This window comes from Acholeplasma sp. ORD1043 (assembly GCF_057808485.1).
Map to the genome: position 1 here is coordinate 173,014 of NZ_JAQLOJ010000001.1, position 57,671 is coordinate 230,684.

The window sequence follows — 57,671 nt, forward strand, 5'->3', positions numbered from 1 at the left end:
TGGATTCAATTGAACAAAGTCACGGTAAATGTCTAATTCCTTGTCTAATGTGTCTTTAAGTTCTGCTACAAGGCGTTTTTGTTCGTTATACTGTTCGCCCTTCTTCTCTAATTGATCTTTTAAATTCATTAGAGTACGGGTAACATCATTCGAACCTCTAGCTTGTTCTAATTCTAAAATAGTTTCATCATTTTGTTCGATTTGGTGGTCTAAATCTTCTTTATCTTTCTTTAAAACTTCATATCTTGCATTGATTTTATCAATATGTTCATTAGCATGTGCTAAGAAATATTCTCTTTTTTCAATAAACGCCATCTGTTCGATCATTTCATTGATCTTAATTTGATCGATGTTTGAAGTAAGCGATTCACCAAGTTTAACGATTTTGTCTAATTTTTCTAGTTTTTCACGATCAAGTCTAATTTGGCTTTCAACACGCTTTAATTGTGTGACGTTATTTTTAAGTGATTGGATATCAATCGGATCATCATCAAGTAAAAATTCAAAAACAAATGATTGTAAATCAATCGGTCTAAATGCTAAAGCTTTTGGTAAAATCTTTGCATATTTTTTAGCATCAATACCAAAGTATTTAGCAAGTGCATCACGATATTCTTTTTGTGTATCAAATGGATCTAGTTCAATTTGAAGTGTTTTTAAATAAGCTTTCATTGAACGATAATCTCTTGGTTTTTTCTTATCTAAGAAGATACCATCATGAATGTTTAAATTATCTAAGAGATAGAATCTTTCTTTTAAAGTTCCACCTTTTGGTAATTCTAAAATAACACCAATAATACCAAATTGGTCATTTTGTTCATCATAAAATTCAAGTGCTACATGAGAAATCACATCTCCAGGACGTAAAAACTCTTTATTTTCAGCACCAATTCTTCCACGAACATAACCTTCTAAAGTACGTTTTGCTTCATCGGTTGCTGCAATATTAAACTTAGCACCAGATTTTGCACCAACAAGTAAATATTGAAGCGCATCAAGTAGTGTTGATTTACCTGAACCATTTTCACCAGAGATTAATGTGTTATCTTTAATTGAGATAGTTTGGTCAGAGAATAAATGCCAGTTTACGAGTTTAATCTTCGTCAATCTCTTCATTATCACTACCTCCTTGTAAGTATTGGTCTAAATGGTCTAAAACTTCTTTAATTGAATCAACGTTTACAACAAATAACACAGTTGGATAAATCTTGATTCTTGCATCATCATGTAATCTCTTATCCATAAAGTCGATGATATTGTAGTTTTTTAATAGTTGTAGACTTGGTTTTAGTTTTTCTTTTGTCATACGTTTATTATCTAAATAACCAATTTTTGCTAATTCAGAATGGATGTCAGATAAGTAAACTTCAACATTTTCATCTAAAGTAACAAGCTCCATTTTTGCTTGATAAATCATACGAATGATTAACAGTAAGATGGATTCTTCTTTTTTAAGTCTCAAATGGTTAAATGACGATTCATTTTTAATATAAACAACTTCTTCATGGCGTTTGATTTCAAGTTCAAAATCAGCCAGGTTAAAGTATGCTGAAAATATATCTTTATATGCTAGGATGAAACGATAGTCATTCGCATCACCAATCTTTTTTCTTGTTATGTAGTTAACTTGGAAAAGTTTATTAACGATTCTTGAAAAGATTTGTTTTTCAGCTTCTTTTAAGCTTGGAAATTCATCGTTTAAAACTTTTATCGCTTGATTTTTTGCAATCATCGTTTCACTCCTTTTCTAAAGATTTCAAATTCATTAAATTTTATTTCTCCGATTCTCACATCGTAATTTAATAATTTAACATCATATTTCATACCAACACTCTTAGAGAATAAGAAAATTAAAATTAATTTAACATAGTCTTCATTTGATTCAATTGGCACATCGGATGCTTTAATATAGTCCACATCTTCTAATAGGTTTGACACATGTTTATTAATTTCTGCCTTACTAAAGATAGATGCTTTCATTAAGGATGCAAGTTTTCTTTCTCTTACATCATCTGGGATTTCTTGTTCAAAGTTTACATCTTCTGCAACTGGATCTAGTCTTGGACGACGTTCTGTATATAGAGAATTATCATCTAAGTTTCTAGCTCTAGTTAAATTGAAGATGGATGAATAATCAAATGACTTTTCTTTTAAGATGATCTTAAAGAGTCTATTTAATAAACCTTCAAGGTTATCAGATGTGTTGGTTAAGAACATAATCTTAGATGCTGCAGCATTAATATAAAGTTCATTCTTTGTATCAATCGCTGATATCAAGTATTCAATCGCATCCACTGAATCTTTGATGTAACGAATACGTTCTTCAACATAGTTGAATGCATCATTATACTCAATCTTTCGTCTAGCTTCAATTGCTTGATTAGTCATCTCATCTAAGTATTGGTCATTTTGATATATATGACCAATTTTTTCTAAAATTGCTCGTTTATAACGAGGTAATGAGTCAGTTGTTTTTAGTTGATAGTAGGCACTATCAAAGAAGTTATTTTTATAATCAACTAAAAGTTTTTCTAAAACATCTTGTAGTTTATCTTGTTTTTGACGCTTAACTAAATCGTAGTAATAACGATAGATGTTAGCTTTTAATGTTTTTAACTTTCTTAAAACATCATCAATCTTACGATAAGCCTGTTCAATGATTGTTAAACCATCTTGAATGTCAAAAGACGACAAAAGAGAGTAGACGGTGTAAATTTCACCGGTATACTCAGTTTGTTCGTCCATTTGAATTCTTTTTAAAATATCGAGGATTTTAATTGAATAATCAAAAAGGTTTAAAGACGTTTTATAGTCCCCTAATTCTTCTTCACCTAACCAACCGTTCTCTTTTAAAACGTTAATAGTCGCCACACTTTTTTGGCGTGATGTAGAAGTCTCTTCATGTTCTACTTCAAAAGAATCCTTTAATTCATCAAAATAGTCCACTAATTTACTGATTACGAAGTTTCTTTCACCTTGGAAGGAGTCTTCCACTGAATTAGTTGCATCATAAATGATGAATAAGCAATCGATGTAAATCTTTCGATTAGGGGAGGATAGGACATTAAATAGTGTATCTGGTATTTTCTCAAATAGATTTGGCACCTAAAATCCTCCTTGTTTGTATATCACATATTGTAACATCTTTTCTTTATAAATACTATTTATAACACCTATTTTCACTTGGCTTAAGATGCATTTTTTTCCCACAATAATGATATTCAGTTTAAACTCTATAATTTTTATTAAAATACATGTTATAATCAAGTTGTAGAAATACAAATCTATTGATAACCAAAAGACTAAAATCTTTTGATAAATCGGCAAACTTAGGGAAACTTAAGGACGCAAAGCTATAGGGCCTAAACATAAAAAACAGAATGGCAGCCAGTTGCAACTTCAAATAGTCTTTTTTCTTTTATAAAAAGTCTAATCTGTTTTTGTGCCCTTAAATTCAGGGGTCACACATGAAAAAATTCACTAATTTTGTAGTCTATTTGACTTTAACGATAGGAACACTTCTATTCGCATTCAATATAGACAAATCAACTCAATCAAGAATTCCAGGAAATAAATTATCAACCGAACAACAATCAATTACACTTGATGTGAGTTCCATAGATTTTGGTAAGGAAAAACTCGTGCCAAAAGGTAGAGCTATTTTTAAAGGACAAACTGATGTAATCACTTTAACATACTATATCGATGTTGAACTTTTTAATGATGGAACATATCACTTGTGTACTGAGATTATAAATATCACCATTGGTGAGGTAGACACTTATAATCATTTATTAGAATTTACTGTCCTTAATGGAAACAAACTGATCGAAGAAAATAAAGTTGAGGTCATCGTTGAAATCAGATTGAATGAACCAGAAGATCATGTACAATATCTTGCTGTTGCTGGAAAAATGATAAATTTCCAAATTAAATTTGAACTAAGGTAAGTAAAAAGCCACTCTATTGAGTGGCTATTTTTTTGGTTTTAGAATGACTTCTAGTATTTGACCATATGTTTTATGTGAAACAATTTCTAATTTTTTTAAGATCTCTCTTCGAAATAAAGGGATACCTTCACTTAAAACCTCTGGTACATAATTTAAAATATATTCATCAACTAAATTCAATTTTATAAATTGATCAATGACTTCACCACCACCAAATAACCAAATATCTTTATTCGTTTTAGCTTTAATTTCTTGAATCACTAATCTTGGATCTTCTTGAGTAAATGTAACATTCGGATCATTTAATGTCTTATTTCTGGTGTAAACATATGTAATATAGTCTTTATATGGCCATACATCTGTTTGGCTCATTAATTGTTGGTATGAAACTCTACCCATGATAATACCACCGATGCGTGCCATGAACTTATCAAAGTCATAAACATCCGGATCACTATATGGTTCTAAAAAGGCATAACCTTCATTTAAATCTGCAATATATCCATCTAATGTTAATGCTAAATATATGACAACTTTCCCCATAAATTTCACCACTCTTGAATGATTTCATTATAACAAAAAGCGAGACTATTAGCCTCGCTTTAAATTATCTTTTAGTATATTTTGAAACTTTAACTGGTTTACCATTATGTTTGAATGGTTTATTAGTTTTTAATCTACCAACTGCATCGGTTTTTAAGTCAAAGATTGTTTCATTATTTAAGTGCTTGATATCACCAATATTCTTTGAGAAAATACCAAATTCTTTTTCTAAGACTTTAAATAAACCTTGAGGGTTTAAACCATCTTTTCTGCCTAGCGTAATCATGAATGTTTCATAACCAGGTCTTGATGAAGCACCAGTTTTTGAAGCTCCAGCACCAAATCGATCTTCACGTCTTACACGTTCACCTTTAGGTTGAATAATTTCAATACCTTCATAAGTTTTCATCTTAGGCATTGAAGCATCAAGTAAATGGTTGACAAGTTGTTTTAAGGATTCTTCATCACCTGCAATATCTGTTAATAAAGCTAAATGATTTGGAACTTCTTTCTTAACTGCAATCTTTAAATTATGTTTGAAATCTTTTAAACGTTCAAGATAAATTGAATCTTCATCAGGAATTGGTAAACGTTTGATTTCTTTACCAGTAAAGATTTCTAATTCTTTTAAACTTCTTTGTTTAGAAGGTTTAACGAATGTATATGCTTTACCTTTTTTACCTGCACGACCAGTACGACCGATTCTATGTACATATACTTCATCTTGTTGAGGTAAATCATAGTTAATAACGAGTTCTACATCGCTCACATCTAAACCACGAGCAGCAACGTCTGTAGCAATTAAAACAGTTAATTGTTTGTTTCTAAAACGTGTCATAACATAGTTTCTTTGAGATTGTTTTAAATCACCATGTAGGCTATCCGCATTATATCTTTCTTCTTGAAGTGCAAGTGAGATTCGATCAACATCAGCCTTTGTATTAGCAAAGATAATCGCTGATTTTGGATTTTCAAAATCAAGCACACGTTTTAATAATCTTGTCTTATCTTCATCTTTAACTAAGAAACTTAATTGTTCGATGTTATCAACTGTTAAAGTATCCGCTTCAATTTTGATTGATGCAGGATTCTTTTGATAAACTTTAGCAATCTTCTTCACGAATGGAGGAATTGTTGCTGAGAATAAAACTGTTTGGCGAGTTTCTGGTGTTGTCTTTAGAATTGTTTCTAAGTCTTCTTGGAAACCCATCTTTAACATTTCATCTGCTTCATCTAATGTTAGAATTGTTAAATTAGAAAAATTAATTGTACCTCTATTGATATGATCAATAACACGACCAGGTGTACCAACAATGATATGTGGATTTTCACGAAGTGACTTAAATTGTTTTTCGTATGATTCACCACCAACGATGGTAGCGACTTTTAATCTTGGATAGAATTTAACTAATTTTAAAAATTCTTTATAAACTTGAATACTTAATTCTCTTGTTGGTGTTAGAATTAATCCTTGAATTGCTCTTACCTTTGTGTCAATGCGTTCAACCATTGGAATCGCATACGCAAAGGTTTTACCAGTTCCAGTTTGAGCTTGACCAATGATATCTTTGCCTTCTAACATCACAGGAATTGCTTGTTCTTGAATAGGTGTTGGAGTCTCAAATCCTAAAGCAGCTAATGCTTCTTTTGTTGACTCTTTAATTTGAAAATCTGAAAATAAAATCGACATAATAATCCTTTTTACTAAATATTTGTTTTTTAACCTTGTTAAGTATACCACAAAAGAAACGTATTATGTAAATAATACAAAAAAAGATGCATATCACATCATCTTTCACAATTTTCGCCTTCGCAATATTCAATTCCAAGTTCAGCTTCATACATCTTAATCATCGCATCTTTAATCACATCATTTGAATTAAGGCCAGCTACCCTAAATCCATGTGATAAGGTAAGTGTTGGAGTTTCTTGAATTTTATTCAAGTATGCATGTTCTTTTTGATTAAAAACTATCTTTTGATATGTTTTATTATTTAACGCATCAACTAATTCTTGTTGATTAAACTTATACTTTTTAGCCAATTCAAAAATCATTACAGAGGCATCAAGATATTCGGTAGATTGTTTTAATAAATCATAGAAAAATGTATTTGGTAATGACTTTTTTCGACCAAAATGATAAATTTCGTGAAGTCTAGTTTGGTTTAAATTAGTCGGATTAGAACGATAAAAAACAGAGATTAACTCGTGTTTATTAAAATTGTTGTAGACCTCATTGAAACGATTTAACATTTCAAAAGATTCACTATTAAAATCAAACCAAAAATCTACTCGCATATGTACCTCTTCTTTAGTTTAATCTAATGATTAGAAAATGTCAAAAGATAATAAAAAGGGATTGGTCATCCCTTTTTTAGTTATTTTGCATATTTGCTTATAAGTGTAAAGATTTCATCTTCAGTCTTTAAATTTAATAGTGTTTCTTTTTCTTTTAATAGCATATCTGCAATCTTACTTAATAAAACTAAATGTTCTTTTAAGTATGAGTTAGGCATTGCGATGACAAACACTTCTTTTACAGGTTCTTGGTCTAGTGATTCATATTCAATAGCATCCTCAAGTCTAATGTATAAAAGTGTTGGGAAGATGACAGAAATATCTTTGGTATGAGGGATTGCTACCCCTTCACCCATACCAGTTGTAATTTCTTTTTCTCTTTTAAATAATGCTTTTTTAAAATCAGCTTCATCTGTAATTTTATTTAATTCATATAACCTCTTTGAAATATAGCCAAATAGTTCTTCCTTAGAGTTAACTTTTAAGTTTAACGTTATATGTGATAATTCAAATATTTTCATATTTTTCCTCTTTAGTAATTAATCGATCATATGAGATTAATGATACTGTATCAAATATATTATAAGACATTTACTTTTTATTAATAGTAATTGTTATAAGATTAGTTTCGGCATTTGCTCTTAGTTTTAAATAATGTACTTCATTTTGCGTTACCAGAAGTGTTTCTGTAATTAAATTACCAACTGTAATTTTTGAAGTCGGATTTATTGTTGTTGATTGACTTAATAGTTTAAATGAAATGTGCGATGGATAACTTATTTCATATGTTCCAGGTTCTAATTTAACACGGTAATATAGATCACTCGTTCTTTGGACAAAGATGTCCGCATTTAGTTTACCAACTTCTAACATACGACCTAAGGATTCTTGGTTTTTAGCTCCAAATTCTAATAAGTCTTGTGTACTTACTTTTTTATTTTGATCACTAAATTCATGTGAAACATCAAAAATCATGCCTGATTTTTCCATTTCAAGAAGAAAACTTATACCAGAATTGAAACTCACTTTTACCGGGTATAAATCTTCATCAAATAAAAATAAGAATAATTCATTCTTTAAATCAATATTATCGTCAAAGAAATACTTAAATATGTCTGCTGCGGTTAAATATGTTGTATATGATAAACCATCAATCTCATAATCCCAACTTGCTCCAAAAGATTCAAATGAAAACATTGTGTTATTTATATACACATCTTCATTGATAGTTTCTTTAGTATCAATATGTTGATATGTTTCATATATTTTGGATTCTATAATTAATTGATCAATTTGATAAAATTTATAGTTGTTTGAGGTATTTTCAATAACCTCACCAATTCCATTGGATAGTTTTGCAAAATAGAACGGACTTTTTTGTAGCATTGTTTCTGTATTCGTTATTTGATTATTGATATTAATTGTACTTTTTACATATAGATGATTCTCAAACTTGAAAGATTTATAATCTTTATAAAATGATCTAAAGTTTGATTGATTTTCATAAATAATCGGTTTTACATTCGCACTATTTGACACTATGCCAGAAATTGTGACCACTTTAAAGCCAACGAATTCAAAATTTGCCATTTCAGAATAAAGCAAATTAGCTGTCTTTTGTTTTTTCACATTTAAAAATACATCTTTATATTCGGTAGTTTTTGAAACTGTGTTTTTAAGTTCTAAACTAACTTTAGCTACAACATTTTCCATTAAAAAAGATTCTTTTGAAGTAATTGAAACTGAAACAAAAGTCGTTAAACTTTTCGCATCTACGCTAACAAACTCTTTATAATTATCATGGCTTAAATGATAAACAAAACCAGTGATGATGGAATCATCTGCTTCCTCATGATCACCATTTTTTGTACATGCAACTAGTCCCGTCATTAAAAATGAAACCACTAATAAGCATAATATTTTTTTCATTTATAAATACTTATCTCCCAAAATGTATTTTATTCATATTATATCACTAATGAAAAGTACCTAAGATGGTTTCTTAGGTACTTTTACATTTTTACTTAATCAAATGTTTATTTTTTTGTAATTGTTATATTGGCTATGATAGGTGCTTGATTTGCTGATACATGAATAAAATAAATAGCATCTTCAGTGAGATTAAAGGTTGCTTTAAGTGTACCCAACTCATCTCCTGGGATAATATCTAAAGCATTAAAATATCTACTATTATTCACAAATATGATATCTAAGGATTCTGGGTAAGTTATTTCATAAGTGCCTAATAATTTCCCAGAAATTTGATAATGTATAGCACCATAATTAGGAACAACAACTTCAGTATTAACAAGATCTAAATATAAAATTCTAGTTTCATAATCCATTGCTGTTGGACCAACGATATTTAGATTGTTGGTATTTACTTTTTTTGCTTCATTACTAAATTCAAAACTTAAGTCTAAATCAATCATTTCATTATCAAATGCTAAGTTAAGTTTAATATTTTGATCAAAATTCAATGTCATGTGATATGTCAAATCGCCTAATATAGCTTCTAAATATGCGACCATGGATGGATCATCAATAATTGCACTCAACACATCAACTGCTTTAACTGAAATAATATACTTTGAACCTTCTTTTTGATAATCCCAATTTCCACCAAATCCTTCAAGTGAAAACATAGCATTATCGATGTATAATGCTTCTTCTAACTCTGAATATACGTCTAGATGTTGTATCGTATCAATTGAGCCAAAACCATAAGGAATCGAATTTAGTTCATATTCATAATAAAGATTATTTTTAACTTCAATGATGGTACCTAAAGTACTTGTAGTAGTCGCAAAATAAAATGGTGATTTTTGAGCGATAACTTCCACTTCTTCTTCAATATCATCTATTTTCATTGAAGATTTAGCATAAAAAGTATCACTATTTTGATAATCTTTTACTTTTTTATAAATCTCTTTTAACGGTGCTTGTTTAAGCGTTAATTCTGGATCTATATCATCATTTGTACTTACTAACCCATGAATTGATACGATATCAAAATTTATATATTGATATAATGTTTTTTCATAATCAAACATTACTTGTCTTGTATCGCTCGCTTTTAATTCAATTCTTTCTTTAACCGTTGATCCAAAAAATGGAGATTGTAAGTTTAAGTCTACCTTCAAAGTGACATCATCTAATTTTAAATTAGGGTTAGCTTCCATTTTCACTCTCACAACATCAGAGAATTCTGAAACTTTTACTTCAATAAAATCTTCATAGTTATCATATCCGATGAAATATGTATAACTATTATCCCCTGATTGGCATCCAGTTAAAAAGAGTAAAATGCTAAATAATACGAGTGAAAATATTTTTTTCATATGAAGTTCCTCTTATCATTTCGTTATGTTTCTATAATTCATTATACCTTTAAATATCTATTATACAAATCATCAAAGAAAAAATTGTGCAATTTAAATTGCACAACCATCAGGACCACATAACATCTCTTCTTCTGTATCAAGGGATTCAAATTGAGGTGTTTCCTCAGCTAGTTTTTGTAGAGCTAACATAAATTGACTATCTGGTTGAGCACCACTGATTGCATATTTTCGATTAAAAACAAAGAAAGGAACGCCACGAATACCAAAGCGATTGGCTTCAACAATTTCTTCTTGAACCTCACTCATAAATAAATTATTATTCAACACTTCTAATGCTTCATTTTTATCTAATCCTACTGCTTCAGCACATAAAGCAAGTGTATGATAATCCGCTAAGTTTTTACCTTTTGTAAAATAGCCATCCATCATTACTTCAGTTAAGGCTTTTTCTTTATTTTTGGTTCTTGCCCATTTAGCTAAGCGATGTGCATCAAACGTTGACGTTAAAGCTGCTTTATCCATTTGATAATGTAAGTCATATGATGAGGCCATTTGTGTAACATAGTCATTCATCTTCTTTGCTTCTTCTAATGAAACACCTTTTAATGCTGCAAATGCTTCATATCCTATTTTGTCATTTTCTTTTGGTGCATCTGGATTTAGTTCAAATGATTTAAAAATAACTTTAACTTCGTTTTTACGATCAAAATTACCTAATGCTTTTTCTAACTTTCTTTTACCAATATAACAAAAAGGACAGACAAAGTCGCTCCATACTTCAATAGTCATCATCATTAACTCCTTTAAAGATATAAATATATCTTTCTTTTAGTACCTTAATTATACTGCATATTACTTTTTTAATCATTTATATGCATTAATTAACTAATTCATCCTATAGTTTAATCTTTTTTTAGTTTTTTCAATTTTATAATAAAAAAACTATCCTTAAAAGATAGTTTTCTTAAGTAATTTCAAATTTTTCTAATTTTTCTAAAATTGTTTTAGCATTTTCTTTATACCATGATGGGTATTTAGAATCATCTAAAGTTTTTCTGATTTCATCATTATATTTTGGATTCTTTTGACGAAGTAATAAGGTCAGTGCATTTCTTAAGAGTATCGTTTTACCACGCCAAGTGAATGCATGTTTTCCGTATTTTTCCATGAACTCTTTATGAGTTAGTTCAAATAAATCCTGGATTAAAACATATGCGGTCGGTTTAGCTCTAAAGTCTTCAATACGATCAGAATTTACACCTTTATTAAATGGACACACTCTTTGGCAGATGTCACATCCTAATAAATATAAGTTCTTATCAATTTCATAATCGGTTAAAGCTCGCTTTTCCTGGTTATAACCACTCATACACTTATCCCAGTCAAAACCGTTATCTAAAGCATTTACCGGGCAAGATTTAATGCATAATGTGCATTCACCACATGATAGTTTATTCTCTTCAATGACCTCTGGATATTTATGTTTTGTTAGAACTAATCCAATAAAGAAATAACTACCTAAGTCTTTATTAATCATTAAATTATTCTTCCCACGAAAGGCAAGACCTGTCATTTCTAAACAACGTCTTTCATCAATCGTATGATTATCTACCAATGCTTTATATTCAATGTTTAAACTCTTTAATGTCTCATGCATTAATGTCTTCATTACATCATGATAATCATAGCCATAAGTATACATAGACGCAGTAAACTTATCTTTTTCTTGTTTAAGATATACATTAGGATAACCTAAACCAACAACAAAAATGGATTCATATCCAACTAAATTATGATCAAACTTACGTTTTAAATATCGATCTGCATCAATGACACCTACAATGTCAAAGGCTTCTTTTAGTTTTTCATAAACCATTTTTATTACCTCTAAATATATTTAGAGTATATCACTATTTTGATATTTTTAAATGATTATCGAAGCAAATTAAATCAAATTTAATATACTCAGGAATAAAATAGCGCTATCAAAATAAAAGGGGATTTTTATGAAAGCAAACAGTGTATTCATTAATATTGCAGTCAGAAATTTAGAAAAGTCTAACCATTTTTTTACTGAATTAGGGTTAAAATTGATGCCTGATTTCAGTGATAAGTCAGGAAGTTGTTTTAAAGTAGCTGAAAATATATCCTTAATGGTTTTAACTGAATCAAAGTTCAATGGTTTTTCACAAACAAAGCTTGTTGATAGCACTCAAGCTCGTGAAGCACTGTTCGCTTTTGAGGTCACTGGTGTGGATGAAGTTGAACGTTTAATTAAAAAAGTTATTGAACTTGGTGGTAAAACAGAAGATCCAGTTGATTATGGATTTATGTATCTTAGAGTCTTCAAAGATTTAGATGGACATCATTTTGAAATATTTACTTGGAAACATTAACAAATAAGCCACTTTTGATATGATAGGTGGCTTTCTTTATAATAATTTTCCTTTATCATTCCATTCACCAAACATAATCCCTTTTTTGGTGTTTTCAATAAATTTTTCTAGTCTTGAATGAAAAACATCTGGATATTTTTCCATTCTTTGAATATTATCAACTCTAACTTTAATGTAAAGTTCTGGAAACTGTTTAAAGTTTTTATATACCTCTAAATCTTCTTTGATTCTATCTATGATGATATCATTGATTTCAAATGCTTCATCTAAATTTGGTAATGTTTTAAATCCTGCTTCTGTCATTAAATTATTTCTAATTAAAAATCTCGCGCGTTCTTTATTAAGTTCTGTCCAAGGACTTCTTTTAGCACGTGGAGAAAAGCGTTGATATGAAATACCATCGATATTTTTCAACGTTGAATCTATCCATCCAAAAGAGATTGCTTCATAGACTGCATCGATGTAGTAAATCTCTTTAGAGTTTGTCTTTCTTGATAATGATAACCAGCATTCTTTTTCTTGTTGGCTATGCTCCTTTAACCAATCTCTAAATTCAGATATATGATTAAGTTTTAAAATATTCACTAAATTCATATTAATTTCTACTCACCTATGATAAAGAAAAAGTCATGATGTCATGACTTATACAGTAATCCAATAACGAAGCATGTGGTGTCCTTGATATTCAATTTCATTTTCTAAGATACCACCACAACTTAAAATAGTATGTTTAGAAGGTAAATTGTCTTTATCACAAACCACTAATACTTTATAAATTCCAAGTTTAAAACATTCTTGTAGTGCTAATTTAAGCATTTCTTTAGCATAACCTTTACCACGTGATGAAGGTCTTAAACCATATCCGATATGACCAGTTTTTAGTAATAACAATTCATTTAATTCGTGTCTAATATTAACCGCACCAATAAATCGATTTTCACTTTCATCTAGCAGAAAAAAAGTGGATTCATTTATTGGCTTGAAGCCATTTTCAAGGCTTTCTAAATATAAATCAAAATCACTTTTATAATCGATTCTTCTGACAGCCCATGGTGTTATATTTGTTTCTTTTGACCACTCATCCATTAATTCATTGAGTTGTTCTTTATATGATTCATTTAATTTTACAAGTTTCATTTCTGATTTTCTTCTTTATTTAGACTTCGTTAACAAAATAAAATACTTCTGTTTCTAGATTTGATGTTGGCATTGTAACAACTGTTTTAGTTTCGATGACGACAAGTTCAGTTACACCAAACTCTTTGGTTGTTTCAAGTCTACCAATTAAAAATGCTAATTCTAATTTAAATGAGGTTTGTTCAACATTAAATTTTCTAGGAAACATCATATCAATAATTTTAGCTGATTCTTCTGAAGAGTAAGTCATATTAACTACCTTACCTTCAATACTGAGAGTGACTTTATTAAATTCAATTGAAATAATAATTGGTTTATTATCAAGTGCTTCATAAATAACTGTTAAGTCATCCTTAATATCACTTCTTAATTGAGCATCCCAAATATATAACTCTTGAATAAACTCAGTAGCAAACTTTTCAGTTTTATACGCAAAAAGTGCACCACTACTTGTTACTTCTTCGTAGATTTCTTCGTCTTCTAAATAGTAAGATTGAAATTCACTATCACTAAATTTAGTTGAGCATCCGGTTATTACTAAAATCAGAGTTAGTAATAAAACTATTTTTTTCATTTATAGGAGACTCCTTAACTTTGATACATTGATTATATCATTTAGAAATATTTACTGCATTAATCTTTATATAAAATGCACAAAATTGATTACAAGTGTTATTAAACTATGATATTCCTCAAGTGTGTAGAGGTTTTATAATTTCAAATATATTATTCATCTTATGTAAAGTTATCATCATAATCCGAAAAAAGTTGTATTTACTTTGATAATGTTTTGAAAACGTGATAACCTAGTATTAAACACTAGATGGAGATTTTATATATGGATTTAAAAGTTCAAAAATGGATTGAAACAATCGATAATCTAAAACTTCCTAATTGGGATGAATTACCAAACATTGGATTATATTCAGAACAAGTCTTAACCTATGTTAATGAACATTTAAATAGTATCTTTCTTAGCACGAATCATGAAGATTATGAAATCACTTCTTCGATGATCAATAACTATGTTAAACATAAAATTATGTTGCCACCAGTAAAGAAAAAGTACTATAACGCACACATCGCATTTATCATAACAATTACTGTTTTAAAACAAGTCGGCAGTTTAACCGATGTCCATAAAGGCATTACAAACCTTAGAAATAAACTAGGTAAAGTGGATGCTTATAATATTTTTATTAAGTTCTTAGAGTTGTCATTAAAAGCAGCTGCAAGCGAACTTAAGGGAACGCCAGATGTCACTTTCTATACAAATCCTGTTTCACTTGATTTATTACCTTTAAAAACGGCGTCAATCGCCTTTACAACAGTCATGTTGTCGAGATATTTATTCTCAAAATCAAAAAACCAATAAGGAGTTCACATGCAAAAAATTGCAGTACTAGCAGACTCAGGGTCTGACATTAACACATTTGAATCAAATGCACCACTTTATGTTCTTCCGCTTAGAATCATTATCGACGGAGTTGAATATATCGATAAAAAAGAAATCTCATTAAAAGAGGTTTTATCTCAACTAGATGATAAAAAGATTACAACTTCACTTCCTTCTCCAAAGGATATTGAAGCAGTCTTTGATCAAATTAAAAATGATGGATTCACACATGTCATTTGTATCCCTATTTCAAAAGGATTATCTGGTACTATGAACATCATAAGACAAATAGCTGAAGATTATCAAGGTTTAGAAATTAAACTGATTGATACTAAAAATATCTCAATGGCTAGTGGATATAGCAGTTTAGAAGCATTAGAATTAATTAAACAGGGTAAATCTTTTGATGAGGTTGTTCAAACAATTAATGAACGTTTAACACTAAAGAAAGTTTACTTTACGGTTGATAAGTTAATTTATCTAAAACGTGGAGGCAGAATCGGTTTAGTATCTGCAACAATTGCAGATTTACTTAAAATTAAACCAGTAATAACATGTAACAGCGATGGTGTTTATTACACAGTTAAAAAACAACGTGGATATATGCACGCAGTCAATGCCATCATCCATCAAGTTGTTGAATTCGTTGGTGATGCTAAATCTTATGACATCACATTAATGAATAGTGATTCAAAACTCAACTTAGATGAAATTAAAAAATTGATTAAATTAGCACTACCAAAAGTTAGAAATCTTGATATGGCTAATATTACACCGGCACTTGCGATACACACAGGACCTGAGGCTTTAGGTGTGGCAGTTTCAATTTTAGAATAGTAAAAGAAAAGGACTAAATATTAGTCCTTTTTTAATGAATTATTTTAAACTTCTTCCACCGTCATAAACAACAATTGAACCAGTCATATATTTGAATGTATCAGAAACCAATGACATGACAACTTCACTCACTTCATCTGCTGTTAAGATATGTTTAAGTGGTACACGTTCAATCGCTTCTTTTAATTTTTCATCTTCTTTAAAATTGTTGTTCATTGGAGTCTTTGCCGCACCAATATTTAAACTATTTACTCTAGTTCTTGGTGCGAGTTCTAAAGCAAGACTCTTTGTAAACATATCTAAACCAGCTTTAGTTACATCATAGGGAATCTTATTTTTTCTAACTCGTAACGAATGTACTGAACCAATGTTTAAGATATGAGAATCTTTTGTAAGTTTTGGTATAAGTTTTCTAGTTAATAACATAAGTGAAACTAAGTTCGTGTTTAATACATTTGTAATCTCTTCTATGGTTTGTTCAGCAAAAGGTTTTTCATATTGAATAGCAGCATTATTAATCAATAAATCAATATTTTTCATTGATTTAATAATGATTTCTACTTGTTCATGATGATTTATATCAACAGGATGATGCATGAGGTTTGGATGTTTTAACTTTAAAAGTTCTTTATCTATGGATACGACATAAAAGTTATTTTCTAGTAACTTCTTTACAATCGCAAGACCAATACCCTTAGCTGTTCCAGTAACGACAGCAGTTTTCATACTTAATTACCTCCTGATAGTGTTTGTATGATATTATACTTCATTTCAATTACTTTTTGTTCTAGATAATTTTCCACTGCTTCATCCATATAAATGTTTTGTTTAAAAACTTTTTCTGCATCATTTAATCTAGATTTAAATAATTCGATCAAATCATCTTTTAAAGGTAATTTTTGGTCTTTAAACAAGAGACTAAATTGTTCATAATGTTCATGTAATAAAGCGGTAAATTTCGATAGTAAAATTTCAACTTTAACGTATCGATGTTTATTACTTAAATTAACTGTTTTAGTTTTGATTTCTTTTAATAACTCATACATTCTTATAAATTCACTAAATTCATTTTGGGTAATTGTTTGCTTCTGAAGTCTTTGTTTAAAAAGCAGAAATGTAGAAATGATTTTACCGTAGTCAATCCCTATTTTCATCTCCAACATTTGTTTATCAACCATCTCTTGTGTTTTACTTTTATCAACTAAAGATGAAGGGTTAATCAAATTGTAATACTCTTCTGCCTTAATAAAATATTCCATAGCTTTCTCTGGATAATTTTCACCGGTATATCGATTTGAACCCAAGTGGCGGTAAGCACGTGCTAAATTATAGTATGATTCATGCTTTAATTTGTCAATGGATGTTTCTTTTACTACGTTCAATGCTCGGTTTATGCCTGCAAAAATAGCTTTTTCACCTTTTTCAAGATGACCAATCATGAGGTTCGTCCAACCAATCGAATCAATTAACGCTCGTTGATGGCTTTCTTCACTTAAAGTATATTTTGATATAAATTCACCAAATTTAATTCGATATTGATATTGCTCAGCATTTAATAGTGTTCTATCAAGATTAACCAAAAAATCACTCATATAATGTGCTAAAATATAGTCTTTATCTTTTGATGATTCAAGAATTATTTTTTTAATTTCATGATTATTAAATTTTAAGTTAATGTCTTTAAGTTTGTCTTGTAGTTTCAGTTTGTGGTTTGTTACTTTATCTGGATTATTTAACTTAAATAGAACATCCTTTTCAATTTCTTTTAGCTTAGCGACTTCATCAAAATCTTTTCTCTTGCTAATTTTCTTATCTATTGCATCTGAAAACTTCTTAATTGTCTTAACATACCGACTGGTCATCCCCATCGTCTTAACTTTAGTCATCGAACGATTTTCAATATATTTCTTATAAACTAATTCAACTGTCTTAAATAAAATAAACGCTATCGAGACTCCAACTGCAATCATTGCTTTAACATGATCTGTAACTGGTAACCCGATAGCAGGAAAAACAAGTGCTGCCAGAAAAATCAAAACCTCGATGATTTCTTTATAGTCTTTCATTTTCATCCTACTTACCCCTAATAAATAGTATTTTATACTTTAATTATACTAAAAATAATTCATTTAATGTTTTTAATCAATATTTGTAGGGATAACTTTTAGTTTTAATGATTTAGTTATGAATTAAAAAATCCAATTTTTTTGAAATAAAAAAGGAAGCAACTGCTTCCCTTGTTAATTATTTACTAACTTTATTAAACTTGAAAAATTTATATAAACCATCAGCTAAAATGATAATTCCAACAAATAGGATTGAAACATATGCTACCTTTAAGAAAATATCATATCCTGCCATTACACCAGCTAAATCTGTTTCAAATACTTCTGCCATCTTATCAAAAAATCCTTGATGCACTAAATTTTTAGTAGTAAGCATGATTAATAATAACAGTAGACTTGCTAAATCAAATGCAGTTGACATGATAATTGATGCTCTTGTTGTAACACCTTTTGAAATCTGATAGACATACTTAACTGTATCTAACACGGATACCAGGATAATTGGTAATACAAAGTACTTAATATTATCATTAAAGATTTGAGTAAATACATATACATCATTTTCTTTTGAATAATATCCAATAAATTGGCTATGATTTAAAAATAAATATACAAAGAAAGCAGTAAAGGAAATATTAAATACCATTGCGAAAATACGACCAAAACGATTAATTTCTAATGATTGATGCTTTGGAATTTCAGGTAAACAATTTAGATCAAATGGCTTTTTGTATTTATCTAATTTCACATCATATCTTTCTAAAATAAAATAGATAATAGTTACTATTGCAAACGATGATAAAAGTGATTGGATTAGATTAGTGATAATTTCATCGGCAAAAATATCCGCTGCTTCTTCAATTCCAATTGTATTTATAGCAAATTCAAATGACATAACACCTAGTACGAGTGTCAGTGACCCAAAGATAATAGCAACAATTTTTAGTGTTGAAATATAATCTTGATAATATTTAGGTGAGATTAAATAGTTCTTTTCATTTGAACGGTATTTACTTGCCATCTCGCGTGGTGTACCAAGTGATAATAAAACAGCTTGAATTTCATCATCAGTTGGATTATCAGATAACATATCATAAATTTGAGAAGTAAGTTCTTGTTTGATATCTTCCCTTTGATTAACTTCAATTCTTCTTGTTACATCATACACATAACGTTCAATGTAATTTTTATTTGTTTTAGTTTGCTTATTCATGTGACTTCCCCTTCTCAATTACTTTGTTAATTTGATCATTAATTAACTGCCATTCCTTAATAAGAATGTCTAATACGAGTTCCCCTTTTTTACTAATTTGATAAAACTTCCTTGGTCTAGCTTCTGTTGTATCCCAACTAGATTCTAGAAGTTCTTGAGATTCTAATCTTCTAAGTAGTGGGTAAAGTGTTCCGGCTTCAATTGTATTTCCTGATTCTTCTAATAAAGAAAGTAGAGAGTATCCATATTGTGGTTTTTTTAATACTTGTAAGACAACAATAATTTGAACTCCTCTTCTTAATTCAACAACTAAGTTATTTACAACCTGTTCCATAAAACACTTCCTTTCGTGATGACAATTTTCATTATACTGTATGACATACACTATTGTCAATAAAATAATATTAATTTTTTTATAGCAAATAAAAAGTCTAGATCTAATCTAGACTTAATTTTTTATAATTTGTTTTATATTAATTATTCGCTTAATGTAACAGCATCTTTACTGTTTAAAACTTCAAAGTTTAACTCATTTTCACGTCTTGCAACAATTGTAGATGCAACACCGCCACCGATAACGTTGATTAAAGTTCTACCCATATCAACAAGTGGATCTACTGCAACGATTAATGCAATACCATCAATTGGTAAACCTAATGATGATAAAACGACTGCTGCTGCAATTGTAGCAATCCCTGGAACACCAGCAATACCAATTGCAGAAATTGTTGTAATAACTAATAATAAGATGAATTCAACGATACCAAATTGGATACCATATGCATTCGCTGTTAAAACTGCAACAACAGCTGGGAAGATACCTCCACATGCATTCATACCTACATTCGCACTTAATGGTCCAACGAAGTTAGCAATCTTGTCAGAAACACCTACACGTTTTGTTAATGATTCTAATGTTACAGGTAAAGTACCATAACTTGATTGAGTTGTAAATGCAACAAACATAGCAGGTGAGAATTTTTTAATCCAAGTGATTGGATTAATACCCATAACTTTAATTAATAGCATTTGAACAAATAAGAAGTGGAATAACATCGCACCATACATAATACCGATGTATAAAAGTAATTGTTTTAATGTTTCAACATTACTTCTTCCTACTGCATAAGCCATAAATGAGAATACAGCATAAGGCGTTAATTTCATAACAAACTTAGTAACTCTAGTCATGATTGCATTTAAAGAGTTATTAAAGTCAACAAATGGTTTAGTTCTTTCTGGGTGACGTTTATTTTCAACGATCACAGCAATTGATATGAATAAGCCAACTGCAATGACTGGTAAGACAACACTACCACCTAAAGCTGAAACGATATTACTTGGGAAGAAATTTAAGAATACAGTTTCAATCGGTGTAATTTCTTTAACATAAGTTCCACCTAAATTAAAATCAGCACCTAAATTTACAATTGCTGCAAAACCAAAACCAATAGCAGCACCAATTGTTGTTGTTATTAATAACCAGAATAATGTTTTAACACCAATTCTTTTTAGTGTATCAGGATTGTCTAATGATGTAAAACTCTTAATAACTGCTGTTAAGACAAGTGGGATAACAACCATTTGAATCAACTTTAAATATAATTGACCAATTGGTCTAATCGTAGCAACGATCGTAGTTTCTGATCCATTGACATCAGTTGTAAATCCACCAAAGATTAAACCAACTGCTAAACCTAGAGTCATACCAATTAATACTCTATAGCTAAACTTAACATTCTTTTTGCCTGTAAATAATAATAGTGCAATGACAGCTAAGGTAACAAGGTATAAGACACCTTTTTGCCAGGAGTCAATAAGATAATTATTAAACATAATTTATTTTCCTTTTCCTTTTTGAAGTATATCTCATCCCAAATATTTTACTATGTAGTATATGAACTATAAAGGATAATGCTTCAAATTCGAAATATTGTTAATTTTGTGAAAGTATATAAAATTCTTACATAAATGTAAGTGAATGTTGAAAATTTGCATAATAATTCAAATTTATACACGAAATTTTTCGCTGGTGTTATAATTATTAGCATGTGATGTAAGGAGACTCCCACAATGTTAGAATTCATACAATTTTTAGACGGCCGAATGACGAAGCCGGTTGCTTATACTTCGTTTGAAACCAGCTGGTTCCATTGGCTATCATTAATCATATTAATTGCAACAACTGTATTCCTCATTAAGTACTTTAAAAAAGGTACAGAAAAACAAATTAAAAAAGTAATCTTGATCTCAGGTATCATTATGGTGATATTTGAAATATATAAACAAGTTATCTTCAATTACGATGGTACAGGATATGAATGGTATGCATTCCCATTTCAATTCTGTTCAACTCCGATGTATTTATATTTAGTTCTTGGTTTAAGTAAAAACAAGAAACTAGACGAATACTTAATCGCATATCTTGCAACCTATGCAACATTTGCAGGATTCGCAGTCATGATTTACCCATCATCAGTGTTTGTTGATGTTATCGGTATTAATATTCAAACAATGGTTCATCACGGTTTAATCGCTGCTATAGGTATTTCACTACTAGTTAGATATAAACTTGACTATAAAGCATTCTTTAAAGGTATGACAGTATTTGTAATACTATCAGGTATTGCTTATGCTATGAATACTGTTTGGAATATAATTGAACCTGATATCGTATTTAATATGTTCTTCATCAATCCGAAATATGGTACAGAAATTCCAGTCTTATCAATGATCGAACCAGTTGTACCACATATAGTCTTCTTATTCGTTTATGTATTTGGATTCACATTTGTAGCTAGCCTAGTTTTCTTCGGTGCTAAGTTATCAAGAATGGTCAAATATAAAACTTCTACTAAACCACAACTTGCATATCAAAATTAAAACAAAAGGTAATCCTAAATATTGGATTACCTTTTTTATTTGATTCTTTTAAATCATACGTATATGTGAAAAATAAAATGCTACCTGTGGAGGTAGCATTCAATTACTTTTATATGGCGTCCGAAGAGGGATTCGAACCCCCGACCGATAGCTTAGAAGGCTATTGCTCTATCCAGCTGAGCTATTCGGACACTTTTCTTTCAGCACGTTCTATTATAAACTAAACGTTACTGAAAGTAAAGCATATTTTATTCATCAAATTGAGAATTATAAAGTTCGGCATAATACCCATTTTTGGCAACTAATTCTTCATGATTTCCTTGCTCAACAATGTTGCCATTTCGCATTACAAAGATAACATCCGCATTTTTAATTGTAGATAATCTATGTGCAATTACGAAGGCAGTTCTGCCCTTCATTAATTCATCCATTGCTTTTTGGATTAGGATTTCTGTTCTTGTATCTACTGATGAAGTTGCTTCATCTAAAATGAGCATTGGATTGTCTCTTAACATCGCACGGCTAATTGTAATTAACTGACGTTGACCGGCAGAAATGTTTAGACCATCCTCACTTAACATGAAGTTAAATCCATCAGGAAGTGAATGAATAAAATGAAGTGTTTGAGCTGCTTTTGCAGCACGTTCAACATCTTCAAAACTTGCATTTTCACTACCATATTTAATATTTTCTAAAACTGTACCTTCAAAGATCCATGTGTCTTGTAGAACCATACCAAAATAATTTCTTAATTCTTCGCGTTTCATATCTTTAATATTTACGCCATCAATTAAAATTTCACCACTGTTAATTTCATAGAATCTCATAAGTAGGTTGACAATTGTTGTCTTACCAGCACCGGTTGGTCCTACAATAGCAACCATTTGACCTGGTTTAATATCTGCACTAAATCCTTGAATAACTGGTGTTTCAGGTACATAACTAAAATGTACATCTTTAAAAGTAACATGACCTTTAACATTTTCTAGCATCTTAGGTTTATTTGATTCATCCGCTTCTTCTTTAGCATCTAGTAAGAAGAAAATACGTTCAGCAGAAGCTGCTGTTTGTTGAAGAACGGTTGCTGATTGTCCAATTGATTGAACTGGGGCAGCAACTAATCTTGCATACATAATGTATGACATGATGAAACCAATTTCTAGTTCACCTTTCATTAATAAGTAACCACCGATTCCGGCAATACCAATATATGATAGGTTTGAGAAAAAGAATTGAACTGGAATCATAATAGATGAAATAAATTGTGACTTCCAGCTTGTCTGATAAATACGTTCATTAATTTCAGTAAATTCAGCTTTTGCTTTCTTTTGGTGATTAAACACTTTAACAACTTGATGTCCATGGTAAACTTCTTCAACATGTCCATTCATGTCTCCTGTGTTTTGAGCTGCTTGTACGAAGTATTTTTGAGAAATCTTAACAAATCTACCTGCAACCCAAAGTGAGATTAGCGTACATAATGTTGTAATTAACGCAAGTTGCCAGTTCATAACAAACATAATAACTAAAATAGCAAAGATCAATGTAAATGACCTAAACATATCAGAAAGACTTTGAGTTAATGTTTGGTTGATCGTATCAACATCATTTGTTACACGAGATAAGACATCACCAAACTTATATTTATCATAGAAGTTAAGTGGTAACTTATTAATCTTAACAGCTAAATCTGCACGCATCTTATAAGTTAATTTTTGAGTAATACCAATTAATAAATAACCTTGAGTATAGTTAAGTAAAGATGTTAATGCTGCTGAAATTAACGTTACTAATAATAATGTATAGAACCCCATAGTAACTTCTGGTATAAAGAATAAATTATTCCCGAAGAACCAGAAATCAATACGATTCATCACAATAACAACACCATCACCACCTGACCAGATGTCAGTTAATGATGTTAATGCTTTACCAGCGATAAATGGTGTATAAACTGATAATAAAGCTGCAATAGATGCAAGTACTGCTGAAATAATCATCACATATGCATCTTTATTTAAGTAAGCAATAATTCTTTTAATGGTGCCCCAGAAGTTATTAGCTTTTTGAGGTACTCTTCCGCCTTGTCGTCTATTCATCGTCCAAGTTCCTCCTTACTTAATTGTGATTCTGCAATTTCTTGATATACAGAACATGATTGTAATAAATCATCGTGTGTACCAATACCAACAACTTCACCCTTATCTAAAACGATGATTTGATCAGCATTTCTAATGGTATTAATACGTTGTGCAACGATTAACACAGTTGCATCTTTAATTTCATCTGATAATGCTTTTCTTAAACGTTGGTCGGTTTTATAGTCAAGTGCTGAGAATGAATCATCAAATATATAAATTTTAGGTTCTTTAGCAATTGCTCTTGCGATAGATAAACGTTGGCGTTGACCACCTGAAACGTTTGTACCACCTTGAGTAATTGGTGAACTATATTGATGTTCAAATTTAGAAATAAAGTCTGAAGCTTGAGCAATTCTTGCTGCTTTTTCGACAACTTCCATATTCAACTCTTCTTGTCCAAAGCCGATGTTTGATGCAATCGTCCCTTTGAATAAGTTACCTTTTTGAGGAACATAACCAATATATTGTAAATAATCATTTTGATTAACATCTTTTAAGTCAATACCATCAACAGTAATTACGCCTTCTGTTGGATCATAAAATCTTGGTACTAAATTAATTAAAGTTGATTTACCAGAGCCCGTTGAACCAATAAAAGCTGTAACTTGTCCTGGTTTAGCTGTAAAGTTAATGTTTTTTAATACTGGTTCTTCAGAACCTGGATAATAGAATGAAACATGATCAAATTTAACTTCGCCTTTAACATCTGTTAATTCTATTGGTTCAGTTGGATTCTTAATTAAAATATCAGAATCAATAACATCCATAATACGTCTTGCTGAAATGGATGCTCTTGGTATCATAATGAAAATCATCGTGATATTCATGAAACTCATAACAGTTGATGTACCGTATTGAACAAGTGTTGATAAATCCCCTGGTTTTAATGTAGAACCTGGTTTAATAAACCCAAAGTAAACTGCAACAAAGTACATACCAACAGTTGTTAATTGCATGATGAAGCCAAGTGTTGGCCACATTGCAGTAAATAATCTGTTAACAAAGATATTTCTATCCATTGAGTCTTTGGCTACTTTTTTACTCTTTTCAATTTGAACATTTTGAGTATTAAATGCACGAACTACTCTTAAACCTGATAGGTTTTCTCTAGTTACTAAATTCATTCTGTCTACTAATCTTTGGATTAATTTAAACTTAGGCATTGCGACTAAGAAAATTGTTCCTAGAGAACCAATAACCATTAGAATTGTAAAGATTAATACCGTTGAAATTTCAGGGCTTGTCGTATAAGCCATAATTAAGCTACCGACTGCCATAATTGGAGCCATGATTGCCATTCTAAGTAACATTGCTACCGATCCTTGTAAGGATTGAATGTCATTTGTGGTTCTTGTAATTAATGATGAGGTTGTAAATTTATCCATTTCATTCATGGAAAATTGTTGAACCTTATTATATAATGCATCTCTTAAACTCTTACCATAAGCTGCAGCCGTTTTTGACTCGAAGTATCCGGATAAAATAATGACACCAATACCAACCACTGTTGAGACAAACATCCAAATGGCATTTGTAACAATCGATGATATCTTTTGGGCTTCTGTTAATGTTTGACTCAGCATATCATCTAAAATATACCCAATTAATTTAGGGATTAAAAGGTTAAAATATGCTCTAATACTTACTAATATAAGGATTAAGATGACTGACCATATGTATGGTTTTAAATATCTAAATGATTTTAACATTTCGCATCTTCTTTCTATTTAAATTCTACAAATTTTATACTTTCAAATTATAACACTTAAGTGTTTTAATTACTTTAATCTTGAACTAGCAAGGTAAGCATTCTTAAAATATGTAAAAATCGTTTCATATTTCACTTGATTTTCACCTTTGGCTTTTTCCTTTAATCGTTCAAAATGTTCCATTTGATGTTTAAAATATTGTATTGACTGAAACTTACTTGTTAAGTAAACTCCAGTGTATAGATTCTCATCAGTTAGAGTCATTTGACCTCTTCTAACCTTTAAGAATACATAATAAAACTTATCAAGTACAACAAACTCATCAGTTATTTCATAGTTATTATTTGCAAGATAACCTCTTAAAAACTCAATATTATCATGCGCACCTAACAAGAATTCTCCTGAATTTGGTGCATGTTCCATAATATCAGCAATTAAATAAGCTCCCATCCCTGTAATAACTGCTAGGTCAAAGGGCTTATTAAGCCCTTTGAAGCCGTCAGATAAATAAAACTCTACTGGATAACCAGTAAGAGTTTTTTGACTTGATTTAAGTGGACCAGGGTTAATATCTGTTGCAAGCCCATATTTTATATAGCCTAAATCTAAGGCTTTTTTAAGGACTAGACCGTGGTCGGTTCCAATATCTGCAACAGTGTCATAACCTTTAATAAGTTCAACAATAAAGTCTATGCGTTTCATTTTCTTGCGACGTAGAATTCTTTCAATTTATTTTGTCTTTGTGGTGAACGTAATTTTCTTAAAGCTTTAGCTTCAATTTGACGGATACGTTCTCTTGTAACACCAAACTCACGACCAACTTCTTCTAGTGTATGTGTTTTACCATCTAGTAAACCATAACGAAGACGTAATACTTTTTCTTCTCTGTCAGTTAATGTTTCTAAGACTTCATCTAAAGTCTTTTTAACCATTTCTTGCATCATGAAGTCATGTGGGTTAAGTGCATTTGGATCTGAAATGAAGTCTCCAAGTGATGAATCTTCTTCTTCACCAACTGGTGCTTCAAGTGAAATTGGTTCTTTAGCAATTCTTTGGATATTTTGTACTTTATCAGCAGAAATACCCATCTTTTCAGCAACTTCTTCAACTGTCGCTTCACGTCCTAATTCTTGTACTAATTGACGTTGAATACGAATCATCTTATTGATTGTTTCAACCATATGTACTGGAATACGAATTGTTCTTGCTTGGTCAGCAACCGCACGTGTAATTGCTTGGCGAATCCACCATGTTGCGTATGTTGAGAATTTAAATCCTTTTTCATGATCAAATTTATCAACCGCACGCATTAAACCCATGTTACCTTCTTGAATTAAGTCTAAGAAGAGTAAACCACGTTGAGTGTATTTTTTAGCAATTGAGACAACTAAACGATAGTTAGCTTCTACAAGTCTTTCTTTGGCAATACCTGCTTTTCTAACTGATTCAGTTAATGCAAACATATCTTCTTCACTAACTTCTAGTTGACCTGCATTAATCATATCTAGTTGTTCTTGTGAAGCACGACCTTCGGCTACCCAAATTGCATACTTTTTCTCATCATCAATATTTAAAAGTGGAATTTGACCAATTTCTTTTAAATACATTCTGACTGGATCATCAACTTTAATTGAAGGTGGGATCTCTTCGATATTAAGAAGTTCTTCTTCTTTAATATCTTCAACTTCTAGTGAAGATAATGAGAACTCATCTGGTTCATCTGGTTCGATGTCAAAGTCATCTTCATCAAATGCATCCATTGGAAGTGATGTTTCTTCCTCAACTTCCTCTTCCTCTTCTTCATCAAGTAAAACATCGATTTCAAATTGAGCAAGTTCTTTTTCTAAATCGAAATAGTCATCTGAACCATATGGGAAATAAACTTCTACATCTTTTTGTTGAAGAACTTTTTTCTTGCCTGCTTTCTTGACTAATTCTTCTGCGATTTTTTTAATATCTGTCATGAAACCGTCCCTTTCTTTCTTAAAGTTTCTATTTTTTTAACATACTGATCAACCTTTGTACCTTTTGGGTTTTGGTTAATTAAGTTTGTCAGGTGGTTAATTTCTAAAATGAGTTCATAATCCTCAATTGCTGCAATATGGATGTAGAAATGTTTTTCATCTGAAATCAGCAACCTTTTCTTATACTCAATTTTGTTTGTATATTTATCAACAATTTCGTTCGAAGTTGGATATCTTTTCTTAAAGTCCTCAAGATCAAGTAATTCATTACCACTAAATTGGTAGTACTTGATTAAATCTCTATATAAAGTGACTTGTTCTTCGGTTCCAACTGATTTCATTCTTAATAAATTTAAATGTTTGTCGTATAGTGGTAAATATTTATCGCGATAAATTAAATCTAAGAGGATTAAATCAATCGCACGTTCAGCTTTTGTGATAACGGGTTTAGAAATCTCTTGTTTCTTAACTGGAAGTTCAACAAGTGGTTCTCTTGTTAAGAAAAGGTCAATACCTAATTCTTCTTTAACTAACTTTTGATAGAAAGCAAGAATTGTTTGGTTAGAACCTCTTAAGATACCTTCCATTTCACGTTTGAACTTAGTAATATCATCAGCTCTTGTAAAATCTTTATTTTGCTTAAAGATTGAATATCCAAACTGATAAGGATCTAATAATTTTTCATCATAGAGTTTTGCATATTTTTCAATACCATATTTCTTAACAAACTCATCTGGGTCTAGTTTAGCAGGTAAAGCCAGTATCGATATATTTAAACCCGCAGCCCGAAGGTGAGGAATTGCTTTAAGAGTTGCTTCAATTCCTGCTTTATCACCATCATATGCAATCACCACATGATTTGAAACACGCTTAATTAACGCTGCTTGTTCTTTAGTTAAGGCAGTCCCCATGGTGGCAACAGTTGCTTTTAGGTTTGCTTTATAAGATGCAATAACATCGAAGAAACCTTCATGTAAAATGACATACTTTTGTTTGACAGCTGGTGATAGAGCATCGGTGAAGTGATAAAGTGTTTCACCTTTTTTAAAGATTTTAGTTTCTGGAGAATTGACGTATTTAGCGACTTCTTTTGGGTTTAGTGTTCTTGCACTAAAGCCAATAATTCTTCCTTTATCATTTTTAACTGGGAAAGTTACTCTTGCTCTAAAAACATCATAATATGAGCCATCTGGTGCTTGTTTAACAAGTCCTAATGTCATCATATCAGTTACAGTATAGTTTTTAGATTTAAGCATTTGATAAAGTGCATCCGTTTGATTTGGTGCAAACCCGATTTCAAAATGCTCAATATCTTCATCTTTTAAATCTCTACCTTGAAGATATTCAAGTGCTTTAATGCCTGCCTCAGTATTTTTAAGTGCGAAACGGTAGAAGATTGATGCATCTTCCATTAGCGCATATAGTTTTTCGTTTGGATCTTTTTGAAATTTAGTGTGCTTAACTTCAATGCCTAATCGCTCACCCAGTTCAACTGCAGCTTCTTCAAAACTTAAGTTTTTTATTTGTTGGTAAAACTGAATCGTGTTGCCACCTTTTCCACAACCCATACATTTTGCTAAATGTTTTTCTGGAGAAACTGAGAATGATGGTGTTTTTTCATCATGAAAAGGACATAACCCCATATAGTTTTTGCCACGCTTTGAAAGTGACATAAACTCGGATGCTAGTGCCACAATATCGGTTTCTTCAATTATGCGGGTTATAATGGCTTGATCCATGAAACCTCCAATTAGAATTTAACTGCTTTTCTAATAAAACTTTCTAATTCATTAATGTTTAATCTGATTTGTTCCATTGTGTCACGGAAGCGAAGTGTTACAGTATTATCTTCCATTGTTTGATGGTCAACCGTAATACAGAATGGTGTACCAATCGCATCTTGTCTTCTATAACGTTTACCAATGTTTTGAGTTTCATCGTATGTTACATCGAATTCTTCTCTTAACATGTCATAAATTTCATTTGCCTTAGCTGCATGTTCTTTTTTAACAAGTGGCAAGATTGCAGCTTTATAAGGTGCAAGCGCTGGATGAATCTTTAACAATTGACGCGAATCATTTTCACCTAATTGTTCTTCTTCAAGACCGTTTAATAAGAAGATTAATAATAAACGTTCAACCCCAACCGCTGGTTCAACAACATATGGAATATATCTTTCATTTGTTTCAGGATCTAAATAACTCATATCTTCTTTTGAGCGGTTTTGATGTTGTGTTAAATCAAATGAAGTACGAGAAGCTAATCCCCATAATTCATCAAATCCCCATGGATATTTGAATTCGATATCAGTGGTTGCATTTGAATAGTGACTTAATGATTCTTTAGCATGTGGTTCTGCTCTTAGTAAATCTTTGTTAATGCCTAAATCGGTTAAGAACTTTAACATATAAGAAAGCCAGAAATTAAACCATTCAATTTCAGTACCTGGTTTACAGAAGAATTCTAATTCCATTTGTTCAAATTCTCTTGTTCTAAAGATAAAGTTACCTGGAGTAATTTCATTTCTAAATGATTTACCGATTTGACCAACCCCAAATGGAATTTTCTTACGGGTTGTTCTTACTAAGTTTTTAAAGTTAATAAAGATACCTTGTGCAGTTTCTGGACGAAGATAAACTTCTGATGCAGAATCTTCTACAACACCTTGGAATGTTTTAAACATCATGTTGAATTTACGAATTGGTAACCAGTCAGTTGTTCCTGAAACTGGGTCTTTAATTTTATTTTCAACAATATAGTTATACATTTGGTCAAGTGTCCAACCATCTGCATTAACATTTGGGTTGTGATCAAAAATTAATTTATCTGCACGATATCTTTGGTTAGATGTTTTATTTTCAATTAATGGATCTGTGAAACCTGCTAAATGGCCTGATGCATGCCATACTTCAGTATTTAGAAGGATTGATGAGTCAAGTCCTACGACATTTGGCCCTTGACTAACAAAGCGTTTGAACCACGCTTTTTTAATATTGTTTTTAAGTAGTACACCTAATGGACCATAATCCCAAGTATTTGCTAAACCGCCATAGATTTCAGATCCTTGAAAAATAAAACCGGTTTGTTTTGCATATTGTACTAATTGATCTAATGTCACCATAAAACTTGCTCCTTTTATTTGCGTTTAATTTGTGTGTCAGTGTGATATTCGTAAAATTGATACATAAATGATTTTAATTTATTAAAATATGACTCATCTATCTCATCTATTTTATCATAAGGTAAATGGGTTAGTTTTAATAAAAATGTAGTGAGCGTTAAATTTAAATCACTTTGTAGATTTTCTCCCACATATACGATTCTAGCCTCACTAATATTGAAGCCTTTTACCTTTCTACCATCTGGTTTTAAGTTGAGTGGATACCCAAGGTATCGTAATAGTTTAAAACCAAATGAAAGCACTGTTTCTTTCTTGAAGTTTAATAGTGCTTCTTTTAGATTTTGATAGATTGCTTCATGGTCATCTTGGTCTGATACAAAAGTTTGTATGAGATCAAACGTGATTGAAACTAAGTTGATATTGTTATAATCTTTTTTTAACGTTTCAAAGAGATTTAACGCCTTACCTTCAGTAAGTATAAACATCGTTTTGTTCGGTGTATCTTTGAATTCAATTAAGTTTAGGTATTGGGCTAAAATTCTTTCCTTAGAAGTTAGTTTTTGACTGCCTTTTGCAATCAAAGTTTTAAACCCTTTAGTTGTATAAACAAAAACTAAACGATCATTTTCTAAGTAACTTTGAACTTTAACAACAATCCCTTCCATCTATTCACCATACCCATATTTTGAAATAACACTTGGATTATTTCGCCAATCTTTTTGAACCTTAACCCAAAGTGTTAAATGAACTTTTAAGTCAAAGATTTGGTTCATTGCTTTTCTAGCTTCAGTACCAATTCGTTTTAACTTTTCGCCACCCTTACCAATTAAAATACCTTTTTGAGAATCGCGTTCAACAATGATTAAGGCATCCACATCAAGGGTTCCTAATTCATCGTTTTTCTTCATAGATTCGATAACTACTGCGACACTATGCGGCACTTCTTCTTCGGTATAATAAAGAATTCTTTCACGAATTAATTCACCCATTCTAGAATCTCTTGATTGGTCTGTGACATAATCTTCTGGATAAAATAAAGGTCCTTCAATTAAATGTTCTTTAATCGCATCTTTTAAATGTTCTAAATGTGTTTTATCTTTAGCTGAAATTGGAATGATTGATTCAAATTCCATATGTTTCATGTATGAAATAATGATTTTATCAATCTCTGCTTTATTTTCTAATTCATCAATTTTATTGATCACTAAAAGGGTTGGAAGTCCTGCATTTTTAATGCGTTGTAAGATGAATTCATCTGATGGTTTATATGATTGGTCAACAACCCACATAATAACATCAACATCTTGCATAGCACCTTCTGCACTCTTATCCATCATTTTACCTAAACCATGGATTGGTTTATGCATACCTGGGGTATCAATAAAAACAAATTGAGCATCGTTTTCAGTTAAAATACCCGTAATTCTAAAACGGGTAGTTTGTACCTTAGGAGATGTGATTGCTATCTTTTCTCCAATAAGTGCGTTTAGTAGTGTTGATTTACCAACATTTGGTTTACCAACGATTGTAATAAATCCTGATTTTGTTTGCATAATTATCTTTCTTTTAAGTCAAATCCATATGGTAATAGACTATCTGGTGTCATTTCTAGAACTTCACCTTTTTGATTCGTTAAAATGACTTTTGCATCTTTAGGTAAAAGTTCATACATTACTTGGCGACATGCTCCACATGGTGAAATTGGTTTATCCGTATCACCAATAACTGTGATTGATACAATATCTTTTGGGTTTTTACCTTGTGAGATTAATGAAAATAAAGCACTACGTTCAGCACAGTTTGATAAACCATAGCTTGCATTTTCAACATTACAGCCATATACATATGAGCCATCTTTCATTAAGATTGCGGCACCAACTTTAAAGTTTGAGTATGGTGCATATGCACGAGATTGTGCAAGTTTAACTTCTTTGAAATTCATAGACTTATCCTCTTTTTAAGTTCGCTTTTTGAAGGATTTCTTCTTGAAGCGTAAACATTTCTTTTTCTTCTTCTGGCGTATGATGATCATAGCCCTTTAAATGCAGGTAACCGTGGACTGCTAAAAAGCCGACTTCACGTTCATATGAATGACCGTATTCTGCTGCTTGTTCACGAGCTTTTTCAAGATTAATAAAGATATCGCCAAAACTTTCTGGGTCTTCATCATTTGGAAATGAGATGACATCTGTTGCATAATCTTTATTTCGGTAAGTTCTATTGATTTCTCTAATTTCATCAGCTGAGACAAAAATAACTTGCATGTTTTTTTCTTCATCAATTGTCTCAAATATTTTATTAATTAAGTTTTCTACATAGTCTGTAGATTCAGTTGTTTGATTATGATATTCAACTACCATTGTCTTCGTATCTTTCTAAGATTTTTTGGACAAGTGGGTGACGGATGACATCCACTTTGTCGAAATAAATAAATTTACAATCTTCAATATCTTTTAATATTTCTAATGCTTCTTTTAAACCAGATTCTTTCTTATATCCTAAATCCACCTGTGAAGGGTCGCCTGTAACAACCATATATGATGAGAAGCCAAGTCTTGTTAAGAACATCTTCATTTGGGTTTTAGTCGTATTTTGAGCCTCATCTAAAATGATATAAGCATTTTCTAAAGTACGACCTCTCATATATGCAAGTGGAGCAATTTCAATGACACCACGCTCTAGTAGCGCATCTGTTGTTGCTTGTCCCATGAATTCATACAAAGCATCATAAAGCGGAATTAAATACGGGTCAACCTTTTCTTTTAAATCTCCTGGTAAGAATCCTAAGGATTCACCAGCTTCAACTGCTGGACGAGTTAAGATTAATTTTTTAACTCTACCTTGTTTTAAAGCTGCAACAGCATGTGCGACTGCTAAATAAGTTTTACCAGTTCCTGCTGGGCCAATCCCAAAGACTAAAGGATATTTACTTAATGCTTCACTATATACTTTTTGGTTAAACGTTTTAGGGACAACCGATTTACCTTGGTCGGATACTAGAATTTTCTTTTGAGATTTATATAAATCAAGAATTCCATCTAAGTCATCACTTTCTGCCATTTTGATGATGTATAAAACATCTCGTTCGGTTATGATAACTTTGTGTTCAGCCAGCATGACTAAGGTTTCAAAGATACGTTCTAACAGTGGTTTAAACTTTTGGTCTGCATCAACAACAATATCATGTCCATGAACTGAAACATTGAATCCAAAATGAGCTTTAAAAACCAATAAATTACGATCTTCGATGCCAACTAACAAACTCTGAGTCTCTACGTGATTTACTTTGACGTTTAATTTCATTAAGTATCCTCCCTGTAACATTATTATTGTATCAAAAAATGGATAAAAAAGCACCTCTTTTGAAGGTGCATTTTATGTATAATCTTTAGCTAATTAGCGCTTTTTAGTTTTAGCTGCTTTAGCTCTCATACGACGATCTACGCCTGGTTTAACGTAGAATTCGCGTTTACGTGCTTCTGCGAGAGTGCCATCCTTAGATACATTACGTTTAAAACGCTTTAATGTTTCTTCTAATGATTCACCTTTGCGTACTTCTGTTTTAGGCATGTCTGCCCTCCTTCCACACGTTTGATATCTCAAACCTCATATATTATAAACTATATTTTCATATATGTCAAAATGTTTTTAAAAAAATCCGTTAAAATTTTACTAAAAATGGTATATGTGCGAGTTCTGTGGGATAGATTGTTTTTCCAAGTGATACAAAGATAGCATTTAAACTAGATAACTGTGCTCTTTCTTTATCATCAATGCCACCTTCTGGACCAACAATTAAAATCACAGAATCATTTTTAATTTGTGGTAAAACATCATCTATTTGATGATCTTTTTCGTTTTCATCAAGTAAAATTATGGTTTTATTCTTTAAATCTAAAGATTTTATGGAGTTTGCAAATTCAATTACAGGTACACTTGAGTATTTCGCAAGTTCTGCTGCTTCTTTTGAAATCTTAGTTAATCTTTGAAGTTTATGATCTTCATTAGCCATTTTAGCAATACTTCTTACCATAGGTACAAAGACAATCTTTTTGGCTCCAAAAATCGTTGCATACTTAGTCACAGTTTCCATCTTATCACCTTTAGGTAACCCTTGGACTAAAGTAACACTTTTTAACTTATTTGAATCTACTTCGCTTATTTTAGTATAACTAACATCTTTACCTGAAATATTGAGTTCTGCTAAAAAACATGTACCTTCCATACATACTTCAACTTCACTTTGATCTTTAAAACGCATCACATTTAAAATATGATGAATATCGTCTTTAGTAATTAAATTGTCTTTGTCTAAAAAGTATCTTTGCATAAAAAACCTCAAATTAGAAAAAAATAAGTACTCCCTAAGGAATACTCATATTTTAGATGTTAAAGAAACGGTCAATCGAATTACTCCATAGGATCATGATAAAGAATAACACGCCCATAACTAACATTGCATTACTTAAGAATGCTTCTGCACCGATTTGTTTACGGTTTTTGAATAAATCTTGATTAGAACCAGTGAATGCTTCCATAACATCTTCTTTTGAAGATGAAATAGCAGAAACACCAATCATTAAAATACTTAATACAAATATAATCCAATCTGGAAACATCATAATTATCATTACTCCTTTGAAATCTAGTTTATTGTAACAAATATAAGTTGAAAATGTCAAGATAATACGACATTTATGCGAGATTTATTACCAAACATTCATATTATATATGATATTTTGATGATTAAACCTTGAAAACGACTTTCACATAGCGTTTTCATGTTTTATTCAATTTACTATCAAATCGTATTGTTGTATAATGTGATATGGTGAATTTATGGAAATAATCGGATTAAAATTAGGTAATGTACGTTCTAATGCATACGTTGTATCAGAAGGCAAAGAATGTTTCATTATAGACCCTGGTTTTGAGGGATCCGCAATCATTGATTATATCAAATCAAGAAAACTCGAACCACAGTTTATATACATTACACACGGACACCACGATCACATTGGTGGTGTACGACAACTTAAAGATCTTTACCACATTCCAGTCTATGCGCCATTAAAAGACAAAATTTGGATGACAGATACTGTCTATAATCATTGGCCATATGAAATTCCAGTTGATCAATTTGTTATTGAAGATGATGAAATTGATTTTGGAAAATATGTCTTTAGAGTTATTGAAACTCCAGGACATAGTGAAGGATCAACTTCATTATATTGTGCACCTTACCTTTTTACAGGTGATACTTTATTCTATGAAACAATCGGAAGAACAGATATTCCGTTTTCAAATCAAGAGACATTAATTAATTCTATTAAGAATAAATTATTTGTTTTACCGAATGAAACGCTTGTTTATCCTGGACATGGTAAACCTTCAACAATCGGTCATGAAAAGGAAAACAACCCAATTGTTAAGCCACATATTGAAGAAGCTCATGAGTAAATCATGAGTTTTTTTATTTTTTTTGATGAAAAAAGGATGCTTTTTTAAGCATCCTTCATTTTATTTAAGTTCTAATACAACAAGTGTTTCAATTGAAGTTGTTTGAGGAAACATTCTTACTGGTAGTACACGTTTGATATCATAGATTTCATTTAAGTTTTTTAAGTCTCTTACTAATGTATTAAGTTCACATGATAAATAAACTATTTTCTTAAACTTCTTCTTTAACAGTGCTTCCACTAACGATTGATGTAACCCTGCTCTTGGTGGGTCAACAACTAAGATGTCACCGGATACTTTTGGAATATGAACCTTAGCATCTCCATAAATGACTTCATAGTTTCCTTTTACTTTATGTTTTAATTCATTAGCTACTTCAATGTTCTTTTGATTATTTTCAATCATAATAACTTTCTTAGCTTCACTTCCAACATAAAATCCAATTGAACCAATACCTGAGTAAGCATCAATAATGACACCATTTGTTACTTCTTTTCTAATTTCATCATAAACTTTTTTCATCATACCAGTGTTTACTTGCATAAATGATTGGTCATTTACTTTAAGTTTTAAATCACCTAGCATGAACTCTAATTCATTTTTACCAAATAAAACAAATGAGTCACGACCTAAGATGGTTGATTCATTTGGTTTAATGTTTAATGTTAAACCAACAACTTCTTTAAATGTTTTAATTACATCAACTAATTGTTTTAACCCTGTAAATTCTTTTTGGTACGCAACTAGGGTAAGTAAGATTTCACCTTTTTCATTGCTGCGTAGTACCACATGTTTAAAGATTTCAGGATTCACTTCAATGGTTTGTTGATGAATTTTAGCAATACATCTTTGAATTGGAATTGAGTTTAGTATAAATGTATGTACTTCGGTTAACTCAATTGGGTCGATGGTGTAAAAACCAAGACGCATCATAGTATCAGGTAAGACATGATAAACAACTTTATTTCTATAGTTTAAGAAAACACCATCAGTTAATGTATTTGAAACTTCACCTTCATAACCTAAAAAGCGACGAAAGTTATCAGCAGTTGTTTCTTTTTGCCATAATAATTGATGTTCATCTTTCACATGGTAAAGGTCTAAAGAACCAAGGCGTGATGCCATGGTTTTTCTAATCTCACTTCTTGAAAGAAGTTTTTTAATTTTTGCTTTTAAGAAGTTCTTTTTAACATCCGTGATTGTAACAAGTGCATTTTCACCCTCTAATAATCCCGGAATGAAAACTACAAGTTCTTCATATCGTGCTACCCCTTGAGCGAATCTATCGACTTCATGGGCAGTAACTTCTATTGTTTTTCCTATTTCTATTGTCATTTTTACTCTTTTGATATTTTATTTCTGTAGGCTAGATCAGATGTAATAATATCATCTAATGTTAGTTTTGTTTCCCAGCCTAAGATACGTTTTGCTTTTGAAGCATCTGCTGTTAAAGTCGCAGGGTCACCAGCTCTTCTTGGTCCAAATCTGTGTGGTACAGGTAAAATTTTAGATACCGCTTCAACCACTTCTTTATTTGAATAACCTTTTGATGAACCCAGATTAAAGACGTCAGACTTACCACCATTCATTAAGTAATCAGCACCTACAACATGCGCAAGTGCTAAATCTGTAACATGGATATAGTCTCTAATATTTGTTCCGTCTTTAGTTTCATAATCATCACCAAAGATAACGAGTTCTTTTCTTAAACCTAGTGCCGCTTCGATAGTGACTGGAATTAAATGTGTTAATTGTTGTTTTTTAAGACCAATTTCTAAACTTGAATCTGCACCAGCAACATTAAAGTATCTAAATACAACATAGTTTAAACCATGTGCTTGAGAAGCCCAATGAATCAGTCTTTCGCACGCATACTTAGATTCACCATATGGATTGATTGGTGCTTTTTTACTATCTTCTGTAACTATTCCAACTTCAGGTTCACCATAAACTGCTGCCGTTGATGAAAAGACGATATTTTTAACATTAGTTTCAACCATAGCCTCAAGTAATACTCTAACACCTTCAACATTGTTATAGTAATACTCTAATGGTTTAACCATTGATTCAGGTACGATAAGTTTAGCAGCAAAGTGCATCACAACATCAAATTTTTGATCGTTTAATACCTTTAAAACATCTGCCTTTTTAGTAATGTCTCCTTGATAAAAAGGTACATTTGATGGAATAAAACTTCGATCACCAGTTGATAAATTATCTAAAACTGAAACCTTATTTCCTGCTCTTAATAATTCATAGACGGTGTGAGAACCAATATAGCCTGCACCACCGACGACTAATACATTCATATATATACCCCTTTATTAGTTAGAAAACTTGCGTTTTAAATAATCAATGTAGTATTTAGAGTCAAATGCTTCACCAGTTGCATTAATTAATATTTCTTTTGGTGTTTTTGTTTGTCCATATTTATGAATCTTTTCTTTTAACCATTCATTAATCTTATGGATTTCATTATTTGAAATTGCATTTTCAATATTGAAGTCCTTGTTCATAGCATGATAAATTTGAGCTGCATATGCTGAACCTAGTGCATACGTTGGGAAGTAACCAAATGAACCACCTGACCAGTGGATATCTTGTAGAACACCTTCTTGATCATTTTTTGGTCTAACTCCAACGTATTGTTGATAAAGTTTACGCCATTTCTTTGGAAGATCTTTGGCTTTTAATTTACCTGAAATTAATAGTTTTTCAATTTCATAACGAACCATGATATGTAATGAATAAGTTAATTCATCAGCTTCTGTTCTAATTAATGAGCGTTCAGCACGGTTAATATACTTATAGAAATCTAGTAATGTTACACCTTTTAATTCTTTGGCAAAAATTTCTTTTAATTTATCGAAATGAACTTCCCAGAATGCATATGAACGACCGATCATATTTTCATACATTCTTGATTGTGATTCATGGATTCCCATTGAAGCACCACCACCAAGACGTGTTACATTTAATGACGCATCGACTTGTTGTTCATAAATAGCATGTCCCATTTCATGGATAGTTGAGAAAATAGATGATTCTAAAATATTTTCGATATAACGTGTTGTAATACGTACATCATATGTGTTGTTGTTTGATGTGAAAGGATGCGCGCTTTCTTTTAAAACCGCATGTTTCATATCATAAGCAAATACGCCAGTTAAATATTCTGAAAACTCTTTTTGCTTTTCTTTTGGGAAGAAACCTTTAGTTAATTTTTTTGGATGTGGTTTTTTATTTGATGTTGCTGATAAAACAAACGGTACTAATTCTTCTCTTAATTTTGCGAAGAACGCGTCATATTCAACAGTTGTCATACCTTCTTCATAAAGGTCAAGTAATACATCATAACCTTTAAGTGTTGGTGTTTGAAGATACTTAGCAATCTTTCTTTGGTATGAAATGATTTTTTCTAATGTTGGTAAGTAAAGTGCAAAATCATCTTTCTCTCTAGCTTCTGCCCAAATCGTTGATGCTTGAGAAACTAAAACAGAGTAATCGATATACTCATTTTTAGGCATTCTCTTTACTAATCTTGTTTGTTTTTCAACAATTTCGATTTCACGACGCATTAATTCATCTAATTGTTCTCTATTTTGGTATAGATAATCAATTGATTTTAAGTATTCTTTATCTGTTTCTAATGCATAAATTTCATTTGTTAACATTTCGATTTGTTGGCCACGATATTCTAGTGATCCAACTGGAGCTTCAGTTTCTAAGTCCCAACTTAATACCCACATTGCGTACTCATATGCTTTTAATCTTGCACGCATGCTTTGATATGTACTTAAGTATGTTTGCATACAATAATCCTCTTCTCTTAATTCATGTATCAATTATAACATTATTACATATGTAAAACACGCTAAAAATACGTTAAAAATGTCGTTTTTTTATTTATAAAACATCATAATTGAAATAGATTAACGTTTAGATTTTGGGAAATTGTGCCATTTTTACAAAATATAATAAAAATTAGCACTCTAATGTTGACAGTGCCAATTTGTAGTTTTATAATATAAGTGTATTAAGAAAGGAGTGGTGAATATGCTAAGCTTATTCAAGAAAGATAGAGGCATTTTCGATGATTTCTTTGAAGACTTCAATTCATGGCCATTTCAACAAAACACTCATCTTATGAAAACCGACATTAGAGAACACGAAAGTAAGTATATGCTTGATGTAGAACTCCCAGGTTTTGCAAAAGAGGACATTAAAGTAAGTCTTTTAGACGGATATCTTGAAATTGAAGCAGAAAAGCGTGAAGACAACAAACAAAAAGAAAAAGGTAATTTCCTTCGTCGCGAAAGATTCTATGGTCACGTTAAAAGATCATTTTATGTCGGTAATATTGAATTAGAACAAATCAATGGTTCATTTGAAAATGGTGTACTTCATCTAGAAATTCCAAAAGAAAATCAAGTCTCTACTCAAAAGAAATATTTAGAACTTAAATAAAAGTAAAGGGTGCTTAAATTAGCACCCTTCTTTTTTTACGTTTATTTGTTTCATAATATCTTTTTCTGATTTGTAGATTACTAGGTTATGAGGACATTTCTTGATTTGATCAATAAATTGCCAGCTTGCTTCTATCTCATCCCATCTAGTAAATAGTGTTTTTGAACTTTCATAAATATCTAGTAACAGTTTTTCATACGCTTCTGGTACATTGCCTTCAACTGATTCGGCTATTTTAAATGATAAATCAACTTGTTCAATATTATCTTTTAATCCCGGTTGTTTAGAGTTAATTGTTAAATCGACACCATCTTGTGGTGCAATTTTGATTGTCAGTTTATTTTTAGATACCGGTAAATTCCATTTTTCTTGTTCAGATGTTGGATGATAATTTATCTCAATATAAGATTTTTTATCCTTTAGTTTCTTACCAGTTAAAATTTCAAATGGTACACCTCTAAAACGTGGTGTATTCACGTATGCTTTAAAATAAATAAAGGTTTCTGTTTTTGAATCCTTTGGAATATTTGGTTCATCTAAATAACCTTCATATTGACCAAATAAAACCGATGATTCATCAATAGAAAGACTTCTTAATACTTTAATTTTTTCATCTTTAATAAAATCGGAATTATATTCTTTCGGTGCGTCCATTGCAACCAAACTTAAGATTTGTAAAAGATGTGATTGAACCATATCTTTTAATGCACCAGATGTATCATAATAGCCAGCTCGGTTTAAAATACCTTCTTTTTCTTTGACAAATATCTTCACAGATTCAATTGATTTTGAATCCCAAGTATCTTCAAAAATACGGTTAGCAAAACGAACTGTCATAATATTTTGAATCATCTCTTTACCAAGATAATGATCAATACGATAGATTTGTTTTTCATCGTAGTATTGCCATAACATTTGATTAATTTCTTTTGCTGACTCTAAGTTATGTCCGAATGGTTTTTCAAATACTAAAACTTGATTTTGATTATATTTTTCAATCAACTTCGCATCTGAAATATTTTTAGCAACTGAACTTAATAATTCAGGACCGATTGCTAAGTAATATATGTGTTTAGTACCATCATGCGATTGGGACTGAATATAATTAGAAAAATGAGTATAATCTTGTGGTTCAGTTATTTGGATTTTATAGTATTCAACAATACCTTTTAATGTTTCTAAATCTAACGGTTTAGTTGTTAGATTTTGCATAGCATCAAGATATGTTTCTGTATTATAATCTCTTCTACCTAATGCGACAACCAAGACATTTCCAGGAATTAAATTGTTCTTTTTTAATTTGGCAATCGCAGGTAAAAGCTTACGCGCAGTAAGGTCACCAGTTGAACCAAATATTGTTATAATTAAGTCTTTTTTCATTTCTTTTTATAAACAGCGTGACCGCCAAATTCCCTTCTCATAGCTGCAACAACTTTTTCACTGAATTTTTCTTCGTCGCGTGATTTAAATCTTGTAAATAAAGCGGCTGAAATAACTGGAATAGACACACCAAAATCTAGCGCTTCTTGAATCATCCATTTACCTTCACCAGAATCATCTACACGACCAGTAATCTCATCTAATTTAGCATCTTTTGAAAATGCATTTTTAGTGTATCCAATTAATGCTGATTCAATAATTGAACCATTGTTCCAAACATCACTAACTTTTTCATAGTCAATATTAAATGGTGATTTTTCCATTAATTCAAAGCCTTCACCAATAGCTTGCATCATTCCGTATTCGATACCGTTATGAACCATTTTTACGAAGTGCCCTGCACCAGGACCACCCATATAGCCAAAGCCATCTTTGATAGAAATATCTTTATACACTTGTTCTAAATATTGGTAGGTTTCTTTAGTTCCACCAATCATTAAACAAGCACCATTTCTAGCACCATAAGTACCACCTGATGTACCAACGTCAACAAATTCAATATCGAGTTCTTTTAGTTTTTCATATCGAACAAGTGATTTCTTGTAGTTAGAGTTCCCTCCGTCAACAATGATATCTTTTTCCTTTAAATGAGGTGTAACCTGATCAATCACATTATCTACGATTGAATCTGGTACAAGTAACCAAACAACTAGTCTTTCATTGTTTTTTCTTGTTAAGAAGGTTGTCAAATCATCATGTGTTTGAATGCCTTCTTTTGCAAGTTGAGCTCTGGCACTATCATTTAAGTCAAAGCCAATAACTTCATGACCATGGTCTTTTAAATTTAAGGCTAAGTTTGCCCCCATTTTCCCTAAACCGATTAAATGAATTTTCATATGTGACTCCTTTTGGTATTTTAATGATACATAAGATGTATCTAATTATACTTCTATCCAGTAAAAAATACTAGTTTTCAAACTATAGAACCATTAATAAAATTGTAGCTATTAAGAAGTAAACACCTAATGCTGTAAAGTCATTAATAGTTGAGATTAACGGACCTGATGCCGCTTTTTCATCTGCACCAAATCTTTTTAATACAAACGGTAATACAACACCAGCTAATGCTGAGATAAACATCGCAAGCATTAAGGAAATACCAACTGTAATTGCTAGTTTCATCATGCTATCACTACCAGTTGAACCAGGTAAGATTAATAAGAATACAAAGACTAATCCAAACCCAACTAAACCTGAGATGATACTATTAATTAAACCGATTGCAAGTTCTTTAAAGATATGCTTCTTTGGCGTAATTTGTTGTTGATGCAACCCTAAAATTGTAACCGAGATTGACTGTGTACCAATATTACCAGCCATACCTAAAATCATCGGTTGGAATAATACTAAAGCAACATGTGCCTCTAAAGTTGCTTGGAAAACTACTAATACAGATGCAATAACGATATTTAATATGGCTGAGATTAATAACCAAGGTAAACGTACAATTGAACGTTTAAGTGGTGAATCATCTTCATCAATTTCATCAACTTTAACAAGTTCAGCCATTGTATCTAAGTGAACTTCTTCCATTAAAGTTAACGCATCATCTGCAGTAATCACGCCGATGATTTCATTTGATTTATTTAAAACAGGAAGCATATCAAGGTCATAGTCACTAATTTTCTTTAGTGCTTGTTGCATATTATCATTCTCATAAACGAATGGATACGTTTCATCAATAATCTTATCTAGTTTTTGATTTGCTCTAGCAAGAAATAAATCTTGAAGACGTAAAGCACCTTGATAATTTTTAACTTGGTTATAGAAGAAAATAACATCTACTTCATCTTTTTCAGTGGTTTCTGTTGTAACAAACTTAGTTGCATCTTTAACACTCATATCATAAGGAAGTGCAATAAAGTGAGGTGATGAAATAGATCCAGCTGTACCTACTTCATATTTGAGTAGTTTTTCAACTGCAGTTTGTGTCCCTTTTGGTAATAAACTTAAAATCGCTAAATGTTCCTTAACAGAATACAATTCAATAAAATTTTTTAAATCATCCACTTCAAGAGGTTTCAACAGTGATTTTCTTTGTTCAAGTGAAAGTGAGTTGTAAAACTCAACTTGTAATTCTTCGTCTAAAAGAATAAAAACTTCAGCAAATTTAGTTACACCCATTAATGTAAAAATTCTTAATTGATCTTTTGGATAATCTTCAAAAATTTTCACAATATCTGATGGGTGAAGTTTAGATAGTCTTAATTTTAATGCTTGATTAGAAAGTGTCATACGTTTAGCCATTAGATTGCACCTCCTAAAATCAATGTTGCAAGACCAAAATAAACAATAACTGAAATAATATCAATTAAAGTTGTAATGAATGGGCCCGATGCAATGGCAGGGTCAATTTTTAATGTTTTCAACAATGTTGGAATTAAAAAGCCTAAAACCGGAGCAATCGCAACTGTGATAAACAATGCGCCACCCACAACAGTAGATACTGCAATTGGATTAGATACAGCCATGATAATTCCGAAGAGATAGGTTGCACCAAATGCAAGTAATCCCATTACAAAGCCAGAAATCATGCCTGAAATAATTTCTTTAATACCGTTTTTAAAAGCATTAGATTCCTTTTGAGTTAATGAAATTAAAGTTACTGCAAGTGTTTGTGATGCAACGTCCCCACCTGAGTCTAAAATCAGTGGTTGGAATAATGCTAGGATCACGACTGCTGCTAAAATTTCTTCAAATTGATGTGTAGCAAATGCAATAGGCAATGATAAAGCCATTAAAATAATTAACCAGGGTAGACGATGTAATGCACTTTTAAACAGATTTTCATTAAAGTCTGTTTCTGGTAACGCTGCTAATTTTTCAATATCTTCGATTGCTTCATCTTGATAGATATCTAAAATATCATCCATAGTGATGGCACCAAGTAGCACCCCAGTCTCATCTAAAACAGCTAAGTCATAACCACCATAGTGTTTCATATGCTTAACTAATTCTTCAACACGATCTGTGACTAAAACAGTAGGTTCTTCGTCCATAATCTCTGATACATGCTTTGGTGAGCGTGATTTAACAAGTTCTTTTAATGAAACTTGGCCAACATATTGGTTATCATCATTCACTACAAATATTGTTTGAATACTTGATGCAAAATCAGCACCTTTAATTACTTTTTTGGTTGCATCTTTTACATCATCATTTTGATTTACTGCAATAAACTTGTTCGTCATGTACGAACCAGCAGTATATTCTTCATAGTTGATTAAAGATAATACATCTTCATCTTCATCTAGACTTTCAATTAATTCTGTTTTTTCTTGATCATCAAGTTCATTAATAATGTCAGCGGCATCATCCGGTTCTAATTCGCTAACAATTTCTTTTTGATCTTCAAGTGTAAAAGTAGTTAGAGCTAAAGCAGCTTCTTCCGGATGTAAATACGATAGAATTTCAGCAACTTTGTCATTTTCTAATGAATTAAATACGAATTCTTGTTCTTCTTCATTTAATTCACTGATCATTGCAGCAAGGTCAAAAGCATGCGTCTCTTCCAAGACCTTCATGATTTCATCTTTAGTTGCTTGGGATTCAAATAATTGTTTAAGCATGTGATCCCTCCTTTTAGTAAAAAAACATCAAGCTGATTACTTGATGTTTCGGCCAAAAATTCTTTTTGATGAGGCAAAGGTTAAGACAACTTCACCATGATTAGTAAGAATTTTTAAGAATTCATTATGTTGATCTTTTGCAATGACTTTGACTTGATCCTTTAATCCAATTTTAAACTCATCAAGCATTGTGAGTAAATAAGGATCATCAGTGACTCTTTCAATGATAAAGGAGTCATTGGGATTAGAATCGAGTAGTGGTTGATCTTTGATTATGGTGATTTCTCCATTCGTTTTGGGGATTGGATTTCCGTGACTACATGTTTTTGGATACTCTAAGTATTTGTAGAGTTCTTCAACCATGTGTTCACTGGACGCATGTTCTAAACGTTCAGCTTCATCATGTACTTTATGCCAAGGATAGTTTAGATGTTTCGTTAAGAAGATTTCCCAAATTCTATGGGCTCTAACTAACTTAACTGCAACATCAATACCTTTTTTGGTTAATGCTACACCTTTGTAGGGAACGAATTTAACAAACTTTTGATCACTCAATCGTTTGATCATGTCATTGACACTTTGATCAGTATAACCGAAAGCATCTTTGATTTCATTGTTTTTGATGATTGGTCGATTGGCTTCAACTTGAAGCTCATATATCAGCTTTAAATAATCTTCCTCTGCGCGGTTCAAGATCTCCACCACCCTTTCAAAATCATTGTAACATTAAAAATACATTATTTTTACTAAAAATACTATGAAAGCTCAAGTTTCTTCGATTTATAGTAATTCCATCCCTCTTTTGTTAAATGTATCTCATCGTTTTTAATCAGAAAAATGTTTTTGTTTAAACCTTGTTGTAATTGATAATCAAATTTCTTTTGACTCCATTTGAGCTCATAGTGAATATTTGAGCGCAAGATTTCATGTTCTTCACCGAATTCTTTTTCATGTGTACCGATGTGTAGTACTAAAATCGTAAAGGCAAAATCTAGTTTTTGATTGTGTCTTTTCACTAATGTCGTAATAATCCCTCGATAAGGTGAGAAAACTAATACCAGTAAGAAAGTTATTAATGTTTGGGTAGCAATCATGCCAGAGATTGTGACTTCACCTTTAAATGGTCCAATCGCAATGAAAAACCCAAGTACACTATTAACAAAGCCAATAATTCCAGATGCTAACAGTGTATGTTTTAATTCTTTTGTCAGTAATAATGCGGTTGCTGCTGGTCCAATCATTAATGCAATTACTAAAACAGAACCCACTGCATTAAATGCTGTAACAGCGGTTAAAGATATAAAAGCCATCAACAAATAGTGAATAATTGCAGGCATGAATCCCAGTGATGCTGCTAGTGCATAATCAAATGAAACAATTTTTAGTTCTTTAAAGAACACTTTTATAAAGATGGCATTCATTATAAATACCAGCATCATGATATATAACATAGTAGGACCAATCTCAACTCCAAACACTTCTACTTGTTCAAAGATTGAAAATTCTAATTTACCAAGTAATACAGAGTCAACATCTAAATGAACTCCACCAAAATATAATGTGATCATCATGACTGCAATTGAGAATAGTAATGGGAATACAACGCCAACTGCTGATTCTTCATCAGTTTTTTTAGCTTTAATGAAGACCTCAGTTAAAAACACAGTAATTACACCCATTAAGGTTGCACCAAATATTAATACCGGTGAATTCAAATCTAAAACGATCATAAAAGCTACAACAATTCCTAATAAAACCGTGTGCGAAATGGCATCAATTTGCATACTCATTTTTCTAAGAACTAAAAATACGCCTAGTAATGAACATGATAATGATACAAATATTGCAACACTTAACATTTGAAGTTCGATCATAGGTCACCTCCTGTAAGAAGTTTTGTTACAACGCTCATGCCTTTGTCTGTTAAAAAGTACTCTTCACCTTTTTTGAAAGCATATGCCTCTTTAACCAATTCTTCTACCTCTTCAAATTGTGAATTTGAAATAAGTGAGTTTTCATAAATATGTATAAGCACTTTGAATTTTGATACTCTCTTTTGATATATGAAGAATCTGATTCGATTCCCAATATAACCACTTTTTGGTGCAAACAGTAAAGAAACAATAACAATTAAACTTGCTGAGATAACAATAACAGGGCCGGTCGGCAATTTTGAAATATTGGCAGATAAGATTGTACCAATTAACCCTGAGATAGCACCAAAAATACCGGCAAGTAGAACATTAAAGAATAGTTTTTGGCTCCATTGTCTTGCTGCAACACCAGGGGCAATTAACAATGCACTCATTAAAATTACACCAACCGATTTAATAGATACAACAACAATTAAAACGGTTAATACTGAGAGAATCATTCTAACAAATACTGGATTAAAACCTAAGCTTTGATAATACGCTTCATTGAAAATGAATAACTTAATATGACGCCATAAGATTGTTAAAATAATTAATACAATAACAAGCGAAGCAGCAATTGTTAAAATATCTGATGTTGAAATGGCTGCAGCTTGGCCAAAGATAAAGTGATCAAGTCCAGCTTGACTTGCACCAGCTTCATTTCTAATTAAAGAAAGTAAAACTTGGCCAAATCCAAAGAACGAACTTAGTATAATTGCAAGAATTGCATCATTTTTAATTTTTGAATATTTTTTAATGAGTTGCATCAAGAAGATTGCAACAAATGCTGCAATAGCTGCTCCAAAAATTAAGACAATCATTGATTTTTCATGAAAGAATATGAATGATAATACAACCCCTGGTAATGCAGCATGAGATAAGGCATCACCGATCAGTGCTTGTTTTCTTAGAATTGTAAATACACCAAGTAAACCAGCAACAGCCCCTAATAACATCGTTCCAACCAAGACTAAAATCAATATATAATTTGATAAGAAATCATTCATAAGACGCCTCTCTTAACTCAGTTAAACGATTGGATTTATATGTTTTTACAATATTTTCCTCAGTAAATTTTTCTTGAACTGGTCCATGAGCAATGACTTTTAGGTTAATCATTGTAACCCAATCAAAATAACTTTTAACGGTTTCTAATGCATGGTGTACAACAATCACCGTTTTACCTGCATTCTTAAGTTCTTTTAATAATCCAACGATTGCTTTTTCAGTTTTAATATCAACTCCTTGGAAAGGTTCATCCATCAGATAGATATCAGCTTCTTGTACAAGTGCTCTTGCTAGAAATACTCTTTGTTGTTGACCACCTGAGAGTTCTGAAATTTGACGATCTTTAAAACTTAACATACCAACTTTTTCTAGTGCTTCTTCACATAAAGTTCTATCTTTTTTAGATAATTTCTTAAACCAACCTAAGTGTCCATATCTACCCATACTAACAACGTCAAAGACGTTAGTTGGAAAGTCCCAGTCGACGCTATTTCTTTGAGGAACATATGCAATTTTCTTTTGCATTTCTTTATATGGTTTACCTTCAAATAAAATATGTCCTGAAATTGGTTTTAATAAACCAACCATTGATTTGATCAAAGTTGACTTCCCAGCACCATTTGGTCCAATGACTGCTAGTAATACACCTTTTGGAATTTGTAAATCTATATCCCATAAAACAGGATTTAAATCATATGCTACTGTTAAATCTTCAATAAAAATTTGTGGATTGTTCATTTTACTCACCCTTTAATCCTTCTATTATGGCAGTTACGTTATAACGCATTGCCTCTATATATGTTCCGTAAATCCCGTCACCTAATGAATCTGAATATAATGATTTTCCAATGACAACATCATGACCACGAGCTTTGGCACCATTTAAGACTTGTTCGATTGTAAATGCAGCAACTGATGATTCAATAAAGATTGCTTTCACATTTTTTTCAATAATTAAATCGATCAAATCATTGATATCTTTTATGGATGCTTCGGTTGCAGTAGAAATACCTTGAATTGCTGCAACCTCAAATCGATAAGCTTGACCAAAGTATCCAAATGCATCGTGTGCTGTTACTAAAACTCTTTGATCATCTGTTAGATTTTCTTCAATTGAATCTAATATCCATTGATGTAAACTATTTAATTGATTAAAGTAATTTACATATTGCATTTGGTAATATTCGGAATTGAATTCATCTAAATAAATTAACATATTTTTTAAAGAATTAGCAGCTACCATCCAATTTCTAACATCAAACCAAATATGTGGATCAATTATATTTGATTCTTCTTGATATAAAGTATATCCTTCAATTTCGATGGCTTCACTAACATCTAAAACAGCTTTTTTTGTTTTTAAACCATCAAGTATATCAACCATCTTTCCTTCTAAGTGAAAACCATTGTAAACAATCAAATCACTACCAAGTAGTGCAGTAGTATCCTTGGCTTTAGGGTTATATAAATGTGGGTCTATACCTACTCCCATTAATGTCGTTACATTAACCTTATCTCCACCTAATTGATTGATTAAATCACCTAGCATTGTGGTGGTTGCAACAACGTTCACTTTTCCTTCAACATATTCATATACATTACAACTACTTAAGATTAAAGAAAGGAAAATCATATATATTAATGTAAAATATTTTTTCAACTTTATCACCTCATACTTTTAAGTCTAACCTTAAAACTATTTTAAGTATATATTGTTAAAATGTTTTTGTCAAATTATTTATCTTGTAATTTCACAAAATTAAAGCGTAAATCTTTATAGATTTATCTTACTATGTTAGAATATTATTAACGATACAGAGAGGTAGACAAAATGAATATTGCACAACGTAACAGAATTATTGTTGCGAGTATACTATTTATGCTTCTAATTGCAGCGTCGTTTATTTTTGGACCGACGGTGTTTTTAATTGGCTTAGTAGCAATCGCGACATCATTCATTATCGAGTTTTTAAGTAGTGTAGCCAGAAAAGAAAAGTTCGACTGGACAACAATTTGGTTTACACCACTTATAATTACGCTATTAACAACCCCAACAATTATTGATCAAGTTTGGATGGTTGCTGTAGCAACAGGCTTTGGGGTATTCTTCGCCAAAGCAATTTGGGGTGGAGAAGGAAAATATGTATTCCAACCGGCAATGGTAGGTTTAATCTTTATTGCACTAGCATTCCCAGTTTACACATTAAACTTCTTTGATCCAATCGCACAAGCTGCGACAACAATTACTCCAGCTGTTACTTTCAAAAGTAACCCTGGTGCAGTTTTCCAAGATTTTGATTTTGTAGAACTGTTAATGGGACAATATGCTGGTGGTTTAGGTACAACCTTTAAATTAGGCATTCTTATCTTAGGTGGCCTATTAATGGTTTTACGTATTTCTGATTGGAAGATTCCACTAACTTTCTTAGGATCATATTTTGTATTATCACTTGTAAAATACTTATTAACTGGTATTGCATTTGGTGATTCATTCCTTTATGCAGGTTATTCAATCTTCATGGGTCATTTATTATTTGTTGCAATGTTTGTTGCGACTGACAATCAAGTTCAACCTTTATATCCTAAAGGTAGAATCATTTATGGCGTTTTATTAGGTTTAATCACTTGGATTATCCAAAATATTTGGTTATTCAATCCAACTGCAGCAAACACTGAAGGTACAATCTATTCTGTAACTTTAATGAGTGCGATTGTTGGTTTAATCGATGTGTGGACTGTTCCTAAAGTTAAAGACGTTCCGTTAGTAGAGGAGGCATAATTATGATGAAGAAATATTTATCAATGTTATTATTCGTCATTGTAATGGGTGCTGTATCTACAGGTGTATTAATGGGTGCTGACTACATTACAAAAGACGCAATTGCAAGAAATGCAGAATTCGTATGGAAATCAGCAATTTTAACACATCATGAAATTGCACACACTCAAAATGATTTCGTCGAATTATTTGATAGTTCATTCCAAGTTGAAACTGAAGATACTGGAACTGAAGTCTTAACATTATATACTAATGTTGAAACAGGTAGACTATCCTTCCGTTTCAAAGGTATGGGCTTATGGGATTCAATCGAAGGTGTAATCACTTTTGAACAAGACTTTAAAACGATTGTTGGTATCACAGTTACAAAACAAGCTGAAACTCCAGGTCTTGGTGGTGTTGTTGCTGAAAAAGCATACTTAGATAAGTTTGTTGGTAAAGAATTTAGTGAGAACTTAGAAATTAAGATCATTAAAGGTGGTACAACTGAAAATTATGAAGTTGATGCAATCACAGGTGCCACCGGTACTTCTAATGCATTTGCAAACTTATTAACTGCTAACTATCGTAAATATGTGTATGCATTTAGTGACATGGATCCAAATGCGGTTTGGAAGAAAGCTATGCTTTCACATCATAATGTAGAATACACTTCTGCTAACTATGTAACCTTATTTGATGAAACATTCGATTCTAAATCTAAAGAATCAAATTCAAATTACTTAACACTTTACACAAATAAAACAACTGGTGCTGTAAGTTTCTTATTTGAAACTGGTGGATTAAATGGTCCAATCACAGGTGTATTATCATTACAATCAGACTTTGTAACAATTTTAAATGTAACTGTTCTTTCTAATAGTGAGGTTCAAGGTGCAGTCGTTGCTGAAAGAGAAATTCTTGACTCATTAATTGGTAAGAAATTCCCAGGTATTGTGTTTGTTGCAACACCATCTGCTGACAATGAAGCTTACGATGGATTTGCAGCCGCTACAACTACTAAGAGTAAATTTGCTGAAGGTCTAAATGCTGCTCAAGCATTATTCTATAATGTGTTCTTTTTAGATCAAGAAGTTCCTGAAGAACCAGAGGAACCAGAAGTTGACCCAACTATGGCTTGGAAACAAGTTATGTTATCCAATATTGGTGTTGATTCAACTGAGGCAGATTTTGCAACTCTATTCTCATCTAATTTCTATGAATGGGTTGAAGGTGACTTAACTTATTATGTTCACAAAACAAATCATTCATATAACTTCACTTTTGAAGGACAAGGTAAATGGGGTCCAATCAAATCTGTTCTAACATTAGAAACAGACTTCGTAACTATAAAGAAGGTTGTCGTATACGAACAAACTGAACAATGGGGTGCGAAGATTCAAACAAATCCTGCAATACTTGCTGCATTGACTGGAGTAAAACTATCAACTCCAATCCAAGCATTTGATGGTATGGCTGGTGCTACAGAAACAATGGATGGATTCTTAGTAAGTTTAAATGAAACTTATGCGAATTATTATGAAGCATTAGTATTAAATCCAATGAAAAAAGCAATGTTAGCAAATAACAATATTGCATTTACTGATGCTAACTTCGAATCACTATTTGATTCATCATTCGAAATTGAAACTTCTAATGGTTTAGTATTATATACAACTAAGTCAACTGGTGCTTTAAATATCTTAGTTGATTCAGAAGGTAAATGGAGTTCAATTAAATCTGTACTAACACTAGAAACTGATTTTGAAACAATTAAGAAAGTAACTGTTTACTCACAAAATGAAAAGACTGGTGCAAAAATTGAAACAACTCCAGAAATCTTAGCTGCTTTATCAGGTCTTAAATTTGAACCAACAATCGAACCATTTGATGGTATGACTGGTGCAACTCAAACAATGACTGGATTCTTAGCAGGATTGAATACAACTTATGCAGCATACTTTGAAGAATTTGGAGGTAACGAATAATGCAAGAACAAACAAATAAAAAACCTTCAACTTGGCTTCGTCTTCAATATAAGAAATGGTTCTTAGTCTTAAAGAAGGGGTTAACTGAAGAAAACCCAATTGTCGTAACAGTTTTAGGTATTTGTTCATCTTTAGCTGTTACTAACCGTGTAGAAAACGCGATTTTCATGGGCATCGGCGTTACATTCGTTATTATGGCATCAAGTGCAATCGTATCACTACTAAGAAATCTAATTCCACCTAAAGTTAGAATGGTTGCCTATATGGTTATCATCTCAATCTTTACGATTGTTGTACAAATGTTCTTACAAGCATATGTTCCAACAGTTGCTGCTAACTTAGGTGCTTATACTGGTTTAATTATTACTAACTGTATCGTTATGGGACGTGCGGAAGCATTCGCTATCAAAAACCCAGTACGATATACAATTATTGACGGCTTTGCGAATGGTTTAGGTTATACATTCGTTCTGATCTTAATTGCATCAGTTCGTGAACCTTTAGCATTTGGTACCTTCTTCGGTTATAAAGCACCATTTATGGCTGACTGGATTAACTGGAACGTTATGGCACTTGCTCCAGGCGGATTCTTCGTATTAACTCTATTCGCTTGGTTAATCAGAACCTTAATTGGTTCATATGAAGAAGATTAGGAGGAAAAAACATGTTAGAACTAGTAGAATTATTTTTAGCTTCAATGTTATCAAATAACATCGCCTTAATCTTCATTTTAGGTATGTGTTCATTGATTGCCATTTCAACATCAATTAAAAACTCAGTTAACATGGGTGTTGCAGTTATTGTAGTTGTTACAGCAACAGCAATGTTAAACTGGCCAATTTATGAATTACTAAAAGCAACTGGAACTACACAGTTATCACTTCTAGTATTCATCATCGTTATTGCAACGTTTGTTCAATTCTTAGAAATGTTCTTAGCAAAATTCTCACCAAAAATTTATGAAGCATTCGGTATCTTCTTACCACTGATTACAGTTAACTGTATCGTTCTAGCGGTTTCAATCTTCTTCCAAACAAGAGATTATAACTTTGCTCAAACTACAGTATTTGCTTTAGGTTCTTCTATCGGTTGGACTTTTGCAATGATCTTACTTGCTGGTGTTCGTCAAAAAATGTATCGCGTTTCAAATATTCCTAAAGGATTAAGAGGACGCGCAATTGCCTTCCTAATCTTAGGCATCTTAGCACTTGCCTTTATCGGATTCACCGGTATTGGTAGAGTAACATTCGGAGGTTAATATGGATTATATTTGGACACCAATAATTTTAATTTCAGTCTTAATCATTGTAACCTTATTAGTCATTTTAGTAGATAAACTATTAGGTGGTGGCGGCGAACGTAAGATTACAGTTAACAAAAACAATGTTGTCACAATTTCTGGTGATGATACTGCATTAAATGCTTTAACAAATAATAAAATTTTCTTACCATCTTCTTGTGGTGGTAAAGCAACATGTGGTACATGTAAATTCCGTTTAGTTGATTGGCATGAACCACCAAAACCAACAGAATTACCATTCTTATCAAAAGATGAGATTGAAGAAGGCGTACGTCTTTCTTGCCAAGTTAAAGTAACTCATGATATCGAAATTCAAGTCCCAGAATCTGTATTAAACGTAAAACCTTTCTGGGGTAAAGTTGTTGAAGTTGAACAATTAACTCACGATATTAAACGCGTTAAATTTGAAATGGAGGAAGACTTCCCATTCAAACCGGGTCAATATTTACAAATTACAGTACCTGGTATTGAAACAACTCGTGCTTACTCAATTGCCTCAGACTCAAAAGATTTACGTCATCCAGAAGTAATCATTAGATTAGTTCCTGGTGGGGTTGCAACAAAATTTGTACATAAAGCAATGATCGTTGGTGATAAATTAAAGATTACTGGACCATTTGGTGACTTCTTCTTAAAAGAAGATTCTAAACGTCCAATCATCATGATTGCAGGTGGTTCTGGTAAAGCTCCAATTCGTTCAATTATCTACAAATTAATGGATCAAGGCATGCCAAGAAATGCAACTTATTTCTTCGGGGCTCGTACTAAGAAAGACTTATATTACACTGATTATTTCTTAGATATTGCTAAGAAGTATCCTAAATTCAAATATGTACCAGCATTATCTACACCACTTCCAGAAGATGAATGGACATTAGATGTTGGTTTAATTACAGATGTTGTTAGACGTCATACAGAAGATTTATCTGGTCATGAAGCATATCTATGTGGATCACCTGGTATGATTGATGCATGTATTAAAGTCTTAAAAGAAAAAGGTATGCCAGAAGAGTATATCTACTTCGATAAATTCTAAATTCTAATAAATTTGAGATACGAGTCTTCGTATCTCTTTTTTTATGTTTCATTATATTTGACCGTTTTAGTCAATTAGGTTTATAATATAATCATGACATATGAAAATTTTGATAAATTAAATACACAAAAACAACAAAAAATATTAAATGCTTTCTTTGAAGTGGTATCAAAAAATGGATATTATCAAGCACCAACGGATGAAATTTGTCATCTAGCTGAAATTTCAAAAGGTGCGCTATTCCATTACTTTGGTACAAAAGAAAATCTACTAATCTTTGCATTTAATTATTCTGTGAATATTTTAAATAAAAATATAAATCCATCAAGTGCACCATCAATGGATTGTTTTGATTTTATCCAATATATAACACTAGAAAAATTAAAGTTACTTGATATTTATCCTTATATGATAACTTTCATGATGCGTGTTATAAATGAAAATAGGAACTTACTTTCTAAACATCAAGCACTGGATCTTTTAAAACATTACCAAGAGAGTCAAATATATTTATATCAACAACTAGACTTTTCACAATTAAAAGATGATATCACTAAGGAAGATTTCATTGTTTGGCAGACTATGATTTCAAACGGTTTTATCGAAATGTTTATACAAGCTCACGATAAAACATTACTAAAACAACATTTATTTAATCTATTTAATTCGATGAAACAACATTTTAGAAAATGATAATTCATAAAAGGAGGGGATATTATGAAATTAATAGAAGTTTCACATCTAACTAAAACATATGGTGAGGAAAAAGGCATTTTCGATTTAAGTTTTAACATAAATAAAGGAGAGGTTGTTGGATTTTTAGGTCCCAATGGTGCTGGTAAAACAACTACTATTAGAAATTTGTTGGGGTTCATAAAAAATCATGAAGGTAGTGCTTCAATTATGGGCTTTGATATTGATAAGGATCAAATCGAGATTCAAAAAATAACTGGTTACTTACCTGGTGAGATAAACTTCATTGATGATTTAGACGGTTCAACTCTAATACAACTTGTTGCTGATTTAAAGGGGGTAAAAGATTTGTCTTATGCACATGAACTCTTAAAGCTATTTGATTTAAATCCCAAACAACCGATTCATAAAATGAGTAAAGGTATGAAACAAAAACTTGGAATCATTTTAGCCTTCTTCTCAAAACCAGAACTCTTAATTCTAGATGAACCTTCATCAGGACTAGATCCACTTATGCAACAAAAATTAATAGAACTTATTTTAAAACATAAGCAATCAGGTTCAACTATTTTCTTGTCTTCTCATATCTTTGAAGAAGTTGAAAAGACTTGTGATCGAGTCATAATGATTAAAAAAGGTAGGATTGTTGCTAATAAATCTATCAAGGAATTAAAGGGAATTAGAAAAAAAGCGTATGAGATTACTTTTGATTCAGAAGACGAATTAACATCCTTCCAAAAAGAACACCCTTTAACAATTAAACATGATTTAACAGCTATTTACGAACTTGAATCCGATTTAAATGATTTAATTAAAATTCTAAATAACTATAAAATTAAAGATTTTGCAAGAAAAGAACTTCAATTAGAAGAAATTTTCATGCAATACTATGGTGAGTAAGATGATTTCATTACCTTTATATAAAAAAGAGATTAAATCTCAATTACCCCTATTCTTAATCTTTTCAGTACTAGTTTTGATGTATGGCATGATTGTCGTTACCCTTTTTAATCCAGATCCTGAAGCAGCCGGTTGGTT

The 57,671-nt window shown here is 31.3% G+C and carries 60 protein-coding genes, 1 tRNA gene and 1 riboswitch (2 of these 62 only partly in view); of the genes, 15 read left to right on the forward strand and 46 right to left on the reverse strand.

The window, feature by feature from the left end:
* The 3 genes in view from PG914_RS00815 to PG914_RS00825 are tightly spaced (each overlapping or abutting the next) and all read right to left on the reverse strand, a layout consistent with a single transcriptional unit that may run on beyond the window.
* Positions 1 to 1,116, reverse strand: the beginning of a protein-coding gene (locus tag PG914_RS00815) for an ATP-binding protein (protein ID WP_488821781.1). Its footprint begins 2,151 nt before the window's first position; only the first 1,116 of its 3,267 coding nucleotides appear in the window; its start codon is at positions 1,114 to 1,116; its stop codon lies beyond the left edge, outside the window.
* The gene (locus PG914_RS00820; RefSeq protein ID WP_488821782.1) at positions 1,094 to 1,732 is read right to left on the reverse strand and encodes a DUF4194 domain-containing protein; all 639 of its coding nucleotides are present in this window, start codon (positions 1,730 to 1,732) and stop codon (positions 1,094 to 1,096) included. The genes PG914_RS00815 and PG914_RS00820 overlap by 23 nt, the downstream gene beginning before the upstream one ends.
* The gene (locus PG914_RS00825; protein WP_488821783.1) at positions 1,729 to 3,105 is read right to left on the reverse strand and encodes a Wadjet anti-phage system protein JetA family protein; all 1,377 of its coding nucleotides are present in this window, start codon (positions 3,103 to 3,105) and stop codon (positions 1,729 to 1,731) included. The genes PG914_RS00820 and PG914_RS00825 overlap by 4 nt, the downstream gene beginning before the upstream one ends.
* Positions 3,106 to 3,312: 207 nt before the next feature.
* Positions 3,313 to 3,399, forward strand: a riboswitch (cyclic di-GMP riboswitch).
* Between the two features lie 68 nt (positions 3,400 to 3,467).
* On the opposite strand from PG914_RS00825, the gene PG914_RS00830 reads away from it, so the two are divergent.
* A complete protein-coding gene (locus PG914_RS00830) occupies positions 3,468 to 3,950 on the forward strand; it encodes a hypothetical protein (protein ID WP_488821784.1) in 483 nt (160 codons plus the stop codon).
* A gap of 24 nt (positions 3,951 to 3,974) precedes the next feature.
* Here the strand turns inward: PG914_RS00830 and PG914_RS00835 are convergent, their stop codons facing one another.
* The 8 genes from PG914_RS00835 to PG914_RS00870 all read right to left on the reverse strand — a co-directional run bounded on the left by PG914_RS00835 (position 3,975) and on the right by PG914_RS00870 (position 12,011).
* Positions 3,975 to 4,493 carry a dihydrofolate reductase family protein gene (locus PG914_RS00835; protein ID WP_488821785.1) on the reverse strand — a complete coding sequence of 173 codons (519 nt, stop codon included), beginning with the start codon at positions 4,491 to 4,493 and terminating at the stop codon, positions 3,975 to 3,977.
* Positions 4,494 to 4,557: 64 nt separating this feature from the next.
* Positions 4,558 to 6,183: a DEAD/DEAH box helicase gene (locus PG914_RS00840; protein WP_488821786.1), complete on the reverse strand. Its 1,626-nt coding sequence runs from the start codon at positions 6,181 to 6,183 to the stop codon at positions 4,558 to 4,560.
* A gap of 98 nt (positions 6,184 to 6,281) precedes the next feature.
* Positions 6,282 to 6,791, reverse strand: coding sequence for a hypothetical protein (locus PG914_RS00845; protein WP_488821787.1), 510 nt, complete (start codon positions 6,789 to 6,791; stop codon positions 6,282 to 6,284).
* 80 nt (positions 6,792 to 6,871) lie between these two features.
* Positions 6,872 to 7,312 carry a PTS sugar transporter subunit IIA gene (locus tag PG914_RS00850; protein WP_488821788.1) on the reverse strand — a complete coding sequence of 147 codons (441 nt, stop codon included), beginning with the start codon at positions 7,310 to 7,312 and terminating at the stop codon, positions 6,872 to 6,874.
* Between the two features lie 70 nt (positions 7,313 to 7,382).
* Positions 7,383 to 8,720 carry a hypothetical protein gene (locus PG914_RS00855; protein ID WP_488821789.1) on the reverse strand — a complete coding sequence of 446 codons (1,338 nt, stop codon included), beginning with the start codon at positions 8,718 to 8,720 and terminating at the stop codon, positions 7,383 to 7,385.
* 107 nt (positions 8,721 to 8,827) lie between these two features.
* Complete coding sequence (locus tag PG914_RS00860) at positions 8,828 to 10,132, reverse strand: hypothetical protein (protein ID WP_488821790.1); 1,305 nt, start codon at positions 10,130 to 10,132, stop codon at positions 8,828 to 8,830.
* 93 nt (positions 10,133 to 10,225) lie between these two features.
* On the reverse strand, positions 10,226 to 10,924 hold the full coding sequence (locus PG914_RS00865) for a DsbA family oxidoreductase (protein WP_488821791.1): 699 nt from the start codon (positions 10,922 to 10,924) through the stop codon (positions 10,226 to 10,228).
* Positions 10,925 to 11,099: 175 nt separating this feature from the next.
* Positions 11,100 to 12,011: an epoxyqueuosine reductase gene (locus PG914_RS00870; protein WP_488821792.1), complete on the reverse strand. Its 912-nt coding sequence runs from the start codon at positions 12,009 to 12,011 to the stop codon at positions 11,100 to 11,102.
* 130 nt (positions 12,012 to 12,141) lie between these two features.
* On the opposite strand from PG914_RS00870, the gene PG914_RS00875 reads away from it, so the two are divergent.
* Positions 12,142 to 12,531, forward strand: a complete 390-nt coding sequence (locus PG914_RS00875; protein ID WP_488821793.1) for a VOC family protein — start codon at positions 12,142 to 12,144, stop codon at positions 12,529 to 12,531.
* Between the two features lie 36 nt (positions 12,532 to 12,567).
* Here the strand turns inward: PG914_RS00875 and PG914_RS00880 are convergent, their stop codons facing one another.
* The 3 genes from PG914_RS00880 to PG914_RS00890 are packed head-to-tail and all read right to left on the reverse strand — an operon-like array spanning position 12,568 to position 14,242.
* Positions 12,568 to 13,125, reverse strand: a complete 558-nt coding sequence (locus tag PG914_RS00880; RefSeq protein WP_488821794.1) for a YdeI/OmpD-associated family protein — start codon at positions 13,123 to 13,125, stop codon at positions 12,568 to 12,570.
* 48 nt (positions 13,126 to 13,173) lie between these two features.
* Positions 13,174 to 13,668: a GNAT family N-acetyltransferase gene (locus PG914_RS00885; protein WP_488821795.1), complete on the reverse strand. Its 495-nt coding sequence runs from the start codon at positions 13,666 to 13,668 to the stop codon at positions 13,174 to 13,176.
* Positions 13,669 to 13,687: 19 nt separating this feature from the next.
* A complete protein-coding gene (locus PG914_RS00890; protein ID WP_488821796.1) occupies positions 13,688 to 14,242 on the reverse strand; it encodes a lipoprotein in 555 nt (184 codons plus the stop codon).
* A 264-nt stretch (positions 14,243 to 14,506) separates the two neighbouring features.
* Between PG914_RS00890 and PG914_RS00895 the strand changes: the two genes are divergently transcribed.
* Entirely contained in the window at positions 14,507 to 15,043 is a 537-nt protein-coding gene (locus tag PG914_RS00895) for a DUF1836 domain-containing protein (protein WP_488821797.1), read from the forward strand.
* Positions 15,044 to 15,052: 9 nt separating this feature from the next.
* Entirely contained in the window at positions 15,053 to 15,901 is an 849-nt protein-coding gene (locus tag PG914_RS00900) for a DegV family protein (RefSeq protein WP_488821798.1), read from the forward strand.
* Positions 15,902 to 15,940: 39 nt separating this feature from the next.
* On the opposite strand, the gene PG914_RS00905 is transcribed toward PG914_RS00900, so the two are convergent.
* The 5 genes from PG914_RS00905 to PG914_RS00925 all read right to left on the reverse strand — a co-directional run bounded on the left by PG914_RS00905 (position 15,941) and on the right by PG914_RS00925 (position 21,016).
* Positions 15,941 to 16,627, reverse strand: coding sequence for an SDR family NAD(P)-dependent oxidoreductase (locus PG914_RS00905; protein ID WP_488821799.1), 687 nt, complete (start codon positions 16,625 to 16,627; stop codon positions 15,941 to 15,943).
* A 2-nt stretch (positions 16,628 to 16,629) separates the two neighbouring features.
* Complete coding sequence (locus PG914_RS00910; RefSeq protein ID WP_488821801.1) at positions 16,630 to 17,967, reverse strand: hypothetical protein; 1,338 nt, start codon at positions 17,965 to 17,967, stop codon at positions 16,630 to 16,632.
* Between the two features lie 178 nt (positions 17,968 to 18,145).
* Positions 18,146 to 19,180 carry a hypothetical protein gene (locus tag PG914_RS00915; RefSeq protein ID WP_488821802.1) on the reverse strand — a complete coding sequence of 345 codons (1,035 nt, stop codon included), beginning with the start codon at positions 19,178 to 19,180 and terminating at the stop codon, positions 18,146 to 18,148.
* Entirely contained in the window at positions 19,173 to 19,514 is a 342-nt protein-coding gene (locus PG914_RS00920) for a PadR family transcriptional regulator (RefSeq protein ID WP_488821803.1), read from the reverse strand. Before PG914_RS00920 ends, PG914_RS00915 begins: the two co-directional genes overlap by 8 nt.
* A 143-nt stretch (positions 19,515 to 19,657) precedes the next feature.
* Entirely contained in the window at positions 19,658 to 21,016 is a 1,359-nt protein-coding gene (locus tag PG914_RS00925; RefSeq protein WP_488821804.1) for a dicarboxylate/amino acid:cation symporter, read from the reverse strand.
* Positions 21,017 to 21,253: 237 nt separating this feature from the next.
* On the opposite strand from PG914_RS00925, the gene PG914_RS00930 reads away from it, so the two are divergent.
* Complete coding sequence (locus PG914_RS00930) at positions 21,254 to 22,063, forward strand: YwaF family protein (protein ID WP_488821805.1); 810 nt, start codon at positions 21,254 to 21,256, stop codon at positions 22,061 to 22,063.
* Positions 22,064 to 22,177: 114 nt separating this feature from the next.
* On the opposite strand, the gene PG914_RS00935 is transcribed toward PG914_RS00930, so the two are convergent.
* The 15 genes from PG914_RS00935 to secG form a co-directional block, all read right to left on the reverse strand.
* Positions 22,178 to 22,254 (reverse strand) — tRNA-Arg (locus PG914_RS00935).
* Positions 22,255 to 22,311: 57 nt separating this feature from the next.
* Positions 22,312 to 24,162 carry an ABC transporter ATP-binding protein gene (locus tag PG914_RS00940; protein WP_488821806.1) on the reverse strand — a complete coding sequence of 617 codons (1,851 nt, stop codon included), beginning with the start codon at positions 24,160 to 24,162 and terminating at the stop codon, positions 22,312 to 22,314.
* Positions 24,159 to 25,913, reverse strand: a complete 1,755-nt coding sequence (locus tag PG914_RS00945) for an ABC transporter ATP-binding protein (RefSeq protein ID WP_488821807.1) — start codon at positions 25,911 to 25,913, stop codon at positions 24,159 to 24,161. Before PG914_RS00945 ends, PG914_RS00940 begins: the two co-directional genes overlap by 4 nt.
* A 69-nt stretch (positions 25,914 to 25,982) precedes the next feature.
* Complete coding sequence (locus PG914_RS00950; protein WP_488821808.1) at positions 25,983 to 26,615, reverse strand: tRNA (adenine(22)-N(1))-methyltransferase; 633 nt, start codon at positions 26,613 to 26,615, stop codon at positions 25,983 to 25,985.
* Positions 26,612 to 27,877, reverse strand: coding sequence for an RNA polymerase sigma factor RpoD (gene rpoD / locus PG914_RS00955; protein ID WP_488821809.1), 1,266 nt, complete (start codon positions 27,875 to 27,877; stop codon positions 26,612 to 26,614). Before rpoD ends, PG914_RS00950 begins: the two co-directional genes overlap by 4 nt.
* On the reverse strand, positions 27,874 to 29,616 hold the full coding sequence (dnaG, locus tag PG914_RS00960; RefSeq protein WP_488821810.1) for a DNA primase: 1,743 nt from the start codon (positions 29,614 to 29,616) through the stop codon (positions 27,874 to 27,876). Before dnaG ends, rpoD begins: the two co-directional genes overlap by 4 nt.
* An 11-nt stretch (positions 29,617 to 29,627) precedes the next feature.
* Complete coding sequence (locus tag PG914_RS00965) at positions 29,628 to 30,998, reverse strand: glycine--tRNA ligase (protein ID WP_488821811.1); 1,371 nt, start codon at positions 30,996 to 30,998, stop codon at positions 29,628 to 29,630.
* A 14-nt stretch (positions 30,999 to 31,012) separates the two neighbouring features.
* The gene (gene recO, locus PG914_RS00970; RefSeq protein ID WP_488821812.1) at positions 31,013 to 31,663 is read right to left on the reverse strand and encodes a DNA repair protein RecO; all 651 of its coding nucleotides are present in this window, start codon (positions 31,661 to 31,663) and stop codon (positions 31,013 to 31,015) included.
* Positions 31,664 to 32,554, reverse strand: coding sequence for a GTPase Era (era, locus tag PG914_RS00975; RefSeq protein WP_488821845.1), 891 nt, complete (start codon positions 32,552 to 32,554; stop codon positions 31,664 to 31,666).
* On the reverse strand, positions 32,554 to 32,940 hold the full coding sequence (gene cdd / locus PG914_RS00980) for a cytidine deaminase (protein WP_488821813.1): 387 nt from the start codon (positions 32,938 to 32,940) through the stop codon (positions 32,554 to 32,556). The genes era and cdd overlap by 1 nt, the downstream gene beginning before the upstream one ends.
* A 4-nt stretch (positions 32,941 to 32,944) precedes the next feature.
* Positions 32,945 to 33,358 carry an rRNA maturation RNase YbeY gene (gene ybeY, locus PG914_RS00985; RefSeq protein WP_488821814.1) on the reverse strand — a complete coding sequence of 138 codons (414 nt, stop codon included), beginning with the start codon at positions 33,356 to 33,358 and terminating at the stop codon, positions 32,945 to 32,947.
* Positions 33,348 to 34,322, reverse strand: coding sequence for a PhoH family protein (locus PG914_RS00990; RefSeq protein WP_488821815.1), 975 nt, complete (start codon positions 34,320 to 34,322; stop codon positions 33,348 to 33,350). Before PG914_RS00990 ends, ybeY begins: the two co-directional genes overlap by 11 nt.
* 72 nt (positions 34,323 to 34,394) lie before the next feature.
* The gene (gene rpsU, locus PG914_RS00995; protein WP_488821816.1) at positions 34,395 to 34,568 is read right to left on the reverse strand and encodes a 30S ribosomal protein S21; all 174 of its coding nucleotides are present in this window, start codon (positions 34,566 to 34,568) and stop codon (positions 34,395 to 34,397) included.
* 91 nt (positions 34,569 to 34,659) lie between these two features.
* The gene (locus PG914_RS01000; protein ID WP_488821817.1) at positions 34,660 to 35,328 is read right to left on the reverse strand and encodes an RsmE family RNA methyltransferase; all 669 of its coding nucleotides are present in this window, start codon (positions 35,326 to 35,328) and stop codon (positions 34,660 to 34,662) included.
* A 52-nt stretch (positions 35,329 to 35,380) separates the two neighbouring features.
* Entirely contained in the window at positions 35,381 to 35,620 is a 240-nt protein-coding gene (secG, locus tag PG914_RS01005) for a preprotein translocase subunit SecG (protein ID WP_488821818.1), read from the reverse strand.
* A 217-nt stretch (positions 35,621 to 35,837) separates the two neighbouring features.
* Here secG and PG914_RS01010 point away from each other — a divergent pair, with 217 nt between their 5' ends.
* Complete coding sequence (locus PG914_RS01010; protein ID WP_488821819.1) at positions 35,838 to 36,458, forward strand: MBL fold metallo-hydrolase; 621 nt, start codon at positions 35,838 to 35,840, stop codon at positions 36,456 to 36,458.
* Between the two features lie 60 nt (positions 36,459 to 36,518).
* On the opposite strand, the gene rlmD is transcribed toward PG914_RS01010, so the two are convergent.
* The 3 genes from rlmD to PG914_RS01025 are packed head-to-tail and all read right to left on the reverse strand — an operon-like array spanning position 36,519 to position 40,270.
* On the reverse strand, positions 36,519 to 37,793 hold the full coding sequence (rlmD, locus tag PG914_RS01015) for a 23S rRNA (uracil(1939)-C(5))-methyltransferase RlmD (protein WP_488821820.1): 1,275 nt from the start codon (positions 37,791 to 37,793) through the stop codon (positions 36,519 to 36,521).
* 2 nt (positions 37,794 to 37,795) lie between these two features.
* On the reverse strand, positions 37,796 to 38,767 hold the full coding sequence (galE, locus tag PG914_RS01020) for a UDP-glucose 4-epimerase GalE (protein WP_488821821.1): 972 nt from the start codon (positions 38,765 to 38,767) through the stop codon (positions 37,796 to 37,798).
* 15 nt (positions 38,768 to 38,782) lie between these two features.
* Positions 38,783 to 40,270 carry a carboxypeptidase M32 gene (locus PG914_RS01025; RefSeq protein ID WP_488821822.1) on the reverse strand — a complete coding sequence of 496 codons (1,488 nt, stop codon included), beginning with the start codon at positions 40,268 to 40,270 and terminating at the stop codon, positions 38,783 to 38,785.
* A 244-nt stretch (positions 40,271 to 40,514) separates the two neighbouring features.
* Between PG914_RS01025 and PG914_RS01030 the strand changes: the two genes are divergently transcribed.
* On the forward strand, positions 40,515 to 40,925 hold the full coding sequence (locus PG914_RS01030) for an Hsp20/alpha crystallin family protein (protein WP_488821823.1): 411 nt from the start codon (positions 40,515 to 40,517) through the stop codon (positions 40,923 to 40,925).
* An 18-nt stretch (positions 40,926 to 40,943) separates the two neighbouring features.
* On the opposite strand, the gene zwf is transcribed toward PG914_RS01030, so the two are convergent.
* The 9 genes from zwf to PG914_RS01075 all read right to left on the reverse strand — a co-directional run bounded on the left by zwf (position 40,944) and on the right by PG914_RS01075 (position 50,491).
* A complete protein-coding gene (gene zwf, locus PG914_RS01035) occupies positions 40,944 to 42,305 on the reverse strand; it encodes a glucose-6-phosphate dehydrogenase (RefSeq protein WP_488821824.1) in 1,362 nt (453 codons plus the stop codon).
* Entirely contained in the window at positions 42,302 to 43,201 is a 900-nt protein-coding gene (gene gnd, locus PG914_RS01040; RefSeq protein WP_488821825.1) for a phosphogluconate dehydrogenase (NAD(+)-dependent, decarboxylating), read from the reverse strand. Before gnd ends, zwf begins: the two co-directional genes overlap by 4 nt.
* An 82-nt stretch (positions 43,202 to 43,283) precedes the next feature.
* Positions 43,284 to 44,612, reverse strand: coding sequence for a magnesium transporter (locus PG914_RS01045; RefSeq protein ID WP_488821826.1), 1,329 nt, complete (start codon positions 44,610 to 44,612; stop codon positions 43,284 to 43,286).
* Complete coding sequence (mgtE, locus tag PG914_RS01050) at positions 44,612 to 45,934, reverse strand: magnesium transporter (protein WP_488821827.1); 1,323 nt, start codon at positions 45,932 to 45,934, stop codon at positions 44,612 to 44,614. Before mgtE ends, PG914_RS01045 begins: the two co-directional genes overlap by 1 nt.
* A 36-nt stretch (positions 45,935 to 45,970) precedes the next feature.
* The gene (locus PG914_RS01055) at positions 45,971 to 46,627 is read right to left on the reverse strand and encodes a metal-dependent transcriptional regulator (protein WP_488821828.1); all 657 of its coding nucleotides are present in this window, start codon (positions 46,625 to 46,627) and stop codon (positions 45,971 to 45,973) included.
* A 62-nt stretch (positions 46,628 to 46,689) separates the two neighbouring features.
* A complete protein-coding gene (locus tag PG914_RS01060) occupies positions 46,690 to 47,808 on the reverse strand; it encodes a metal ABC transporter permease (RefSeq protein ID WP_488821829.1) in 1,119 nt (372 codons plus the stop codon).
* The gene (locus PG914_RS01065) at positions 47,805 to 48,857 is read right to left on the reverse strand and encodes a metal ABC transporter permease (RefSeq protein WP_488821831.1); all 1,053 of its coding nucleotides are present in this window, start codon (positions 48,855 to 48,857) and stop codon (positions 47,805 to 47,807) included. Before PG914_RS01065 ends, PG914_RS01060 begins: the two co-directional genes overlap by 4 nt.
* Positions 48,850 to 49,596, reverse strand: coding sequence for a metal ABC transporter ATP-binding protein (locus PG914_RS01070; protein ID WP_488821832.1), 747 nt, complete (start codon positions 49,594 to 49,596; stop codon positions 48,850 to 48,852). Before PG914_RS01070 ends, PG914_RS01065 begins: the two co-directional genes overlap by 8 nt.
* Position 49,597: 1 nt before the next feature.
* Positions 49,598 to 50,491 carry a metal ABC transporter solute-binding protein, Zn/Mn family gene (locus tag PG914_RS01075; RefSeq protein ID WP_488821833.1) on the reverse strand — a complete coding sequence of 298 codons (894 nt, stop codon included), beginning with the start codon at positions 50,489 to 50,491 and terminating at the stop codon, positions 49,598 to 49,600.
* 198 nt (positions 50,492 to 50,689) lie between these two features.
* Here PG914_RS01075 and PG914_RS01080 point away from each other — a divergent pair, with 198 nt between their 5' ends.
* From PG914_RS01080 to PG914_RS01115, 8 genes are all read left to right on the forward strand, one after another.
* On the forward strand, positions 50,690 to 51,637 hold the full coding sequence (locus tag PG914_RS01080; protein WP_488821834.1) for an RnfABCDGE type electron transport complex subunit D: 948 nt from the start codon (positions 50,690 to 50,692) through the stop codon (positions 51,635 to 51,637).
* 2 nt (positions 51,638 to 51,639) lie between these two features.
* A complete protein-coding gene (locus PG914_RS01085; protein WP_488821835.1) occupies positions 51,640 to 53,604 on the forward strand; it encodes an FMN-binding protein in 1,965 nt (654 codons plus the stop codon).
* Positions 53,604 to 54,257, forward strand: a complete 654-nt coding sequence (locus PG914_RS01090; protein WP_488821836.1) for an Rnf-Nqr domain containing protein — start codon at positions 53,604 to 53,606, stop codon at positions 54,255 to 54,257. The genes PG914_RS01085 and PG914_RS01090 overlap by 1 nt, the downstream gene beginning before the upstream one ends.
* Positions 54,258 to 54,268: 11 nt before the next feature.
* Entirely contained in the window at positions 54,269 to 54,862 is a 594-nt protein-coding gene (locus PG914_RS01095; protein ID WP_488821837.1) for an Rnf-Nqr domain containing protein, read from the forward strand.
* A gap of 1 nt (position 54,863) precedes the next feature.
* The gene (locus PG914_RS01100; protein WP_488821838.1) at positions 54,864 to 55,940 is read left to right on the forward strand and encodes an NADH:ubiquinone reductase (Na(+)-transporting) subunit F; all 1,077 of its coding nucleotides are present in this window, start codon (positions 54,864 to 54,866) and stop codon (positions 55,938 to 55,940) included.
* A gap of 93 nt (positions 55,941 to 56,033) precedes the next feature.
* On the forward strand, positions 56,034 to 56,633 hold the full coding sequence (locus PG914_RS01105) for a TetR/AcrR family transcriptional regulator (protein WP_488821839.1): 600 nt from the start codon (positions 56,034 to 56,036) through the stop codon (positions 56,631 to 56,633).
* Positions 56,634 to 56,657: 24 nt separating this feature from the next.
* Positions 56,658 to 57,533, forward strand: a complete 876-nt coding sequence (locus PG914_RS01110; protein WP_488821840.1) for an ABC transporter ATP-binding protein — start codon at positions 56,658 to 56,660, stop codon at positions 57,531 to 57,533.
* On the forward strand, positions 57,523 to 57,671 hold the 5' portion of the coding sequence (locus tag PG914_RS01115; protein WP_488821841.1) for a hypothetical protein. It continues 670 nt past the right edge of the window; 149 of the gene's 819 nt are visible here — the first part of the coding sequence; the start codon lies at positions 57,523 to 57,525; its stop codon lies beyond the right edge, outside the window. Before PG914_RS01110 ends, PG914_RS01115 begins: the two co-directional genes overlap by 11 nt.

What these genes read in the sequence shown, in the direction of transcription:
- PG914_RS00820 (WP_488821782.1), bottom strand. Translation starts at nt 1,732, where the DNA reads ATGATTGCAAAAAATCAAGCGATAAAAGTTTTAAACGATGAATTTCCA.
- PG914_RS00830 (WP_488821784.1), top strand. Translation starts at nt 3,468, where the DNA reads ATGAAAAAATTCACTAATTTTGTAGTCTATTTGACTTTAACGATAGGA.
- PG914_RS00835 (WP_488821785.1), bottom strand. Translation starts at nt 4,493, where the DNA reads ATGGGGAAAGTTGTCATATATTTAGCATTAACATTAGATGGATATATT.
- PG914_RS00840 (WP_488821786.1), bottom strand. Translation starts at nt 6,183, where the DNA reads ATGTCGATTTTATTTTCAGATTTTCAAATTAAAGAGTCAACAAAAGAA.
- PG914_RS00845 (WP_488821787.1), bottom strand. Translation starts at nt 6,791, where the DNA reads ATGCGAGTAGATTTTTGGTTTGATTTTAATAGTGAATCTTTTGAAATG.
- PG914_RS00850 (WP_488821788.1), bottom strand. Translation starts at nt 7,312, where the DNA reads ATGAAAATATTTGAATTATCACATATAACGTTAAACTTAAAAGTTAAC.
- PG914_RS00855 (WP_488821789.1), bottom strand. Translation starts at nt 8,720, where the DNA reads ATGAAAAAAATATTATGCTTATTAGTGGTTTCATTTTTAATGACGGGA.
- PG914_RS00860 (WP_488821790.1), bottom strand. Translation starts at nt 10,132, where the DNA reads ATGAAAAAAATATTTTCACTCGTATTATTTAGCATTTTACTCTTTTTA.
- PG914_RS00865 (WP_488821791.1), bottom strand. Translation starts at nt 10,924, where the DNA reads ATGACTATTGAAGTATGGAGCGACTTTGTCTGTCCTTTTTGTTATATT.
- PG914_RS00870 (WP_488821792.1), bottom strand. Translation starts at nt 12,011, where the DNA reads ATGGTTTATGAAAAACTAAAAGAAGCCTTTGACATTGTAGGTGTCATT.
- PG914_RS00875 (WP_488821793.1), top strand. Translation starts at nt 12,142, where the DNA reads ATGAAAGCAAACAGTGTATTCATTAATATTGCAGTCAGAAATTTAGAA.
- PG914_RS00880 (WP_488821794.1), bottom strand. Translation starts at nt 13,125, where the DNA reads ATGAATTTAGTGAATATTTTAAAACTTAATCATATATCTGAATTTAGA.
- PG914_RS00885 (WP_488821795.1), bottom strand. Translation starts at nt 13,668, where the DNA reads ATGAAACTTGTAAAATTAAATGAATCATATAAAGAACAACTCAATGAA.
- PG914_RS00890 (WP_488821796.1), bottom strand. Translation starts at nt 14,242, where the DNA reads ATGAAAAAAATAGTTTTATTACTAACTCTGATTTTAGTAATAACCGGA.
- PG914_RS00895 (WP_488821797.1), top strand. Translation starts at nt 14,507, where the DNA reads ATGGATTTAAAAGTTCAAAAATGGATTGAAACAATCGATAATCTAAAA.
- PG914_RS00900 (WP_488821798.1), top strand. Translation starts at nt 15,053, where the DNA reads ATGCAAAAAATTGCAGTACTAGCAGACTCAGGGTCTGACATTAACACA.
- PG914_RS00905 (WP_488821799.1), bottom strand. Translation starts at nt 16,627, where the DNA reads ATGAAAACTGCTGTCGTTACTGGAACAGCTAAGGGTATTGGTCTTGCG.
- PG914_RS00910 (WP_488821801.1), bottom strand. Translation starts at nt 17,967, where the DNA reads ATGAAAGACTATAAAGAAATCATCGAGGTTTTGATTTTTCTGGCAGCA.
- PG914_RS00915 (WP_488821802.1), bottom strand. Translation starts at nt 19,180, where the DNA reads ATGAATAAGCAAACTAAAACAAATAAAAATTACATTGAACGTTATGTG.
- PG914_RS00920 (WP_488821803.1), bottom strand. Translation starts at nt 19,514, where the DNA reads ATGGAACAGGTTGTAAATAACTTAGTTGTTGAATTAAGAAGAGGAGTT.
- PG914_RS00925 (WP_488821804.1), bottom strand. Translation starts at nt 21,016, where the DNA reads ATGTTTAATAATTATCTTATTGACTCCTGGCAAAAAGGTGTCTTATAC.
- PG914_RS00930 (WP_488821805.1), top strand. Translation starts at nt 21,254, where the DNA reads ATGTTAGAATTCATACAATTTTTAGACGGCCGAATGACGAAGCCGGTT.
- PG914_RS00940 (WP_488821806.1), bottom strand. Translation starts at nt 24,162, where the DNA reads ATGAATAGACGACAAGGCGGAAGAGTACCTCAAAAAGCTAATAACTTC.
- PG914_RS00945 (WP_488821807.1), bottom strand. Translation starts at nt 25,913, where the DNA reads ATGTTAAAATCATTTAGATATTTAAAACCATACATATGGTCAGTCATC.
- PG914_RS00950 (WP_488821808.1), bottom strand. Translation starts at nt 26,615, where the DNA reads ATGAAACGCATAGACTTTATTGTTGAACTTATTAAAGGTTATGACACT.
- rpoD (WP_488821809.1), bottom strand. Translation starts at nt 27,877, where the DNA reads ATGACAGATATTAAAAAAATCGCAGAAGAATTAGTCAAGAAAGCAGGC.
- dnaG (WP_488821810.1), bottom strand. Translation starts at nt 29,616, where the DNA reads ATGGATCAAGCCATTATAACCCGCATAATTGAAGAAACCGATATTGTG.
- PG914_RS00965 (WP_488821811.1), bottom strand. Translation starts at nt 30,998, where the DNA reads ATGGTGACATTAGATCAATTAGTACAATATGCAAAACAAACCGGTTTT.
- recO (WP_488821812.1), bottom strand. Translation starts at nt 31,663, where the DNA reads ATGGAAGGGATTGTTGTTAAAGTTCAAAGTTACTTAGAAAATGATCGT.
- cdd (WP_488821813.1), bottom strand. Translation starts at nt 32,940, where the DNA reads ATGAATTTCAAAGAAGTTAAACTTGCACAATCTCGTGCATATGCACCA.
- ybeY (WP_488821814.1), bottom strand. Translation starts at nt 33,358, where the DNA reads ATGGTAGTTGAATATCATAATCAAACAACTGAATCTACAGACTATGTA.
- PG914_RS00990 (WP_488821815.1), bottom strand. Translation starts at nt 34,322, where the DNA reads ATGTTACAGGGAGGATACTTAATGAAATTAAACGTCAAAGTAAATCAC.
- rpsU (WP_488821816.1), bottom strand. Translation starts at nt 34,568, where the DNA reads ATGCCTAAAACAGAAGTACGCAAAGGTGAATCATTAGAAGAAACATTA.
- PG914_RS01000 (WP_488821817.1), bottom strand. Translation starts at nt 35,328, where the DNA reads ATGCAAAGATACTTTTTAGACAAAGACAATTTAATTACTAAAGACGAT.
- secG (WP_488821818.1), bottom strand. Translation starts at nt 35,620, where the DNA reads ATGATGTTTCCAGATTGGATTATATTTGTATTAAGTATTTTAATGATT.
- PG914_RS01010 (WP_488821819.1), top strand. Translation starts at nt 35,838, where the DNA reads ATGGAAATAATCGGATTAAAATTAGGTAATGTACGTTCTAATGCATAC.
- rlmD (WP_488821820.1), bottom strand. Translation starts at nt 37,793, where the DNA reads ATGACAATAGAAATAGGAAAAACAATAGAAGTTACTGCCCATGAAGTC.
- galE (WP_488821821.1), bottom strand. Translation starts at nt 38,767, where the DNA reads ATGAATGTATTAGTCGTCGGTGGTGCAGGCTATATTGGTTCTCACACC.
- PG914_RS01025 (WP_488821822.1), bottom strand. Translation starts at nt 40,270, where the DNA reads ATGCAAACATACTTAAGTACATATCAAAGCATGCGTGCAAGATTAAAA.
- PG914_RS01030 (WP_488821823.1), top strand. Translation starts at nt 40,515, where the DNA reads ATGCTAAGCTTATTCAAGAAAGATAGAGGCATTTTCGATGATTTCTTT.
- zwf (WP_488821824.1), bottom strand. Translation starts at nt 42,305, where the DNA reads ATGAAAAAAGACTTAATTATAACAATATTTGGTTCAACTGGTGACCTT.
- gnd (WP_488821825.1), bottom strand. Translation starts at nt 43,201, where the DNA reads ATGAAAATTCATTTAATCGGTTTAGGGAAAATGGGGGCAAACTTAGCC.
- PG914_RS01045 (WP_488821826.1), bottom strand. Translation starts at nt 44,612, where the DNA reads ATGGCTAAACGTATGACACTTTCTAATCAAGCATTAAAATTAAGACTA.
- mgtE (WP_488821827.1), bottom strand. Translation starts at nt 45,934, where the DNA reads ATGCTTAAACAATTATTTGAATCCCAAGCAACTAAAGATGAAATCATG.
- PG914_RS01060 (WP_488821829.1), bottom strand. Translation starts at nt 47,808, where the DNA reads ATGATCGAACTTCAAATGTTAAGTGTTGCAATATTTGTATCATTATCA.
- PG914_RS01065 (WP_488821831.1), bottom strand. Translation starts at nt 48,857, where the DNA reads ATGAATGATTTCTTATCAAATTATATATTGATTTTAGTCTTGGTTGGA.
- PG914_RS01070 (WP_488821832.1), bottom strand. Translation starts at nt 49,596, where the DNA reads ATGAACAATCCACAAATTTTTATTGAAGATTTAACAGTAGCATATGAT.
- PG914_RS01075 (WP_488821833.1), bottom strand. Translation starts at nt 50,491, where the DNA reads ATGATTTTCCTTTCTTTAATCTTAAGTAGTTGTAATGTATATGAATAT.
- PG914_RS01080 (WP_488821834.1), top strand. Translation starts at nt 50,690, where the DNA reads ATGAATATTGCACAACGTAACAGAATTATTGTTGCGAGTATACTATTT.
- PG914_RS01085 (WP_488821835.1), top strand. Translation starts at nt 51,640, where the DNA reads ATGATGAAGAAATATTTATCAATGTTATTATTCGTCATTGTAATGGGT.
- PG914_RS01090 (WP_488821836.1), top strand. Translation starts at nt 53,604, where the DNA reads ATGCAAGAACAAACAAATAAAAAACCTTCAACTTGGCTTCGTCTTCAA.
- PG914_RS01095 (WP_488821837.1), top strand. Translation starts at nt 54,269, where the DNA reads ATGTTAGAACTAGTAGAATTATTTTTAGCTTCAATGTTATCAAATAAC.
- PG914_RS01100 (WP_488821838.1), top strand. Translation starts at nt 54,864, where the DNA reads ATGGATTATATTTGGACACCAATAATTTTAATTTCAGTCTTAATCATT.
- PG914_RS01105 (WP_488821839.1), top strand. Translation starts at nt 56,034, where the DNA reads ATGACATATGAAAATTTTGATAAATTAAATACACAAAAACAACAAAAA.
- PG914_RS01110 (WP_488821840.1), top strand. Translation starts at nt 56,658, where the DNA reads ATGAAATTAATAGAAGTTTCACATCTAACTAAAACATATGGTGAGGAA.